General features: G+C 41.5%; 63 protein-coding genes and 1 pseudogene (2 of these 64 running past the window's edge). 45 read left to right on the forward strand and 19 right to left on the reverse strand.

What is annotated here, in order from left to right; translation table 11 throughout:
• From MHO32_RS00525 to MHO32_RS00555, 7 genes are all read right to left on the reverse strand, one after another.
• Window positions 1–242, reverse strand: the beginning of a protein-coding gene (locus tag MHO32_RS00525) for a glycosyltransferase family 25 protein (protein WP_172580328.1). The gene continues 481 nt to the left of window position 1, outside the view; the window shows 242 of its 723 coding nt (coding positions 1–242); it begins with the start codon at window positions 240–242; its stop codon lies beyond the left edge, outside the window.
• The gene (lpxM, locus tag MHO32_RS00530) at window positions 239–1,225 is read right to left on the reverse strand and encodes a lauroyl-Kdo(2)-lipid IV(A) myristoyltransferase (protein WP_239210498.1); all 987 of its coding nucleotides are present in this window, start codon (window positions 1,223–1,225) and stop codon (window positions 239–241) included. Before lpxM ends, MHO32_RS00525 begins: the two co-directional genes overlap by 4 nt.
• Before the next feature lie 115 nt (window positions 1,226–1,340).
• Window positions 1,341–2,282: an ADP-glyceromanno-heptose 6-epimerase gene (rfaD, locus tag MHO32_RS00535; protein ID WP_005449311.1), complete on the reverse strand. Its 942-nt coding sequence runs from the start codon at window positions 2,280–2,282 to the stop codon at window positions 1,341–1,343.
• Between the two features lie 136 nt (window positions 2,283–2,418).
• Window positions 2,419–4,617: a YjbH domain-containing protein gene (locus tag MHO32_RS00540; RefSeq protein WP_239210499.1), complete on the reverse strand. Its 2,199-nt coding sequence runs from the start codon at window positions 4,615–4,617 to the stop codon at window positions 2,419–2,421.
• A gap of 2 nt (window positions 4,618–4,619) precedes the next feature.
• Window positions 4,620–5,381, reverse strand: coding sequence for a capsule biosynthesis GfcC family protein (locus tag MHO32_RS00545; RefSeq protein ID WP_239210500.1), 762 nt, complete (start codon window positions 5,379–5,381; stop codon window positions 4,620–4,622).
• Window positions 5,378–6,052, reverse strand: coding sequence for a YjbF family lipoprotein (locus MHO32_RS00550; RefSeq protein WP_239210565.1), 675 nt, complete (start codon window positions 6,050–6,052; stop codon window positions 5,378–5,380). Before MHO32_RS00550 ends, MHO32_RS00545 begins: the two co-directional genes overlap by 4 nt.
• Before the next feature lie 67 nt (window positions 6,053–6,119).
• Window positions 6,120–6,329, reverse strand: a complete 210-nt coding sequence (locus tag MHO32_RS00555) for a hypothetical protein (RefSeq protein ID WP_005489730.1) — start codon at window positions 6,327–6,329, stop codon at window positions 6,120–6,122.
• A gap of 631 nt (window positions 6,330–6,960) precedes the next feature.
• On the opposite strand from MHO32_RS00555, the gene MHO32_RS00560 reads away from it, so the two are divergent.
• From MHO32_RS00560 to galU, 19 genes are all read left to right on the forward strand, one after another.
• Complete coding sequence (locus MHO32_RS00560) at window positions 6,961–7,476, forward strand: porin family protein (protein ID WP_053315335.1); 516 nt, start codon at window positions 6,961–6,963, stop codon at window positions 7,474–7,476.
• Between the two features lie 66 nt (window positions 7,477–7,542).
• Complete coding sequence (locus MHO32_RS00565; RefSeq protein WP_239210501.1) at window positions 7,543–10,215, forward strand: SLBB domain-containing protein; 2,673 nt, start codon at window positions 7,543–7,545, stop codon at window positions 10,213–10,215.
• 305 nt (window positions 10,216–10,520) lie between these two features.
• Complete coding sequence (locus MHO32_RS00570; RefSeq protein WP_239210502.1) at window positions 10,521–11,489, forward strand: Wzz/FepE/Etk N-terminal domain-containing protein; 969 nt, start codon at window positions 10,521–10,523, stop codon at window positions 11,487–11,489.
• Window positions 11,490–11,643: 154 nt separating this feature from the next.
• Window positions 11,644–12,642, forward strand: a complete 999-nt coding sequence (gene murB / locus MHO32_RS00575; protein WP_239210503.1) for a UDP-N-acetylmuramate dehydrogenase — start codon at window positions 11,644–11,646, stop codon at window positions 12,640–12,642.
• Window positions 12,639–13,640 carry a hypothetical protein gene (locus tag MHO32_RS00580; protein ID WP_239210504.1) on the forward strand — a complete coding sequence of 334 codons (1,002 nt, stop codon included), beginning with the start codon at window positions 12,639–12,641 and terminating at the stop codon, window positions 13,638–13,640. The genes murB and MHO32_RS00580 overlap by 4 nt, the downstream gene beginning before the upstream one ends.
• Window positions 13,637–14,902 (forward strand): UDP-N-acetylglucosamine 1-carboxyvinyltransferase, encoded by a 1,266-nt coding sequence (murA, locus tag MHO32_RS00585; RefSeq protein ID WP_239210505.1) that lies wholly within the window; start codon window positions 13,637–13,639, stop codon window positions 14,900–14,902. The genes MHO32_RS00580 and murA overlap by 4 nt, the downstream gene beginning before the upstream one ends.
• Before the next feature lie 16 nt (window positions 14,903–14,918).
• Window positions 14,919–16,106 (forward strand): polysaccharide biosynthesis C-terminal domain-containing protein, encoded by a 1,188-nt coding sequence (locus MHO32_RS00590; protein ID WP_239210506.1) that lies wholly within the window; start codon window positions 14,919–14,921, stop codon window positions 16,104–16,106.
• 2 nt (window positions 16,107–16,108) lie between these two features.
• Window positions 16,109–17,080, forward strand: coding sequence for a CapA family protein (locus MHO32_RS00595; RefSeq protein ID WP_239210507.1), 972 nt, complete (start codon window positions 16,109–16,111; stop codon window positions 17,078–17,080).
• Between the two features lie 3 nt (window positions 17,081–17,083).
• Window positions 17,084–18,145, forward strand: a complete 1,062-nt coding sequence (locus MHO32_RS00600) for a glycosyltransferase (RefSeq protein WP_239210508.1) — start codon at window positions 17,084–17,086, stop codon at window positions 18,143–18,145.
• Complete coding sequence (locus MHO32_RS00605) at window positions 18,138–19,163, forward strand: glycosyltransferase family 4 protein (protein WP_239210509.1); 1,026 nt, start codon at window positions 18,138–18,140, stop codon at window positions 19,161–19,163. The genes MHO32_RS00600 and MHO32_RS00605 overlap by 8 nt, the downstream gene beginning before the upstream one ends.
• 10 nt (window positions 19,164–19,173) lie before the next feature.
• A complete protein-coding gene (locus MHO32_RS00610) occupies window positions 19,174–20,331 on the forward strand; it encodes a hypothetical protein (RefSeq protein ID WP_239210510.1) in 1,158 nt (385 codons plus the stop codon).
• A gap of 2 nt (window positions 20,332–20,333) precedes the next feature.
• On the forward strand, window positions 20,334–21,560 hold the full coding sequence (locus MHO32_RS00615) for an O-antigen ligase family protein (RefSeq protein ID WP_239210511.1): 1,227 nt from the start codon (window positions 20,334–20,336) through the stop codon (window positions 21,558–21,560).
• Window positions 21,561–22,388: a glycosyltransferase gene (locus tag MHO32_RS00620; RefSeq protein ID WP_239210512.1), complete on the forward strand. Its 828-nt coding sequence runs from the start codon at window positions 21,561–21,563 to the stop codon at window positions 22,386–22,388.
• An 8-nt stretch (window positions 22,389–22,396) separates the two neighbouring features.
• Window positions 22,397–23,359, forward strand: coding sequence for a UDP-glucose 4-epimerase family protein (locus MHO32_RS00625; RefSeq protein WP_239210566.1), 963 nt, complete (start codon window positions 22,397–22,399; stop codon window positions 23,357–23,359).
• A complete protein-coding gene (locus MHO32_RS00630) occupies window positions 23,359–23,907 on the forward strand; it encodes a sugar transferase (RefSeq protein WP_239210513.1) in 549 nt (182 codons plus the stop codon). The genes MHO32_RS00625 and MHO32_RS00630 overlap by 1 nt, the downstream gene beginning before the upstream one ends.
• A 160-nt stretch (window positions 23,908–24,067) precedes the next feature.
• Window positions 24,068–26,017 (forward strand): polysaccharide biosynthesis protein, encoded by a 1,950-nt coding sequence (locus MHO32_RS00635; protein WP_239210514.1) that lies wholly within the window; start codon window positions 24,068–24,070, stop codon window positions 26,015–26,017.
• A gap of 157 nt (window positions 26,018–26,174) precedes the next feature.
• Window positions 26,175–27,341 (forward strand): nucleotide sugar dehydrogenase, encoded by a 1,167-nt coding sequence (locus MHO32_RS00640; protein WP_239210515.1) that lies wholly within the window; start codon window positions 26,175–26,177, stop codon window positions 27,339–27,341.
• A 68-nt stretch (window positions 27,342–27,409) separates the two neighbouring features.
• Complete coding sequence (locus MHO32_RS00645) at window positions 27,410–28,414, forward strand: NAD-dependent epimerase (protein WP_239210516.1); 1,005 nt, start codon at window positions 27,410–27,412, stop codon at window positions 28,412–28,414.
• A gap of 52 nt (window positions 28,415–28,466) precedes the next feature.
• On the forward strand, window positions 28,467–29,345 hold the full coding sequence (gene galU, locus MHO32_RS00650; RefSeq protein ID WP_025503949.1) for a UTP--glucose-1-phosphate uridylyltransferase GalU: 879 nt from the start codon (window positions 28,467–28,469) through the stop codon (window positions 29,343–29,345).
• A gap of 153 nt (window positions 29,346–29,498) precedes the next feature.
• On the opposite strand, the gene MHO32_RS00655 is transcribed toward galU, so the two are convergent.
• Both MHO32_RS00655 and tpiA read right to left on the reverse strand, forming a co-directional pair.
• Complete coding sequence (locus tag MHO32_RS00655) at window positions 29,499–30,848, reverse strand: MBL fold metallo-hydrolase RNA specificity domain-containing protein (protein WP_239210517.1); 1,350 nt, start codon at window positions 30,846–30,848, stop codon at window positions 29,499–29,501.
• Between the two features lie 768 nt (window positions 30,849–31,616).
• Complete coding sequence (tpiA, locus tag MHO32_RS00660; RefSeq protein ID WP_005428123.1) at window positions 31,617–32,387, reverse strand: triose-phosphate isomerase; 771 nt, start codon at window positions 32,385–32,387, stop codon at window positions 31,617–31,619.
• Between the two features lie 271 nt (window positions 32,388–32,658).
• On the opposite strand from tpiA, the gene MHO32_RS00665 reads away from it, so the two are divergent.
• From MHO32_RS00665 to MHO32_RS00675, 3 genes are all read left to right on the forward strand, one after another.
• The gene (locus MHO32_RS00665; protein ID WP_239210518.1) at window positions 32,659–33,006 is read left to right on the forward strand and encodes a 5-carboxymethyl-2-hydroxymuconate Delta-isomerase; all 348 of its coding nucleotides are present in this window, start codon (window positions 32,659–32,661) and stop codon (window positions 33,004–33,006) included.
• A 182-nt stretch (window positions 33,007–33,188) separates the two neighbouring features.
• A complete protein-coding gene (locus MHO32_RS00670) occupies window positions 33,189–33,611 on the forward strand; it encodes a DUF805 domain-containing protein (RefSeq protein WP_239210519.1) in 423 nt (140 codons plus the stop codon).
• 1,142 nt (window positions 33,612–34,753) lie between these two features.
• A complete protein-coding gene (locus tag MHO32_RS00675; RefSeq protein WP_409438383.1) occupies window positions 34,754–35,017 on the forward strand; it encodes a GIY-YIG nuclease family protein in 264 nt (87 codons plus the stop codon).
• Here MHO32_RS00675 and MHO32_RS00680 read toward each other — a convergent pair.
• The 3 genes from MHO32_RS00680 to glpX form a co-directional block, all read right to left on the reverse strand.
• Window positions 35,014–35,358 carry a DUF3135 domain-containing protein gene (locus MHO32_RS00680; RefSeq protein ID WP_172580337.1) on the reverse strand — a complete coding sequence of 115 codons (345 nt, stop codon included), beginning with the start codon at window positions 35,356–35,358 and terminating at the stop codon, window positions 35,014–35,016. The two genes, MHO32_RS00675 and MHO32_RS00680, sit on opposite strands and share 4 nt — an antisense overlap.
• 137 nt (window positions 35,359–35,495) lie before the next feature.
• A complete protein-coding gene (locus MHO32_RS00685) occupies window positions 35,496–36,110 on the reverse strand; it encodes a helix-turn-helix transcriptional regulator (protein ID WP_005446749.1) in 615 nt (204 codons plus the stop codon).
• A gap of 949 nt (window positions 36,111–37,059) precedes the next feature.
• Entirely contained in the window at window positions 37,060–38,067 is a 1,008-nt protein-coding gene (glpX, locus tag MHO32_RS00690; protein WP_005450587.1) for a class II fructose-bisphosphatase, read from the reverse strand.
• A 347-nt stretch (window positions 38,068–38,414) separates the two neighbouring features.
• Between glpX and zapB the strand changes: the two genes are divergently transcribed.
• Window positions 38,415–38,657 carry a cell division protein ZapB gene (zapB, locus tag MHO32_RS00695; protein ID WP_005450586.1) on the forward strand — a complete coding sequence of 81 codons (243 nt, stop codon included), beginning with the start codon at window positions 38,415–38,417 and terminating at the stop codon, window positions 38,655–38,657.
• 96 nt (window positions 38,658–38,753) lie between these two features.
• On the opposite strand, the gene rraA is transcribed toward zapB, so the two are convergent.
• The 7 genes and pseudogenes from rraA to priA all read right to left on the reverse strand — a co-directional run bounded on the left by rraA (window position 38,754) and on the right by priA (window position 46,941).
• Complete coding sequence (gene rraA / locus MHO32_RS00700; RefSeq protein ID WP_005450585.1) at window positions 38,754–39,281, reverse strand: ribonuclease E activity regulator RraA; 528 nt, start codon at window positions 39,279–39,281, stop codon at window positions 38,754–38,756.
• Between the two features lie 75 nt (window positions 39,282–39,356).
• Window positions 39,357–40,274, reverse strand: coding sequence for a 1,4-dihydroxy-2-naphthoate polyprenyltransferase (locus tag MHO32_RS00705; RefSeq protein WP_005450584.1), 918 nt, complete (start codon window positions 40,272–40,274; stop codon window positions 39,357–39,359).
• A 308-nt stretch (window positions 40,275–40,582) separates the two neighbouring features.
• A complete protein-coding gene (hslU, locus tag MHO32_RS00710) occupies window positions 40,583–41,914 on the reverse strand; it encodes an HslU--HslV peptidase ATPase subunit (RefSeq protein ID WP_009698879.1) in 1,332 nt (443 codons plus the stop codon).
• 29 nt (window positions 41,915–41,943) lie between these two features.
• On the reverse strand, window positions 41,944–42,495 hold the full coding sequence (gene hslV / locus MHO32_RS00715) for an ATP-dependent protease subunit HslV (RefSeq protein ID WP_009698878.1): 552 nt from the start codon (window positions 42,493–42,495) through the stop codon (window positions 41,944–41,946).
• Between the two features lie 319 nt (window positions 42,496–42,814).
• Window positions 42,815–43,360, reverse strand: coding sequence for an SPOR domain-containing protein (locus MHO32_RS00720; protein WP_005450581.1), 546 nt, complete (start codon window positions 43,358–43,360; stop codon window positions 42,815–42,817).
• A 165-nt stretch (window positions 43,361–43,525) separates the two neighbouring features.
• Window positions 43,526–44,536, reverse strand: a pseudogene (gene cytR / locus MHO32_RS00725) (DNA-binding transcriptional regulator CytR); the annotation flags it as partial.
• A 203-nt stretch (window positions 44,537–44,739) separates the two neighbouring features.
• Entirely contained in the window at window positions 44,740–46,941 is a 2,202-nt protein-coding gene (priA, locus tag MHO32_RS00730; protein WP_239210520.1) for a primosomal protein N', read from the reverse strand.
• Window positions 46,942–47,237: 296 nt separating this feature from the next.
• On the opposite strand from priA, the gene rpmE reads away from it, so the two are divergent.
• The 22 genes from rpmE to rplO form a co-directional block, all read left to right on the forward strand.
• Complete coding sequence (gene rpmE, locus MHO32_RS00735) at window positions 47,238–47,459, forward strand: 50S ribosomal protein L31 (protein WP_005450576.1); 222 nt, start codon at window positions 47,238–47,240, stop codon at window positions 47,457–47,459.
• A gap of 456 nt (window positions 47,460–47,915) precedes the next feature.
• Window positions 47,916–48,227, forward strand: coding sequence for a 30S ribosomal protein S10 (rpsJ, locus tag MHO32_RS00740; protein WP_004410492.1), 312 nt, complete (start codon window positions 47,916–47,918; stop codon window positions 48,225–48,227).
• A 14-nt stretch (window positions 48,228–48,241) separates the two neighbouring features.
• Entirely contained in the window at window positions 48,242–48,871 is a 630-nt protein-coding gene (gene rplC / locus MHO32_RS00745) for a 50S ribosomal protein L3 (protein ID WP_005435072.1), read from the forward strand.
• A gap of 17 nt (window positions 48,872–48,888) precedes the next feature.
• Window positions 48,889–49,491 (forward strand): 50S ribosomal protein L4, encoded by a 603-nt coding sequence (gene rplD, locus MHO32_RS00750; RefSeq protein ID WP_005435074.1) that lies wholly within the window; start codon window positions 48,889–48,891, stop codon window positions 49,489–49,491.
• On the forward strand, window positions 49,488–49,790 hold the full coding sequence (rplW, locus tag MHO32_RS00755) for a 50S ribosomal protein L23 (RefSeq protein WP_004398471.1): 303 nt from the start codon (window positions 49,488–49,490) through the stop codon (window positions 49,788–49,790). The genes rplD and rplW overlap by 4 nt, the downstream gene beginning before the upstream one ends.
• A 15-nt stretch (window positions 49,791–49,805) precedes the next feature.
• The gene (gene rplB / locus MHO32_RS00760; protein WP_005450574.1) at window positions 49,806–50,630 is read left to right on the forward strand and encodes a 50S ribosomal protein L2; all 825 of its coding nucleotides are present in this window, start codon (window positions 49,806–49,808) and stop codon (window positions 50,628–50,630) included.
• A gap of 21 nt (window positions 50,631–50,651) precedes the next feature.
• A complete protein-coding gene (gene rpsS / locus MHO32_RS00765; protein WP_005431614.1) occupies window positions 50,652–50,930 on the forward strand; it encodes a 30S ribosomal protein S19 in 279 nt (92 codons plus the stop codon).
• Between the two features lie 10 nt (window positions 50,931–50,940).
• The gene (rplV, locus tag MHO32_RS00770; RefSeq protein WP_005383164.1) at window positions 50,941–51,273 is read left to right on the forward strand and encodes a 50S ribosomal protein L22; all 333 of its coding nucleotides are present in this window, start codon (window positions 50,941–50,943) and stop codon (window positions 51,271–51,273) included.
• An 18-nt stretch (window positions 51,274–51,291) separates the two neighbouring features.
• Window positions 51,292–51,990 carry a 30S ribosomal protein S3 gene (gene rpsC / locus MHO32_RS00775; RefSeq protein ID WP_005435080.1) on the forward strand — a complete coding sequence of 233 codons (699 nt, stop codon included), beginning with the start codon at window positions 51,292–51,294 and terminating at the stop codon, window positions 51,988–51,990.
• Window positions 51,991–52,001: 11 nt separating this feature from the next.
• On the forward strand, window positions 52,002–52,412 hold the full coding sequence (gene rplP, locus MHO32_RS00780) for a 50S ribosomal protein L16 (RefSeq protein ID WP_005379577.1): 411 nt from the start codon (window positions 52,002–52,004) through the stop codon (window positions 52,410–52,412).
• A complete protein-coding gene (gene rpmC, locus MHO32_RS00785; protein WP_004410456.1) occupies window positions 52,412–52,603 on the forward strand; it encodes a 50S ribosomal protein L29 in 192 nt (63 codons plus the stop codon). The genes rplP and rpmC overlap by 1 nt, the downstream gene beginning before the upstream one ends.
• The gene (gene rpsQ, locus MHO32_RS00790; RefSeq protein ID WP_005450571.1) at window positions 52,603–52,857 is read left to right on the forward strand and encodes a 30S ribosomal protein S17; all 255 of its coding nucleotides are present in this window, start codon (window positions 52,603–52,605) and stop codon (window positions 52,855–52,857) included. The genes rpmC and rpsQ overlap by 1 nt, the downstream gene beginning before the upstream one ends.
• 165 nt (window positions 52,858–53,022) lie before the next feature.
• On the forward strand, window positions 53,023–53,394 hold the full coding sequence (gene rplN, locus MHO32_RS00795) for a 50S ribosomal protein L14 (protein WP_004410450.1): 372 nt from the start codon (window positions 53,023–53,025) through the stop codon (window positions 53,392–53,394).
• A 13-nt stretch (window positions 53,395–53,407) separates the two neighbouring features.
• A complete protein-coding gene (gene rplX, locus MHO32_RS00800; protein ID WP_005435084.1) occupies window positions 53,408–53,725 on the forward strand; it encodes a 50S ribosomal protein L24 in 318 nt (105 codons plus the stop codon).
• A 23-nt stretch (window positions 53,726–53,748) separates the two neighbouring features.
• Entirely contained in the window at window positions 53,749–54,288 is a 540-nt protein-coding gene (gene rplE, locus MHO32_RS00805; RefSeq protein WP_005450569.1) for a 50S ribosomal protein L5, read from the forward strand.
• 17 nt (window positions 54,289–54,305) lie between these two features.
• On the forward strand, window positions 54,306–54,611 hold the full coding sequence (gene rpsN / locus MHO32_RS00810) for a 30S ribosomal protein S14 (RefSeq protein ID WP_004410442.1): 306 nt from the start codon (window positions 54,306–54,308) through the stop codon (window positions 54,609–54,611).
• Window positions 54,612–54,640: 29 nt separating this feature from the next.
• A complete protein-coding gene (gene rpsH, locus MHO32_RS00815; protein ID WP_005450567.1) occupies window positions 54,641–55,033 on the forward strand; it encodes a 30S ribosomal protein S8 in 393 nt (130 codons plus the stop codon).
• A gap of 12 nt (window positions 55,034–55,045) precedes the next feature.
• The gene (gene rplF / locus MHO32_RS00820) at window positions 55,046–55,579 is read left to right on the forward strand and encodes a 50S ribosomal protein L6 (RefSeq protein WP_005450565.1); all 534 of its coding nucleotides are present in this window, start codon (window positions 55,046–55,048) and stop codon (window positions 55,577–55,579) included.
• A 9-nt stretch (window positions 55,580–55,588) separates the two neighbouring features.
• Entirely contained in the window at window positions 55,589–55,942 is a 354-nt protein-coding gene (rplR, locus tag MHO32_RS00825) for a 50S ribosomal protein L18 (RefSeq protein WP_005435088.1), read from the forward strand.
• Between the two features lie 14 nt (window positions 55,943–55,956).
• The gene (gene rpsE / locus MHO32_RS00830) at window positions 55,957–56,460 is read left to right on the forward strand and encodes a 30S ribosomal protein S5 (RefSeq protein WP_005435090.1); all 504 of its coding nucleotides are present in this window, start codon (window positions 55,957–55,959) and stop codon (window positions 56,458–56,460) included.
• 7 nt (window positions 56,461–56,467) lie between these two features.
• The gene (gene rpmD, locus MHO32_RS00835; RefSeq protein WP_005450564.1) at window positions 56,468–56,644 is read left to right on the forward strand and encodes a 50S ribosomal protein L30; all 177 of its coding nucleotides are present in this window, start codon (window positions 56,468–56,470) and stop codon (window positions 56,642–56,644) included.
• Between the two features lie 5 nt (window positions 56,645–56,649).
• A protein-coding gene (gene rplO / locus MHO32_RS00840; protein ID WP_005450562.1) for a 50S ribosomal protein L15 crosses the window boundary here: on the forward strand, window positions 56,650–56,660 show its beginning. 424 nt of this gene lie beyond the right edge of the window; the window shows 11 of its 435 coding nt (coding positions 1–11); the start codon lies at window positions 56,650–56,652; its stop codon lies beyond the right edge, outside the window.

The following is a 56,660-nucleotide window of genomic DNA, read 5'->3' on the forward strand; positions in this document are numbered from 1 at the left end:
TCAGTACAGCGGACCCACAACTCGTAATGGCTTGAGAAGCAGGCGACTTCACTGGTTTTTAATTGATACCCTTTACGACGCTGAGTAATGGTTGGACGGCTTTTTTCTGAATGAAGAAAACCGTCAATAGATCCATCTACGGCATCAAAAAATTCAAACTCAATGCCCTGTTGTTTTAACTTTTCTTCAATACGTTCTCGGCGATCTAGTGATCGAGCCAAGCTTACGACAAATACTTTCACTGCACTTTCCAGTCGCTGTTATATCTTGGTTTAAACAAATTGTAATAGTTATTGCCATCTTCTTGGGAGTGTAAAAGCTGCAACACCCACATGTATTGTTCAGGCTTATTTGCTACAAAGTACTCAATCGCTTGGTTACAAGTGCGAGCATCTTGTTCTTCGCCCTTGTCTAATTCAAACGCCGGTAAGATTTCGATATCAAACGTACCATCTTCTGTATTCATAGAAGCAAACATAGGTAACACTTTAGCGCGTGATAGTTTGGCAATTTTACCTAAGCCTGGGAGCGTTGCTTTTCTGGTTGCAAAGAAATCGACAAAAACGCTGTGTTCAGGACCATGATCCTGATCGGGTAAGTAATAGCCAATGTAACCGTCACGAACTGATTTCAAAAACGGCTTAACACCACCAGAGCGTTCATAAACGCGACCACCATATTGCACACGTTGTTCGTGCATTAGCCAATCTGCCACTTCATTTTTCTGCTTTTTTGCCATCGCAGAGACGGGCATTCCCATCGAAGCAAGTAACACCGCAGGAATATCAATTGCCCATGAGTGCGGAACCATCAAAATGACTTTCTCATCATTGTCGATGTGTTTTTGAAGGATGTCTAAACCTCGGATCTGGCAACGCTTCTGTAACCATTTAGATGAACGTAAGCTAAGTAAGCTGAAACGGAAAAAGAACAATGCTGCGGTATAAAGCGTTTTTTCAATCAGTGCTTCGCGCTCTTCAAATGATTTCTCTGGGAAGCACAGCTCAAAGTTGACTCGAGCTCGGTGAGCCGGACCTTTGTGCGATTTAGCCAGTTTCTTCGCGATGGTTTTTGCTAGCCATTTTTGAACCCCTAAAGGTAGTAAAGCAAGCGGCAAAGAAAGGACAACGCCTATCCACGTACCCCAATACTTCGGCGCTAAAAAGTGGCGCTCAAATTCAGGGTTATAAGCTTTAGGATCGAAATCATCACGTTGATTAGTCATGAAGTTTTAAGTACCTATATTTTTGAAGAAAGGCGATTGGGGGTCTGTAGAAATGATACTAGTAATCGTATCAGAGTAAAGGTGGTAGAGAGTTAACTACCACCTTTGAAGGGAATTAACGGTTTTGAATCGCTAGGTATTCAGCAACACCTTCAGCTACCGTTTTGAATTCTACATCACAACCAGCTGCACGAAGCTTAGTTAGATCCGCTTGAGTGAATTCTTGGTAAGCGCCTTTTAGGTGATCAGGGAACGGAATGGTTTGGATTTCACCTTTGTTGTGGTGTTTGACCACTGCTTTTGCCACTTCTTCAAAAGATTCTGCACGACCAGTACCGCAGTTGAAGATGCCAGAAACACCATTTTCTAGGAACCAAAGGTTTACTTTGCACACATCACCAACGTAAACGAAGTCGCGTTTGAATGATTCGCTGCCTGCAAATAATTTAGGGTTTTCACCTGCATTGATTTGGTTATTTAGGTGGAAGGCTACCGATGCCATGCTACCTTTGTGATCTTCACGCGGACCATACACATTGAAGTAGCGGAAACCAGTGATTTGAGAAAGCTGTTCACCATGCTCTTGGGCATCTTGCCATAAGCGACGCACATAGTTATCAAATTGCTGCTTTGAGTAACCGTATACATTAAGTGCGCCTTCGTATTCACGTTCTTCAACAAACGTTTCTGTTTCGCCGTATGTTGCTGCTGATGACGCGTACAGGAATGGAATTTCACGATCTAGACAGTAATGAAGCAACTCTTTTGAGTACTCATAGTTGTTTAGCATCATGTATTTGCCGTCCCACTCGGTTGTCGCAGAACAAGCACCCTCATGGAAGATGGCTTCGATAGGACCGAAGTCGTCACCTGCCATGATTTGAGTAAGGAAGTCATCACGATCCATGTAATCTGTGATATCAAGATCAACTAAGTTTTTAAACTTCTTGCCATTTTTTAGGTTGTCGACAACCAGAATATCGTTAATACCTGCTTCGTTCAGTGCTTTAACAATGTTGCTGCCGATCATGCCAGCACCACCAGTTACGATGATCATAAGACTTCCACCATAGATTAAAATTTTCTCAGGAATTCTAGCAAGAAACAGAAATTAGCGCTATTGGAAGGAAAAGAAAGGTATAGAGCGCTTGGGTATAAACAAAAGGGAGCCGAAGCTCCCTTAAATAGTGTTGTTATTCAGCGTTTGACGCGTTTGGTCTTTGGTACCAAGGGTTGCGCTCGTCTGTTAATTGAATAAGTTCGTATTTTCTATTTAGCTTCTGACCACCATCACGAGTGATTGGTTGCCAAGAGAAGTTTGCTCTATTGTTACTTGGTTTCACTGTCATGATATCGTATGGAATCGAAATGTAGAGACCTTTAGTAAAACTGCCTTCACCAAACTCTTCTGCAGTTAAATTCGTAAACGAAGCGTAAGCACCGGCGATTACGCCACTGTCAAACTGCTTAGCTATGTTTATTTGAGTACCGACGTCACCACCGAGGAACTGCCCCACATCTACTTGTACCATCAAATTGGATAGAAAATCCCATTGGGGGTAGTAATACGCAGAAACGAAACCTGTGAAGCCTTTATCAATAACTTGGAAAGGATCTCCGTATTCTGGAACATACTGCCACTTTTCATCGTACACACCGAAGTAACTTTGCGGGTCGCGTTGAGAGATCAAGTTAACATCCGCACCGATCGCCCAGTTTGCGCCTTTCGGTCGGTACAAGAATTCGGTACCCACACCCGCGAACATACTTTCTAGATAACCAGCGTAGAACTGTTGGTCCATGGTATCTGAGTACTCTTTGAACCAAGTTAATTGAAGATTCTGCATAGTTACAGGATATTCATCTCTATAGGCCCTAAACATCGTGCGTACACGAGGTATCGTCGTGCCATCCGGCGGAGTGACGTAGTTAAACTTGTCGTAGTTGTTGTACCAATCCCAATAAAGAGCACCGCCTATTTCTAAGTCATCTGTCAGCCAATAAGAGGCTTCACCTTTAAGTCCCACACTAAAGAAGTAAAATGTTTCAGCAGCACCCAGTGTTTGAACCAGTTGCGGGGAAAAACCATAATCGAAACGCTCAAAACCGTCGTAGATAGGATTACCTTGTGGTTTTTCATTTCCTTTTGAAGTTGCATCTTCAATGCTAGGAGTGAGGTAGTTTACTTCAGTGAAGTCTCGGAATTTCTCTTTCGAGATAGCCGTTTGATCACCGATTAATCCACCACTACGTTCATTAATAGTAAAGGTATCAATGTTGTTTGGCATTTCGTTGTAAAGGATTGCCGCCGCTTTTTCATGAGCTTCGTTGCGATCACGATACTTTTTCTGTTCGCCAACAATCGAGACGGTATTGTCTTCAACATAGAGTTGGGTATTTTGGTAGCCAGCAATTTTATCCAGCTCCTCGGTAACACGTTCCCAATCTACATCAGACAGTTGCTCTGGTTGTTTGTCTTCAACTTCTGGAGTTGGAGCATCACGCCAGAAAGACGGCATATCATTGAAGTTTGTGTAAAGGCTTACGCCTGCAACTAACGTATCACCGCGCTCGTAGCTCAAACGAAAATCTGCCATATGTCCTAAACGATACAAAACACCAAAGTTCCAAGGTGTATGAGGTGTCATGTCTACACCACCGCGTACCACAGGGAAATCTTCGCTGTAATCGTTACTGTCGTATTCAAGCTTAAAGCGCAGTGGTGCGTGCAAAGTTTGATACTCGACACCACCAAAGAGTGCTGCAGGACCTTTGAACCAACGTTCAAAATCCACACTTCCGCCGTTATTTTTGAAATCTGAAGGACGTTCACAGAAACTATCGGACAGCTTACAAGCTGGGTTGCTGATGTTGTCGCGCGTACCTAAGTAGCCCCAGCCCATACCTAAAGTGAAATCAAAGGTACCGAGGTTTGGGTTAGAGTAACGTTTTGTTGCAGCAACAAACTCACCATCAAAAAGACCGGTACCAGCAAAGTCGCGCACACCCACAGACAACTCTGGTAAGTACTCTGACTCTTGCATAAGTCGAACTTTAAAATCGATGCCTTTGTCAGTGTATTTGGTATCACCCGAGAAGCTTGGATCATCACTATAAAAGAGATCATTCACCATGGTGTAGCGAATGGTTGTCTCTAACCATGGCATCACTTGTAGTGTGACATTATAGAAAAGGTACTCATCGCTGCCAGTAACAGCAAAGTTAAACTCGCCTTCTGGTGCCATACGACCTGTAGGCATTTGCATTAAGCCTACACCACCAAAGTCCATTTGTGATGGCTGCAATGGTGGTACTTCGAAAGGCATGTCTTGAGCCCACACCAACGCTGGACCCATTAGAGAAAGGGATAAACTGGTTCTGATCAGATTCATGTTTAGTTCTTCGATGAGGTTGGTTTACGTTGGGCAAGCAGAGCGACAATGTCTTTATCCATTTGTGATTTTTCGAACTTATCAAATGGGATGTACACAATGGTAAGTGGTGGTAAGTAATATTGAGTGGTTAGCCAACTGCCATGGTGGGGATGAACGACCTTGCCATCTGGGTAAATCAGGATTGGCGGATAAGCAAGCTTGCCAATATCACTTGAACGTAGATTTTTGATCTGTTCATGCAGAGCGATACCCACTTGGTTTTCTACCGCGTAGACTTTTTCTAAGTTACCCACATACAACACTTTCTCTTTGCGTTTTGGTGCACTTAACGCAAGTTGACCTTGTAAAAGAGGGTTATCAAATTTATCCAGACGGATGCGATCAACATCAATGGCCGACAGCACGCGAGGTGCAAACTGGCTTTGTTGGATAAACTTGTAAAATGGGTGCGCAACTAAATTATGTTGAATCATTTGGTTCAACACCGAATTCTTTAAGGCAGTACTTTCTTGCACTGCTGTTTCGGAATTATCAAATAGAGTCACAGCTAAAGGGTATTGCAGGGTGACTTGTTGTTCTTGTGCATGCTTAAGTAGGCTCTCTAATCGTGCCGCTTGTTGGAACTGCAATGCTTTGCCCGTTCCGACAAGTTCAACATTAAGCGGTGAAGAGGGGGGATTTTGAGCTTGAACGGTAGTAGGTGTCGCCAGAATCGTTGCCGTTAAACTTAGGCTTAATAAAGATAGCAGTCGCTTATTCATGATTTGCTGTACCCTTTCAGAATCGTCAATTCAACAGGCACCATGTTTGGACCTAAGTGTTGACGTGTTTTTACAACTTCTCCTTTACCGTTTACCCAGTATTGGTTCTCTACACTTTTTTCTAAGCTGGTAAACGTTACAACCTCTGTATAAACATCAGTAGAGGTAGATGAAATAGGGGTGATGACGGTTTCTTTACCTTGACGAGAACGCTGGACTTTAGCCGGGAATCCATAACGGTATTTGTCAGCCCAATCGTAAGAAAGAGAATATTGTGCAGAGGGCGCTGAGTAGGCCGGAACGTTGCCATAAATGCCTGCTAGATTGGTGGTTTGCAAGCCAACAGTTTTAACGATATGACCGTTTTCTGTTACCACCATTGCCTTGTCTGCACTTACCCACTTTAACTGGGTATTGCCAGTTAGTGGGTTTTGCTCAGCAAAGGCCAACACTACGAAGACCTGTTTTTGGTCACCAATTTTTAAGTAAGCACTGGCATAAGGAACTGCTTCAATTTCTTGTGGAGTTAGCTCGACATCGATGTAGTTGCCATAAGCTTCTTGGACTGTCGCGGATACATCATTAAATTTTTGTGTACAGCCGAAGATTGAGCTCAGTAAAGGTAGGGCAATAAGTAAGCGCATCCATTTTAGCGATAGAAAGGTGTTCATCATTCCCTCATTACAAATAAAATCGCCCTGAGAAATCAGGGCGATATATAAGTCAAGCTAGGCTTGCTTATTTTTTAACACTAGTAGTCGTAGTTGTAGTTGAGTCACTATCTGACGCTGCAACTGCTACTACAGTTACTGCTGCTGCTGCACCTACTGCTACTGCAGTTGTGCCAGTTGCAGATGCTGCAGCTGTACCAGTAGTACCAGCTTCAGTCGCTGCAAATGCAGTTGATGCGCTTAGAGCCATAAGAATAGCTAGAGCCGTGTTCTTCATTATTAATCCTTGTATTTCAGATTTTAAAACATCGATGTTTGGTCTGTTTATCACACACCATTTCTCATTTTAGTTAAAAAACAATCAGCATGTAAATAGTTTCCTATGGGAATTTACCTAACGTTAAAGAAAGCTCGTGGAAGAATTGAGGGTTGTTTAGGTGTGATTATTGTATTTATAAAAATGCGTATTCTACTACTTAAGTTCGAATCACCTCAGAGTTCACGCAAACGTTCACGATTTTTATTCAACACGACCCTTTGTATGTCTTGTTTTAAGTCGCTGACAGCCAATGCTTTTATCATCTTTGAGAATTTGCTAACCATAAACAGAACTCTGAGAAGTCCCTCCCTCTTGCCGTTTTGCGCTAATCCATGCATAATTTGCCAGCTTTTGTGTAGCGTTTATCAAGACTGTTTTTTTGAACGGTTAGTCACAAAAGTGAGGCTTAAAAAGAATACTTATATCAATAGACCGAATGAATCGGGAATCAGCGAACAGTGGCTAACGCGTAATGCCGCCGGGCGGTAGCGTGGAAACGCACAAACGAAATTGACAAAAGTTAACAGACATTTACTGCGCGCGTCATTCATAATGTGCAGCGGTCAGTCGACACCCAAGGAACACTTACGTGATTAATAAACGACCATGGCTAGGGGCGTTGAGTGCAATCAGCTTAGGCTTGTGCTCATTTTCTGCCTCAGCAGATTTTTATGCTGGTGCGTTAGTCAGTTACTCTAACGCTGAATTTCATCATTCCTCTTCTTCAGTAACCGAGGGAAACCCTTTCCTTCTTCAAGCGCAAGCTGGTTACTTTTTCAATGATTACCTCGCTTTTGAAGCGCGTTACGGAACCTCTGTACAACGAGACAGCGGACTGGCAGTAGACAGCCTCGCGAGTGGTTTTATCAAGTTGAATATGCCTGTCTCCGAACGTATCGCACTTTACGGACTTGCCGGTTATTCGAGCGTTCAGATCGACCAACAAAATGTAGGCTCAAATAGAGATCAAGGTTTCAGCTTTGGTTTAGGGATGCATTACGCTTTAGACAAGCAGAATGCGGTTGTCTTTGAGTTTGTTGACAGTACATCTGAAGATCAGGTTCGTTTGAACGCACTTACTCTTGGCTTCCAACACCGATTTTAATTAAAGACCTAGCGCCTAGTTTTGTGGCTAGGATTTTTAACTCCTGACTTTAAATAGCGAATTATCATGCTCAAAGGATATTTCTCGATAGGGGCTTGCATTCTGGCAAGCCTATTTGCGCCGCTTACTAATGCGCAGACTCCAACCCCAGAACAAATTCAGATGTTTCAGAACTTGCCTGCTGATCAGCAACAAGCACTGGCGAGTAAGTATGGTATCTCTATTCCATCCGGCGCTTCTTCTCAACCAAGTAGTTACCAAAATCCTCAATTGGTTGAACAACGTCCGCTTGCTAGCAGCGCGGCTGAGGAAAAAGTCGATGGCTCAGAAAAAGGCCAACAAGGTCTAAAGCGTTTTGGTTTAGATTTATTCGCAGGTTCTCCAACGACGTTTGCGCCAATCAGTGATGTGCCTGTTCCGGCTGACTACACGGTAGGAGCTGGTGATGAAATCGTTATCCAACTGTTTGGTAAAGAGAACACGACTCATCGCCTTCGCGTTAATCGTGCTGGTATCATTAATTTCCCCTCTCTTGGTCCTGTTCAAGTGGCCGGCATGACATTCTCTGATGTGCGTGATTCTCTAAATCAGCGTGTAAAAGAGCAAATGATCGGAGTTCGCAGTGATATTTCGTTGGGCGAAATGCGCACCATGCAAGTTTTTGTAATGGGTGATGCGTACAAGCCTGGCGCTTACACGGTGAGCGCCCTAACTACGATCTCTCAAGCGATTTACTACAGTGGCGGCTTTGGTGAAAGTGGTGCCCTCCGTAACGTTCAACTTAAGCGTAATGGTCAGGTGATTCGTAAGCTTGATATGTACGACCTGTTACTTAAAGGTGATGCACGTAACGACATCCGCTTGTTACCGGGAGACGTGGTCTTCATCGGTGCATTGGGTAACACGATTTCAATTGGTGGTGAAGTAAATCGCCCTGCAATCTATGAAATCAAACCAGGTGAAACCTACAAGCAAGCCATTCAAATGGCGGGTGGTTTTACGGCTAATGCTTATAGTGACCAAATCGAAGTGAAGCGTTACGCTGCGAAAGGTGCTCGCAATGCATTAACACTGAACTTTAGTCAGTCACATGACCACCAAACCAAAGTCAAAGATGGTGATGCGGTTAATGTGCTTAAGAAAAATGAAGAATTGACTCGTTACGTACAAATTGAAGGTGATGTTCGCCATCCAGGCTTTATAGAGTGGAAGAGCGGTCTAAGAATTGCTGATTTGTTCCAATCTGTTGACACCTCGTTTAATTCTACTGCAGATGTAAGCTATGCCGTTGTCGTGCGTGAGATTAACTCTCAACGCGATATCGAGGTGTACCAAGTTAACCTTGCAAATGCGATTCTTTCTCCAACGAGTAAAGATAACTTGAAGCTAAACTCTCGCGATCGAGTTTTGGTATTTAACCGCTTCAATAATGAAGATTTAGATACATTAGCGGATCAAGAGACAGTTACCAAAGCGAAAACCTTAGAGCAGGCTCAACTTCAAGCACAACAAGAGCAGCTGAAAGAGCAAGAAGTTATGAGCTCATCAGTGGCTGTTTCTTCTGCTACGTCTGTAGAAAAAAAATCCAAACAGCCAAAGATTGTGTTCCGTGGCAAAGAAATCACTAAAGACGATTTTGAGGCATTAAAACAAAACACACGAAGAACCTTGCTTGCTCCTGTATTGCTGCAACTTCAACAGCAATCGCGTCTGGGGTTAGCTCCGCAAATTGCCGAAGTCTTTGGTGAGGTAAAACATCCAGGGCGCTACCCAATCACCCCACGTATGACGATTTCTACCTTAATTGAAGCAGCGGGTGGCTTAACTTATAACGCATTTACCATCAACGCCGAATTAGCTCGTACAATAATTAACAGTAAAGATGAGCGAGCTTCTATTGATGTTGAACGTATTGATTTGCGCCAGGCCATCAAGGGTAGCACCGATGACGATGCCATTATTGTTGGCAGAGACCGCTTAAATATCCTCGAGAAGCCAAACGTCAAGCTGCAAAGCACAGTAACACTACAAGGTGAAGTCCGCTTCCCTGGTACTTATACCGTCCGTCAGGGCGAAACCTTAGGTGAACTATTAGAACGTGCTGGTGGTCTTACCGAATTTGCACATCCGCAAGGAGCTATCTTCACTCGTGAAGCATTACGCCTTCAAGAGCAAAAGCTACTAAACCAATATGCTGCTGATATGCGAGCAGAAACGGCCAAGAAAACCTTCCGTGCTGATAGTAATATGGGTTCGGTGATCTCTGACCCAGATAAAACACTGAAGTTTGTTGAAGAAGCAAGTCGTAGCAAAGCTCTTGGTCGTATGGTAGTGCAGCTTAATCGTATTCTTAAGGACGAGCGTTCTGCGGACTTTATGTTAGAAGATGGTGACTTCCTATTTGTGCCAACCTTCCGCAATACTGTTTCGATTATGGGTGAAGTTCAAGTTCCTATTACATATCTACTGGATAACAAACTAGATGTGGATGATTACTTGAACAAAGCCGGTGGCGCGAAAAAACAAGCAGACGAAGACCGTATCTTCGTAGTGCGTGCAGACGGTTCAGTATACAAACCAACGTCAGGTTACTGGTTCGGCAATAACCATGAAGAACTAAAAGCGGGCGACACCATTGTAGTGCCAATCGATACTGACTACCGCGATGCATTAAGTACCTGGACTGCAGCTACGCAAATCCTTTACCAAACAGGTGTAGCGATCAACGCGTTGAAGTAAGGAACAACAAGGTTATTCCGATCAGCTTAAAGCAAGATTAGAAATGCAATAATAGTAAGAGCTTATGTAATGATTGAAGTTACATAAGCTCAGTTTTATGAACATTATTAATCAAAACGGCAAATACTACTCTGAACACCAATAGTGGCATTATTCAGCCGTAGCCCGTCATTCCAGCGAGCCGAAGCGAGACTAAGAATCTTGTCACAGCGCGGTTATGTTTTGAAAGTCGGAGAACAATCTATCAAACTTCACCAATCTCTGAGTCACATATAACGAACCTCAGAGCTTAGGATTAAAGACCAATGGAAGCACAAAAAGAACCTACCCCAAATTATCTACCATATCCACCCCAATCCCAATCCAGTGATGATGAAATCGATTTGCGCGAATTGTTCAAAGCTCTATGGAAAGGCAAATGGATAATTATCGCAGTAACATTTATTTTTGCTATTGCCTCTGTTCTTTACACTCTGAGCCTACCAAATATCTACAAAGCAGATGCTTTGCTAGCTCCCGCAGAAAGCTCAAACGGAGGTGGCTTATCAAAAATGGCAGGTCAACTGGGGGGGCTGGCTGCTTTAGCGGGAGTGAATCTTGGGGGAAATGAGTCTTCACAAACAGACTTAGCTCTAGAGGTAATGAAGTCTCGTCAGTTTATTAGTCAATTTGTTAATAAGCATGATTTAATAGTCCCACTCATGGCAGTGAAAAATTGGGACTTAGACAATAATAAATTAGTTATTGATAAAGAAGTATATAATGTCGAGAGTGGTACATGGTTACGTAAACCCGATGGCTTACGTGGAGAAGTACCTACAGAACAAGAAGTTTATGAGGTATTTAGTAACAATGTTTTTAGTATAAATAAGGATAAAGAAAGCGGTTTATACAAATTAACCGTAAAATATTATTCTCCTTATGTTGCTCAGCAATGGGTTAACTGGCTAATTGCTGACATAAATCAAGTGATGCGTGAACGTGCTATCTCTGATGCATCGCAGAACTTAACTTACTTAAATACTCAGCTGAAGAAAACCGCAGTAGCGGACATGCAAAGTACTTTTTATAAATTAATTGAAGAGCAAACTAAGAGTTTAATGCTAGCTGAGGTTCAAGAAGAGTTTATTTTCAAAGTTGTAGACCCCGCAGTTGCTCCAGAGCTAAAATATGGACCAAAGCGCGCATTAATATGCATTGTGATTACCTTAATTGGTTTATTATTAAGTATATTCTCTCTAGTTGTGAAATATGCACTTCGTCCTAAAATGTAAGTGAGAAATAGTAAGTTTTCATCTTTATGAAAATAAAAATGGGAAATAAAAATTACCTTAATCATATAGCGTGTCTAATAAGTCTATTTAGTAAATTTTGCCTTAAAATTAGACCATGAATTTTAATTCTCTACATGTTTAATTGAGACCTATAATGAACTCTATAAAGAAATTCAATACATTTAGTGTTAATGCTCGTTGTAATCATATTGTTGAAGTAAGAAATGAAAAAGTACTAGAAGATATTAAGAGTCTTATTGGTGATTCGAATTATACAATCCTAGGAAGAGGGAGTAATATTTTATTCTTAGGCAACTATAATGGGGTTATACTATTAAATAAGTTGAAAGGTATCGAGGTTGTATATGAATGTTCAGAATACCTTGAAGTTAAAGCCTATTCTGGGGAAGATTGGGAAAGTGTAATTGACTTTTTTTTCCAAAGAAAAGTTTATGGCTTAGAAAATTTAACGTCTATTCCAGGAAGTGTTGGTGGAGCAATAGTGCAAAACATAGGAGCGTATGGGCGTGAGATCTCAGAGTTTTGTTCAGAAGTTACCTATTATGATCTAGGCTCAAAAGAAGTAATAACCTTAAAAGGTAATGAGTGTCAATTTGGTTATCGAAAGTCATTTTTTAACCAAAGTAAAAAGGCAGGTTTATTTATAATTTCAGCAACTCTTCGAGTTAAAAAAAATTGGCAGCCAAGCCTAGATCATTTAGCGTTTTCAAAAGTAAATAAAGATGCAATATCAGCCGAAAAAATAAAAGAATTAGTAGCAGAAATAAGAAGTGAGAAAATACCTGACTTTAACGTTTTAGGTAACGCTGGAAGCTTTTTTAAAAATCCAATTATTAACAAAATTAAATTAAATGAACTTCGAGCTTGTTATGAAAAAGTACCTTTTTATCCAACTAGTGATGGTAACTATAAAATTGCTGCTGCTTGGTTGATTGATCAAGCTGGCTTAAAAGGTAGAGAATGTGGTTGCGCTCGAGTTTATGAAAAACAACCGTTAATTATTGTCACGCAAGGTGAACATATTGATGGTTTTGATATCAAAAGTCTGTCTGAAATAGTAGTCAATGAAGTAGACAATAAATTTGGAGTTCGACTCGAACCAGAAGTTAAATTTATAGGTGAGTTAGAGTGAGAAAAATAATTATTGTTACATATCAAGGGTATTTTGGGCAAGGTTTAAACCTTGAAAATAGCTTAAATATAGATAAATTAAAAGAAGGTTTAAAGTATCAAGGGTTTTCTGTTGATGAAATAGAAATACATAATCTTCTAGGTGACTATCAGTTAGAAAAAGAAGCTATATATTGGATTACAAGTCATCAAAATAAAAGCGTTAAACACTACTTAAATGATATTGTATTTGGGCTTTTTCATGATTTTGATGGTGAAATGATAACAAGTTTGACTAATTATTTGAGTCATGAAAATAAAGGGCTACAGTCTTTATTGTATAATAAAGGTAAGAATATTTCTCTAGTCAGACAACAATATTTAGATAACACTCCCAAAAATCTTTCTTATCCTAAAGTCATAAAAACTATTGATGGTGCAGGTAGTCGAGGTGTTGGTTTAGTAAACTGCAATGATGACATCAAAAAATTTTTGGAAAAAAAACATAATTTTTCTATAACAATTCAAGGTTTTGTTCAAAATATTAAATTTTTGATCAAGAGGTTTACAGGGATAAAATATAATAAAGAATATGAATTATATAACAAAACTAGAGGTGGTTTTGTACTTCAAGAATTTGTTAAAGGCTTGGAGTATGATATTAAGGCACTAGTTTTCTATGACAGATGTTATTTTCTAAAAAGAACTATTAGAAGCAATGACTTTCGAGCTAGTGGTAGTGGGAAGTTTGAATTTATCGCGCCACCTAAAGAGTTGATAGAAAAAGTGTTGAATATTAGGAAGTCACTAAATAGCCCTTTTGCTTCACTTGATATGGTACTTGATGGTAATGAATACAAATGTATCGAATACCAAACAACACATTTTGGTCCTTATACTCAGATAAATGCTGAGTTCTACTTTAGTATTTACGAAAACAGTATTGCTAAAATAAAAAAAACTAATGATCTAGAATCAGATTATGTATACGCTATAAATGAATATTTGAGGAATAAATGAAATATTACAAAATAAAAAAAAGTAACTTAGTTGGTGGTGAAGTAAAAATTTCTGGTGCAAAGAATGCCATTTTACCTCTCATTTGCATGTCAATTCTATCAAACCAAAGAATTGACTATAAAAACGTGCCCAATGTTGCTGATGTTAACACTTTGCGTCAGTTACTATCTAATTTAGGTGCGTCTAGCAGTTCTGTTGAGGGAGGAAACCTCAGTATAGATACTACTGGCTTAACAAATACTCGAGCTGTATATGATGTCGTTAGAAAAATGAGAGCTTCAGTTTTAGTTATGGGGCCACTACTAGCTCGATTTGGTCATTGTGAAGTAAGCCTTCCTGGAGGTTGCGCTATCGGTACTAGACCCATAGATCTTCATTTAAAAGCTATGGAGTGTTTAGGTGCTTCTGTAGAAATTAAGAACGGTTATGTTGAAGTTTCTGCCCCAAATGGACTGCAAGGCGGAACTATCGTATTTGACAAGGTTACTGTAACAGGATCTGAGAATGCGATTATGGCTGCCGCCTTAGCAAAAGGTGAGTCACATTTAGTTAACGTGGCTAAAGAACCTGAAGTTGTCCAGTTGTGTGAAGTGTTAAACGAATCTGGCGTTAAAATTTCCGGTATTGGTACTGAAGATTTACGTATTCAAGGAACTGGCGGAAAACTACTAGAAATTTCAAATGTTGAAGTTATTCCTGATAGGATTGAAGCAGGAACGTTCCTTTGCTTGGGAGCAATTAGTAATAAACCTGTAACTGTGTGCAATGTCAATCCAGCGCATTTAGAGGCGGTCATAGATAAGCTCAAAGAAATGGGTTGTTGTATTACAATCAAAGATTCGAGCATTACAATTGAACCCTGTGACTCTCTAAAAGCTATAGATATTGTTACTACTGAATATCCAGGTTTCCCTACTGATATGCAAGCACAATTTATGGCTCTAACAACTCAAGCAAAAGGTGTTAGTACTATAAAAGAAACCTTGTTTGAAAACAGATTTATGCATGTGGCTGAGTTAAATCGAATGGGAGCAAATATTAAATTTACAGGTAACACTGCGATGGTTAACGGAGGTACTTTATTAAATGGCGCCGATGTTATGGCTACTGATTTGAGAGCTAGCGCTACATTAATTATTGCGGCATTAATTTCTGGAGAAGATACCAATATACATAGAATCTACCACTTGGAAAGAGGATACGATGATATTGTTAAAAAACTATTCGCTATCGGTGTTGATGTAGAGGTGTATGAAGAGTAAGTTTAAGAAAAACATTATGAGCACATTGGTTTTCAATGTGCTCGTTATGTTAGTGTTATTTTTCCAAGGCGTATTTACAGCAAAAACACTAGGAGCAGAAGGTAAAGGTGAGTTAGCATATATAATAAACGTTCTAAATATAATATTTCTGATATGTGGTTTTGGTGTTAGGCAAACAACATCATTTTTATTGAGAAATAGACCAAAATTAAAAAGTGAAATATGGAGTGCTCATTATTGCTTTCTGTATTTTTCTATTTTCCTAGGCTTGGTTATATTCTGTATTTTCTCTTTTTTTAAAATTGATTCTTATTATTGGTTAGGGGTGGTTATTCCCATTTCAATATACACTAACTTTAAAACTTCAGTGTTTTTGTTAGACAACAATATAAACGGAATAAATTTAAGTAAGTTTATAATATCAGTAATTCCATTTTCTATCTTTGCTATATTATTTATATTAGGTTTTGATGTTTCGGTTTATTATTATCTAATATCTTATACTTTTGCTCATATACTTAATTTAATTTACGTAACGTACTGTACTGAACCTAATTATTATCTTTTCAAGGTGTCAGATAATCTTCGTGCTAAGAATACTGTCTTTTTCAAAGCTTTTATCAGGCACTGTTTTTTATTCGGTATGCCTTTAGTACTTTTTACTTTAAACTTTAAATTAGATTACTTTTTTGTTGAATATTTCCTCGGACCTTCCTCATTGGGAATTTACTCAGTGTCCACTAGTTTAGCAGAATTGACTTGGGCAATACCTACAGTTTTATCTTTTGTTATTTTTTCAGAAGGCTTAAGTAAAAAAGGAAGTCATGCGTTTAAAATAGAAATTGAGAAAAAAGCAAAGCTTTTATCATTAGTTCTAATTCCTGCATTTATACTTTATAGTTTTATCTTATGGAAAGCGATCCCACTAATATATGGTAATGAATTTACCTTGTCAGTAATCCCTTCGATTTTTTTATTACCTGGAGCTTTGTGTATAATTATTTTTAACATTCTCCATGGTGAAGCATCCTCAAGGGGAAGGTCTGGTGATTGCATTTTACCTCTGATATTTGGTCTAATATTAAATGCAATTTTAAATATAATACTTGTTCCATATTTGGGAGTAATTGGAGCTTCAGTATCTTCAAGCTTATCTTACTTTTTTGCATTCATGCTCTATTATAGAAGGTATAGAAAGGAATAATAATGAACATTATCGGTGATGTATTTCTTGATAAGGCATATTCTTCTAATTTTGAATTTGATAAATTTGTCTTCAATCTTGAGTACCCAATTACAGAGAATTTGAGTGATCCCGCTCTAAATAAAGTTAATCTATATAGTGCAGAATCATATATTAAAGAAACTTTCAACAAAATGCCGTGTGGAGTGTTTTTAGCTAATAATCATATATTTGATTTTGGTATTATTGGCGCAAAGTCTACAATTGACTATCTAGAGAAAAATAAGATTAAATATTGTGGTATAGGAAATAAAGCAAACAATTTCAATAACCCAATGATTTTGGAGGATTGTTCTGAAAACTTGATTGAGTTTTACAACTACTGTTGTCTTAGCACTAATCCTAGTCGAGGGAGTAGTGAGATTGATGTTTCTATTTTCAATCTTAAAAAAGTACAAGAAGACTTAAGAGATTCTATTGAACATAGTATATTAAAGGTAGTTTCCATTCATTGGGGAGATGAGGAAATTAAGTATGCTAGCGATGATATGAAACTCAACGCTAGAGCATTAATTGATTCAGGTGCGGATATCATAATCGGTCATCATGCTCACGTTATTCAAGAAACAGAAATATATAAAGGAAAATATATTTTTTATGGTATTGGAAATGCGATCTTTCCGGATTTAAGCGTAAAATCTTATTATACAGAAAGTAAGAATTTTTCTATATTTGAGAAGAAACAATCTCAGAAAAATCGGGAAGGGTATTTGGTGCAAGTAAATGGTGACCAGATTAATGTTATGAAAAGCTACTTTCATAATAATTCATATAATATAAAACTTAAAGTGAATAAATTTATAAGCCCCAGTGTTATAAGTTTTGACTCTTATAGAAAATTTTTTCGTAGATATATTATGATTAAAAACTTCCTTAGATCACCAAAATTACCAGATAGAAAACGACTTGTTAGATTTTTAAAAGGTTTGGATTAGTTAATGAAGTATACGTTTGTAATAAATTCTCTTGCTATTGGAGGTGCGGAGAAGAATTGTATAGCTTTAGTTAATCAGTTTGTAGAGCAGAATCTAGATGTTGAATTACTTGTTCTTACGCAAGATATCAAAATAAAGTTGTCTGAAGTAAGATGCAAAGTGGTTATCTTTGAAAATAGAAGAGTACTTTTTTCACTTTTTGATTTGTTCCGCTATATTTTTAAAAACAGAAACAGAGTTATACTATCGTTTAATCATTTAATATCTATTATGCTCTTGCCTATTAGTAAATTATTCGGTGTAAATGTTATTACGAGAAATATAAATAATCTATCCAAATATTACTCAGATAGGACAGGGCTAGAATTAAAACTAACCAAGACGCTTTATCGGTATTGTGGGAAAATAATTTGCCAATCTGAAGGAATGAAAAATGACCTAATACAAAACTTCAGAATTAAAACTGAAAATACACGGGTTATAAATAACCCATGCTTAATTGAAAAAATTGACTTGTCAAATATGGTTATGAAAAAATGTGATAATATAAAACCTTTCATATTTTTAGGAAGACTTTCGGAACAGAAAAACCTATTTGATTTATTATATATTTTTCAGAGCTATGTTCATCGTGGTGGTCAAAGGAAATTGGAAATCTATGGTGATGGTTATTTAAAAGAGGACATAAAAAGTCTTATTATAGAATTAGGCTTGGAAGATGCTGTTTCTATGAAAGGCAATGTTGAGAATGTTATCTCTAGCATTGATAAAGCTGCTGGACTATTATTATGCTCGTTATACGAAGGCTTTCCTAATGTGTTAGTTGAGTCTATATGTAGAGGGTGTCCTATTATTTCTTATGATTGTGACTTTGGACCAAGAGAGATAATTATACCATCAATAAATGGTCTGCTTGTCCCTCATTTAAACAAAAGTTCTTTTGTAGACGCAATGTTTGAATTTGAAAAGATAGATTGGAAAAAGAAGAATATTATTGATAGTGGTGAAAGATTTAGTATCTCAAGTATCACAGATAAGTATATTGAAGAGTTAAGCAATGTCTAAGGCTATATGTATTCTAATTCCAAGATTTAAAAAGACTGGACCGGTTGAGGTAGCAACTATTCTAGCCAAAGAGTTTGTTGATGCAGGAAATGAGGTGCATCTTGTATCTGTATATGATGAAAATAACGCTAAGCTCAACATTAAAGAAGAAAAAATTAAAGTTAAGATTCTAAAAAGCATTTTTAAAGTAAAAGAACTTCGTGAATATATCAAGAAAGAGAAAATAACGGTTATTCATTCACATTGTATGATTCCTGACTTTTTAAATATGATGCTCCCAAGTGATTTGATTAGAATTAGCACTTCACATAACTTTCCTCAATTAGATTATTGTTATGAATATGGGGAAATAAAAGGGAAAATTATGGCTTGGTTGCATTTATTTGCATTTAGTCATTTGAATAATGTGGTTGGTTGTTCAGAATCTGTTTCCATCAATTTATTAGAGTTGGGGTTAAAGAATATATCAACAATTAATAATGGGGTTCGAATAAAGCAGGATATTAAAGATAAAAAAATAGGTGACAAAAATAAAGCATTAACGTTTGTTTATTGTGGTCGCCTTATCGAGAGAAAAAACCCAGTTTTGGCCTATAAGCTTTTTCAAATGATTGCAAATGCTAATGATGAATTTTTGGTTTGCGGTGATGGAGAACTTATGCAGGAAATGAAAGCTATAGAACAAAGAGATCAACGAGTTAAAATTTTGGGATTCATTGACTCTCCTGCTGATATACTTGAAAAAAGTGATATTTTTATATCGTTATCATACGCGGAAGGTTATCCGATGTCAGTTTTAGAAGCGTTATCCTTTGGTTGTAATGTTATAATTTCGGATATCCCACCACATTTAGAAATAAAAGAAAAACACTCTAAATCTAATTGTATAAGAATAGTGAAATTGGAAAATATAGGAAATTATGAATTTGAACGTAATGTTTTTCCTATTAATAATGACATTCTTTCCGAAATATCTTCAGTCACGATGGCTAAAAATTATCTGAAAATAATGAATTAACAGGTTTTTAATGAAAATACTCAGCCTAATTACGACACTTGGACATGGTCGAGGTGGTCATTTTTATGACTACGTAATCACTAACGAGCAACTAGTTGAAGATGGTCATAATGTTAGAGCCGTGGAGATCGGGTTAAATCGCTCTCCTATTATACATGATGCAAATTTAAAAAAGAGCTTTATTTATTTCAATGGAATAAATATGATCTCTATGTTGTTTAAACTTGCAGTGATAATTAGAGAGTTTAAACCAGATGTGATCCAGTCTTATGATCTTCCTTCATTTTCTGCAGCTAACTTTATTTCGATTGTTTTCAAAGTACCTGTTGCTTTCACTAAGTGCGGTGGACCGAACCCTGAAGGAAAGTCGTTTTTTCCTAGGCTGAACAACGTTATTACTTATAGTATTGAAAATTATAACTACTTCGATTGTAATAAACTATGTATACCCGGTAGATCAAAAAAAATATACACCAATTACGAGCTCTGCAATAGTATTGAAAAAAGTATCCAAGAATCTTATGGGGATTGTCTTAAAATTTTAAGAATATCAAGAATTGATGAACATTATGAAGATGTTTTTTATAAATCTATTAAGTATGTAAATAAACTTTATGAGAATGGAATAGCCGTAAAGCTTTTAATTGTTGGCGTTATTCAGTCGGAGGGTTTATTTGAAAAACTAAAAGAATATGATAAAAATAATGTTGTTTTTTGGCTTACTGATGACGTCTACACTGTAAATGCTTCCCAGTTAATTCACGTCGCTGATTTAGTTTTAGCAACTGGGCGAGGGGTTATGGAAGCAGCTAGTATTTCTAAACCCATTATGGTTTTTGATACTATGCAAGAGGATCCTATTCCATTAAATAAAGAAAACTTCCATGATTACTTTAGTACTAATTTTTCTCCTCGTTCCTTTAGTAGTAAAGCTAACGAAGTTGATTCGACAAGATTTTGTATGGAAATTAGCACAGATACAGTCTTGTCAAATAAATACAAGGAAGAAATTGAGTCATTATACTTTGAGTATTTTGATATATCTAAAGCAACACCTGTTTTGGTGAGTTTTTTAGAAAATTGTAAAAAAACTCCTGTGAGACTTCTAGGGAATAATATTCTACATCTACTAGTTACAATTCGATATTTAACAAGAATTAGGAAGTAAAGTTGAACAAGCTTGTATCGTTGATAATTTCTATAACTCTTATTTTTTGTTTTTTGGTTTATGACTTAAAAAACTCATCATTATATTTTTTCTGGATACTAGGTGGAAGTGTTATAGCTGTTTATCTTTTAAGAGAGATGCTTCGAATGAAACTAGCAAGATCTACATTGAAGCTAGTTTTATATAATACTGCTTGGTTGTTTTGGTGTCTTTTCTCTCTTAATAAGGTTATCGATCAACACGCATTTTGGTCATTTTTTATTATTACCCTATTTTATACCATTTTATGTTGTATAATAGTTCCACATATTATTTCAACACCTAACTATATTATACGGAAATCTCTTGTCTCGATTATTATGTGTTGGCTAGTGTTTTCCTTTTTAGGTTTGGTTTTCTTTGTTTTAACTGGTTCTGAAGGTGATTTTTCATCATTTTATTCTAATCGTAATGTATTCTCTTATGCATGCCTTTGTATAATTTTTGCAATGATGTTTTATCAAGAGTTCTCTGAATCTAGATTTAAGCTTGATAAAAAAATATATTTTGTGATTTTGGCTGTTCTCATTTTTTTTATTGTGATAACAAAATCAATGAAAGCTCTTTTCTCCTTGGCAATAATTTACTTTATAATTAACTCTAAGCTTTCAATAAGGAACTTATTTAAGTTCATATTTTTAGCGTTAACTTTATTTGTGTTAGTTTTTGGTTTCGAGAATCCAATTTCTGAGCGAGTCTTTACCTTCATTTATGCGTTTACAAATCCATCTACGTTAGGAGTAAGTGAAAGTTCTTATATTCGATTGAATCTTATCTTAGACGGTTTGTTGGTTATTAAAGATAATCCAATATTTGGTGTCGGTTTTAATCAATCTCAATTCTATCTTTTTCCTGACTATAATATTCTTCTTTTTGAACGAGGAGAGAAAGAGGCTATTGTTGGTCAATATAGCCATAATAATTATATAGAGGTTGCACTTAATGGAGGAATTCCTGCATTGATAATATATTATTTACCTTTGATATCTTCAGTTTATTATTTAATAAAACGTCGAGGGTTGATTACATCTCGGCAATTTAGGATGATCTTGGCAGCTATTTTTGTTAAAGTATTTTATGATTATGGAATGGTGAGTTATAAAGAATTTTTTAATATATTGTTTATAACATTTATCTATTATTTTTGTCTTGTTTTTACGAAAAGAAATATTGTTTTGGAGAGTAAATAAATGAAAGTTTCGTATCTTATGTCTCTCTATTCCAAGGAGAACCCTAAATACTTAAATGATGCCTTGTTAAGCTTAAGTTTACAGACTTATATTATTGACGAAATAGTATTAGTAATTGATGGTCCAATAACCAATGAATTGGAAAGTGTAATTTCAAAATGGAATGAGGCATTACCATTCAAGTTGTTAAGGTTAGACAAGAATGTTGGTTTAGCTCAGGCTCTTAATAAAGGCTTAGAGGTTTGTTCCAATGAGTTAGTTTTTAGAATGGATACGGATGATGTATCAGAGCCCAATCGGACTGAGTGCCAAGTTCGCTTTATGCTGGAATCTAATGTAGATATACTCGGATCGCAGGCTGTAGATATTGATGAAAACAGCAATTATATTAAAGATAGACAAGTTCCGTTTGATCACGAAACGATATCAAAATTAATTTGGTGTTGCCCAATGATTCATCCAAGTGTTTGTTTTTGGAAGTCAAGTATTAAATCCATCGGCAGTTATGCTATAGATTGTCCTCATCGACAAGATGATTACGAACTTTGGATTAGAGCTGAAAGCTTAGGTCTCAAGTTTGCCAACCTGCCACAGCGGTTAATTAAATACCGAACAGTTAAAGGATACAGAAGTAAAAATAGTTTTATGGTCGGTGTTAATAGATTTAAGTTGGGGTTACCTGCTTTGATTAAAAACGATCTGCGTCTAGTATCAATATTGTCACTTTCTTATCCGATGATTCGTTCAGTTTTGCCAGATTTTTTGTTAGATAAATTTGAAAATTGGGTGTCTTTATTTGATCCTAGAACTAAAAAGTATGAAAAATAGGCGGTTAAATAATGATATTAATTACAGGGGCAAATGGTTTTGTTGGGAGTGCTCTGCTAAGTAGATTAAATGCAAACTCTATACATGTCTTAGGTAGAAAGCTTCCTAGGGACTTTCTAGCTGATAGATTTTATAAGCAAGAGATTAACCGTTTTGAGGATTATTCAAGGGCTTTAAGTAATGGGGTAGAAACTGTTATTCACTTAGCTGCACGTGTTCACGTTATGGATGATAAAGTTACCAATCCGTTAGAAGAGTATCGTAATACAAACGTTTACGGGACTATGAACTTAGCTCGACAAGCGGTAAAGGCGGGTGTTAAGCGCTTCATTTTCTTAAGTTCTATCAAGGTAAATGGTGAGTCTACTGAGAGAGAAATGCCTTTTTGCTCATTCAGCGATTACTGCCCTGAGGATTATTATGGGCTTTCAAAGGCTGAAGCGGAGCAGGAATTATTTAAACTTGCGAAAGAGACAGGATTGGAGGTAGTTGTGATTAGACCTACGCTTGTTTACGGACCAGGAGTTAAGGCTAACTTCGCTTCTCTTTTAGATCTTGTTTACAAAGGTATACCACTCCCGTTTAGCTGCATTGATAAAAACGAGCGTAGTTTAGTCTCTGTTGACAACTTGGTTGATTTGATTGTTACTTGTATTGAGCATCCAAACGCAGTTAATCAAATCTTTTGTGTTACAGATGATAAAGATGTTTCTACTTCTAATTTGGTACATAAACTATGCCTCGCTTCAGGCAAGAAAGCGTGGCAAATTCCAGTTCCAATTTGGTGTTTTAAATTAATTGGTAAAATCTTAAATAAGACGAGTGTTGTGGAGCGATTGACTAACTCATTGCAGGTTGATATCACTCATACCAAACAAACATTAGGTTGGGTACCTCCGCAAACTTTAGAAGATGGATTGAAAAGAACTGCTGAAGCCTTCATACACTCTAAGATAAGTCGTGGTAACTAATGATTCGTATTATTGATTTTCTCGCAGCCTTTTTCGGTTTGCTTTTTTTGTGTCCAGTGTTTCTTGTTGTAACTATCATTGGTCTATTCGATACTGGGTCACCTATTTTTATCCAAGAACGTGTTGGTCGTGATAAAAAACCGTTTAAGTTGATTAAGTTCCGTACGATGTCAATAGACACTCAATCGGTTGCGAGTCACTTGGCCAGCAATGCCTCTATTACTAAACTAGGTGCGTTTTTGCGTAAGACAAAGATTGATGAGTTACCGCAACTTATTAATGTCTTAAAAGGCGAAATGAGTCTAGTAGGGCCACGCCCAAACTTGTTTAACCAACAAGAACTGATTAGTGAGCGTGATTTATTGGGTGTTTATAAAGTATTACCTGGAATTACTGGATTGGCTCAAATTCAAAATATTGATATGTCAACCCCAGTTTTGCTAGCAAAAACTGATAAAAAAATGATTGATACACTAACATTGAAAGATTACTTTAAGTACATAATGATGACTGTATCAGGAAGTGGTTCTGGTGATGCAGTAAAGTAATGAAGCAGGAAGTATTCTGATAGAGCGGCAATGGTCGCTCTTTCGCATTTTATTGCATTTATCTTTCACAAAGTCGTATCGGCATCTATTCCGTTGAGAGTTCTGTTTTCGTGTTAAACTAAAGCATACAATCTCCAATAAACCACGCACAAGAATTATTATGCAACGTCTACAATTTATATGGCAACTTTCTCGAACTAACAAAAGAATTGTTAGTGTATTGATCGATATCATATTGATATCTATGGCTTTTCATTTGGCAATCTTAGTTCGTTCTGGAGCAACCAATTATTTTACTTATCCCGCTGTCTGGGGTATTCAAATTGCAGTGACAATAGTCACAATTGCTGTATTCGCTCGATTAGGACTCTATAGAGCCGTTCTCCGTTATCTTACTTTTCAGGCTTTATTTGTTGTGACTGCCGGGGCTGTAATTTCTGCTACGCTCGTAGCTGCCCTTAGTTTCTACATGAGTGACCCGTTTCCTAGGACAGTTCCTATTATCTACGGTGCATTTCTTGCTCTTTTTTGTGGTGGTCCTCGCGTTATTGTCCGATCTTTGATCGCCCAAAGCTATTCAACGCAGAGTAAAGAGGTTCTCATTTATGGTGCAGGATCTGGCGGTCGACAATTGGCGATGGCATTAAGAAGCAGTGGAGACTATCGCGTAAGAGCATTTATTGATGGTGACTCAACTCTTTGTAATACTATGATCTTGGGGTTGCCTGTTATTGCTATTGAAGATGCAATGCCCCTCATAAATAAATATGATGTTTCTCAAGTATTACTGGCGGTGCCAAGTGCTAAGCGTTCACGCCGTAAGGTCATTCTGGACGAATTAGCTAAGTTACCTGTTGAAGTACTCACGGTCCCAGATATGACAGATATTGTCTCCGGGAAAGCAAAAATTGATGAGCTTAAGGATGTCGCAATTGAGGACTTACTAGGGCGTGACCCAGTAGCGCCTCAACAAGTGTTGTTAGAAGCTAATATCAAAGACAAAGTGGTTATGGTGACAGGTGCCGGTGGTTCTATTGGCTCTGAATTGTGTCGTCAAATTGTGGAACAGTCACCTAAGTCTATTATTTTATTTGAATTGTCTGAGTTTGGTCTATATCAAATTGATCGCGAACTAAATCAACTTAAGATAGAAAAAGGGCTCGCTTGCGACATTATTCCTCTGTTGGGTTCTGTTCAGCGTCAACATCGTCTAGAAACGACAATGTCTTCTTTTAAGGTTCAAACGGTATATCACGCAGCAGCATATAAACACGTTCCATTAGTCGAATTTAACGTAATTGAAGGTGTGCGTAATAATATTTATGGGACTTATTATACTGCGTGCGCGGCGATTAAAGCCGGCGTTGAATCATTTGTATTAATCTCTACGGATAAAGCTGTCCGCCCTACTAACGTAATGGGCACAACCAAACGAATGGCAGAACTTGGTCTGCAGGCACTTGCTGATCAAGAAAATGCAAAACCAAATGGTACTCGATTTTGCATGGTACGATTTGGCAATGTTCTTGGCTCTTCTGGCTCCGTTATTCCTGTATTTAAAAAACAAATTGCATCAGGTGGACCAGTAACCGTAACTCACCCAGAGATCACTCGTTTCTTCATGACCATTCCTGAAGCTGCGCAGCTAGTTATTCAAGCTGGAGCAATGGGCAAAGGTGGAGATGTATTTGTTTTAGACATGGGTGAGTCAGTAAAAATTACAGACTTAGCATGTAATCTCATTCAACTATCCGGTCTTGAAGTTAAATCCGAAGCTAATCCTCATGGTGATATTGAGATTCAATTTTCTGGACTTCGACCTGGTGAGAAACTGTATGAAGAGTTGCTTATTGGCGACAATGTCAGACAAACAGCGCATGAGCGAATAATGACCGCACATGAGGTTCATTTACCTTTAAAAGAGTACGAACTACTGTTGAACGATCTCGATTTCGCCTGCCATAGTATGGATCACGAAAACATTCGTACATTACTATTGAGTGCTCCAACAGGCTTTAATCCTACAGATGGTATTGGCGACTTAGTTTGGAACCATAACCAATCTGAAGTTGATTATTCAGGCTCTATAAAATTTATGAGTCAATCTTGAACTCTGAACTTAGGTAAGTTTTTTGAACAATTAAATAGAATTTAAGGACAGCCGAGTTTCTTCTGTTAGGTTATTCTACTTATTATGGAGGTCGTTGTCCTCGCTCATTTTTTTGCATTTTGGTATCCTCTGCCAAAAATAAATGAAGGATTAATCCATGAAAATCGCAGTTGCTGGGACCGGCTATGTTGGGCTTTCTAACGCTATGCTGTTAGCTCAGAATCACGAGGTGGTCGCTTTAGATATTATTTCTGAGAAGGTTGATTTACTGAACGAACATAAGTCGCCGATTGTTGATACCGAAATTGAACATTTTTTGGTGCACAAAGAGCTAAACTTTTTGGCAACAACGGATAGGCAGAGAGCTTACCAAAACGCAGAATACGTTGTTATTGCAACTCCTACAGATTACGATCCACAAACTAATTACTTTAATACATCTTCTGTTGAAGCGGTGATTAAAGATGTTATGTCAATTAACCCTGAAGCCGTAATGGTGATTAAGTCAACTGTACCTGTTGGCTATACAGCTCGAATCAAAGAAGAGTTGGGTTGTGAGAACGTAATTTTTTCTCCAGAGTTTCTTCGAGAAGGCAAAGCGCTTTACGATAATCTTCACCCATCTCGTATCATTGTGGGTGAACGCAGTGAACGTGCGGAAGTATTTGCTAGCTTGCTGGTGGAAGGGGCAGTAAAAGACGATATTCAAGTTCTATTTACTGACTCTACAGAAGCCGAAGCAGTAAAACTTTTTTCAAACACCTATCTTGCAATGCGTGTTGCGTACTTTAATGAGCTAGATTCTTACGTAGAAGCTCATGGCTTGGATGCTCGTCAAATCATTGAAGGTGTTGGCTTAGATCCTCGTATCGGTAATCATTACAACAATCCATCATTTGGTTACGGTGGTTACTGTTTACCAAAAGACACTAAACAGCTTTTAGCCAACTACCAAGATGTACCAAACAACATCATTGGTGCGATTGTTGATGCTAACCGCACTCGTAAAGATTTTGTGGCTGAAGCTATTCTTAAGCGCGAACCAAAAGTTGTCGGTATTTATCGTTTAATCATGAAGGCGGGATCGGATAACTTCCGCGCTTCTTCTATTCAAGGCATTATGAAGCGTATCAAGGCGAAAGGTGTTGAGGTCGTAGTTTACGAACCCGTGCTCAAAGAAGAAGATTTCTTTAACTCTCGAGTGATTAAAGATCTGAATGAGTTCAAACAAAGTGCGGATGTGATTGTTTCTAACCGAATGGTGGAAGAGTTAGCCGACGTAGCGGATAAAGTTTACACGCGCGATCTATTTGGTAGTGACTAACCTCACACTTGATTACGTTAAGCCAGTCTTATTTGACTGGCTTTTGTTTCTTTAGGAATCGGTTAATTATGAAATATTTAGTAACTGGTGCTGCTGGTTTTATTGGTAGTGCAACAGCGGAGAAGCTTAATGCTGCAGGGCATGAAGTTGTGGGTATCGATAATCTAAATGATTACTACGATGTGAATCTAAAACATGCTCGACTCGCTCGTATTGAACATCCACTGTTCAAATTTGTAAGTGTGGATATTGCAGATCGTGGAGCGATGGAGCAGTTGTTTGCAACTGAGAAGTTTGATCGCGTTATCCACTTAGCTGCCCAAGCTGGAGTTCGTTATTCACTAGAAAACCCACACGCTTATGCGGACTCAAACTTGGTAGGGCACCTCAATATTCTTGAGGGATGCCGTCAAAACAAAGTCAGCCATCTAGTCTATGCATCTTCGAGCTCTGTGTATGGGCTAAATGCAAAAGTTCCTTTTGCCACTTCAGATAGTGTTGATCATCCAGTATCACTTTATGCAGCAACGAAAAAGTCTAATGAGTTAATGGCTCATAGCTATTCTCATCTGTATGATATCCCAACAACAGGTTTGCGCTTTTTCACTGTGTATGGTTCTTGGGGCCGTCCGGACATGGCTCCATTTATTTTTACTAAGAAAATTCTTGATGGCGATACCATTGACATCAACAATAATGGTGACATGTGGAGAGACTTCACCCATGTAGATGATATTGTTGAGGGTGTAGTTCGTATTGCAGACGTCTTACCAGCTCGAAATGAAAGCTGGACTGTAGAGTCTGGAACTCCAGCAAGCAGCTCAGCTCCATATTCGGTTTATAACATTGGTCATGGCTCTCCTATCAACTTGATGGACTTCGTTAAAGCGATTGAAGATGAGCTTGGTATTGAAGCGAAGAAAAACTTCCGCGAAATGCAGCCTGGGGATGTTTATCAAACTTATGCTGATACAGAAGATCTATTTACCGCTACTGGTTACAAGCCAAGAGTAACAGTTAAAGAAGGCGTTGCAGAGTTTGTTTCTTGGTATAAAGAATTCTACAACAAGTAATACAAAACGAGGCGAAAGCCTCGTTTTTATGTCTAGCTAGGTATAAATCACAATGATTAAAAAATGTCTTTTTCCTGCAGCGGGTTACGGTACTCGTTTCCTACCTGCAACAAAATCTATGCCGAAAGAAATGATGCCGGTTGTCAACAAACCATTGATTGAATATGGTGTTGAAGAAGCTATTGAAGCTGGCATGAATGGCATGTGCATTGTCACCGGTCGTGGCAAACACTCTTTGATGGACCACTTCGATAAAAACTATGAGTTGGAACATCAAATTTCAGGAACAAGCAAAGAAGCACTGTTGGACGATATCCGTTCTTTGATTGATTCAGCGAGTTACACATACATCCGTCAACGTGAGATGAAAGGTCTTGGTCATGCTATCTTGACTGGTCGTGAGTTGGTGGGTGATGAGCCATTTGCTGTTGTACTAGCAGATGACCTTTGTGTGAATGAAGAGCAGGGCGTATTAGCGCAAATGGTTGAGCTGTACAAGCAGTTCCGTTGCTCTATCGTTGCGGTTCAAGAAGTTCCAGAAACTGAAACCCATAAATATGGTGTGATTGCTGGAGAGATGATCAAAGATGATATCTTCCGTATTGACAGCATGGTAGAGAAGCCAGAACCAGGCACAGCACCAAGTAATTTAGCAATTATTGGTCGCTATATCTTAACGCCAGATATTTTTGAGCTTATCGAAAACACAGAACCAGGCAAAGGTGGAGAAATCCAAATCACTGATGCATTGATGCAACAAGCGCAATCTGGCTGTGTTATTGCTTACAAATTTAAAGGTCAACGTTTTGACTGCGGCAGTGTAGAAGGTTACATCGAGGCGACAAACTACTGCTACGAGAACCTATACAAAAAAGCGTCTAGTGCTGAGCTTGCTAAAACACCAACCGTAAAGGTTGCTGAACCAGCATAGTTGTTCAGGCTCGTTACCAATGTGCTTTAACATGGCTTTCTGACGTACAAAGCTTAGTTAAAGCACGTTGATATTCAAATTCTTATGCTGTTTTAACTCATTAACAATAAGTAAGAACTAGGTTGTATCGTTCTAATGTCGGCTGATATTAGTTTAATAAGTCACTTCAATTCCCTCTGCTTCCAACTTCTCTCCTAACTCTTTTTTTGCTTCTTTCTCTCCATGTATCAAATGCACGGCTTTTGGTTGTGTTGGAATCCCAGTAACAAACTTCAATAAATCGCTTTGGTCTGCATGTGCAGAATATCCAGAGATGGTATGGATCTGTGCGTTGGCTTCGATTGGTTGGTTATCGATATCCACCGTGTGGCTGCCTGATTGGATTTCTCGACCTAAGGTTCCTTGCGCTTGATAGCCCGCAAACAGCACATCATTTTTTTCGTCTGGTAAGAGTGCTTTTAAGTAATTGACGATTCTTCCTCCTTCGCACATACCGGATGCCGCGACGACAATCGCAGGCTCATCAGTGGAGGTTAGTCGATTCACTAATGCTTGATGTTCTCGATGGCTTTCCACAGTAATGCATTGTTCAAAAGCGAGGGGATGACGATGATTGTTGAGCTTTTTCTTTGCTTCTTTTCCCCATAGTTTTTTGAAACGGCGGTAGGTCTTCGTAACTCTTTTCGCAAGCGGTGAGTCTAGGATAATTGGCAAAGAAGACGACAAGTCGCGTTGGTGAATCAGCTGTTCAATATCGAATAACAGTTCCTGTGTACGTCCTACGCTGAAAGCTGGGATCAGAATGACACCACCGTCTTGCAGTGCGTGATCGATAATGGTGTTCAAGCGCTCAGTTCGAGTTGCAATGTCTTCATGCTCTTTGCTGCCGTATGTGGACTCGATGAACAAATAGTCGGCACGCTTTGGCGGCTTTGGATCGGGTAAGAGCGGGGTATTGGACGGACCTAGATCGCCGGAAAACACGATGATTTCATGATTGGGGAGTTTGAATTCCACGTAAGCAGAACCAAGAATGTGCCCTGCTGGTTGAAAGCGCAGGTAACATTGTTTACCAAGTGGCAGCCATTGTTGGTAGTCATGGGGTCTCAGCTGTTTTTTAATAACGTTGAGGACTTGCTGACGCTGATGGTAGCTCAAACCCAATTGCAGCTTTAATCCATCTTCTAGCATGAGCGGTACTAGTTCGGCTGTTGCTTTGGTGCAGTAAATGGGACCTTTAAATCCAGCAGCCAGTAACCAAGGTAGGCGTCCAATGTGGTCAATATGAGCATGAGTCAGGACTAATGCTTTGATGTGTTTAACCGGAAACTCAATATCCAGTGATGTCTTGCGATTACCAAAATGGATGTCTTTGCCTTGAAAGAGTCCGCAATCGATCAAGATGCTGCCGTGTGGCAGTTTCAATTCATGACAAGAGCCAGTGACGGTATGTTTCCCACCATGGTGAATCACACTGGCGATGTCTGATATCGGTGTTGTCATGTCGACTGTTCCTCCTTGAACAAGCATAGGTCAATACTAAATCTTGAGGGCAGGGTAAGTGAATAGAGTTCGTTGGTTGGATGGAATTGAGTGGGAATAATCGGAAGTGCGATTAGGTTCTTTGTTTTGATGTAAGGCGTTTTTCGTTACTTAACTTTGGGTTTGACACATGCGGTTAGTAGATTCCTGATGTCGCTTAGGCTCCTCGGAATGACGGGATTCTTATAGGTTATGTCTGTTGTTTTGTTGGTTTGATATGGGTGTGTGCGGTTAGTAGATTCCTGATGTCGCTTAGGCTCCTCGGAATGACGGGATTTTTATAGGTTATGTCTGTTGTTTTGCTGGTTTGATTTGGGGGCGTGCGGTTAGTAGATTCCTGATGTCGCTTAGGCTCCTCGGAATGACGGGGTTCTTATAGGTTATGTCTGTTGTTTTGTTGGTTTGATTTGGGGGCGTGCGGTTAGTAGATTCCTGATGTCGCTTAGGCTCCTCGGAATGACGGGATTCTTATAGGTTATGTCTGTTGTTTTGTTGGTTTGATTTGGGTGCGTGCGGTTAGTAGATTCCTAATGTCGTTGAGCTCCTCGGAATGACGGGATTCTTATAGGTTGTGTTTGTTGTTTTGCTGGTTTGATTTGGGTGTGTGCGGTTAGTAGATTCCTGATGTCGCTTAGGCTCCTCGGAATGACAAAATTCATTAGATCGTAGGCAAACAAAAAGGGATGCGTGATGCATCCCTTTGTTATTTCAGCTTAATAAAAAGCGAAATTAAGCTTTAGCTGCTGCCGCTGCTTTAGCGATAGCTACGAAGCTCTTAGCGTCTAGAGAAGCGCCGCCAACTAGAGCACCGTCGATGTCTGGTTGTGAGAAGTAAGCTTCAGCGTTTTCTGGCTTAACAGAACCGCCGTATTGGATGATTACTTGTGCTGCAACTGCTTCGTCTTTCGCTGCGATTAGTGCGCGGATAGAAGCGTGGATGCGTTGTGCATCTTCAGCTGTTGCTGCTTTACCAGTACCGATAGCCCAGATTGGTTCGTAAGCGATGATTGCGCCGTTTAGAGCTTCAACACCGTAAGTGTCGATAACTGCGTTGATTTGACGTGCACATACTGCTTCAGTTTCGCCAGCTTCGTTTTGAGCTTCAGATTCACCGATACAGAAAACAGGCGTTAGACCGTTTTCTTTTAGGAAGTTGAATTTCTTAGCGATGAACTCGTCAGATTCGTTGTGGTATTCACGACGCTCTGAGTGACCGATGATGATGTGAGAAGCACCGAAGTCTTTCAGCATTTCTGGAGACATGTCGCCAGTGAAAGCACCGCTGTTGTTTAGGTCAGTGTTTTGTGCACCTAGGATAACTTTGTTACCGCCTTCAGCGATTACGCGCTCAGCTAGATCGATGTAAAGAGCTGGTGGAGCTACTGCTACGTCAACACCTTCAACGCCTTCAAGTTCAGCGTTAATACCAGTTAGCAGCTCAGTTACCATTGCTTTGCTACCGTTTAGTTTCCAGTTACCCATCACTACAGGACGACGCATAGGAATATCTCCCTTATCTTTAATGTAAATAGTCTATTAATGTAAAAAATCTACGTAGGAATATAACAGAATAATGTGAACAGATCATGATTGGCGTCATGTCTTATTCGGCTTTCTTCATCTGGTCGGTGCTGCATTAGTTCTGTTATTTTTGTCAAAAGCAATCGATTGGTGATCGCGTAGACAGAATGATAGTCCATTCCTCGGAAAATGCGCCTTAGATTGGTATTACTGTGGGTTAAAAGTTCGCCGTAATAAGAAAGGAATCAAAATGCCAAACTTAGTTTTAGAATATTCCAACTCAGTCGATGAGCGTGTGAATGTTCAGGGATTACTAGAAGATCTACACAAAGTCACCTTGGAGAGTGGTTTGTTCGAGCTTACGTCCGTCAAATCACGTGCGCTTCGTTGCCACAATTGGTTGGTGGGAGAAGAGGGCGATAGTGTTGATTTCATTCACATCAACTTTGATTTGTTGGCAGGTAGAAATGCAGAACAAAAACGCGAGTTATCAAGAGCACTGATGGTTGTTTTACAGGAACAAGCGAGTCATGTTCGTAGCTTAACGGTGAATGTGCGTGATATGGATATTGATTGCTTCCAGAAAGTAGTGAACTAGCTCTATTGCTCGGGTTAAAGTCCAAACTGCCTCATTTAGACATTTAGAGTCGGCAAGCTGAAGGCTCTAAATGTGCAGACCTACAGTTTGAAATCTGGTGATGTTTTCCTCTGGGGGGATGAACTTTTCAAACCATGCTGACTCGGCTAATCTATAGCCTTTCAAAATTAGGGTAAAAGTCGATGTCGATTAAAGAGTTATTGTTTTCTTTCCAAGGGCGTATAGGTCGTAAAACTTACTGGATGTGGAACATCATCTACTACATCCTAATCTTAGGTTTTGGTGCGGGCATCAGTAAGTTGTTCCCAGCATTTTCTTATATTCTTCTGCCTATCTTCTTATTGATTCTTCTGATCCCAGATTTGGCGATAACCACTAAGCGTTGGCATGACCGTAATAAGTCGATTTACTGGCTAGCGTTGAACATCCCATTGATCATTGGTCGAGTTGCCACGCCAATGACTAACCCTGCTGCGCAGGACCCATCTACACCGCAAATGCTGATTGCTTCGGTCTCTCTGCTATGTGGTCTATGGATTCTTGTCGAGTGTGGTTTCTTGAAAGGTTCTACCGGTCAGAACAAATACGGTCCTGAGCCGGAGTAAGGTCTTTAGGTATCGAACTCATTGGAGGTAGATTCTTAGTCTCGCTGAGGCTCGCTAGAATGACGGATTCCTTTTATTTAAGAGAGACTTAAAGTAACTATGAGAGGGCGTTCTTTCTAAGGACTCGTACTTGCTGAAAGTAGATTCTTAGTTTCGCTGAGGCTCAATAGAATGACGGATTCCTTTATTTAAGAGTGACTTAAAGTAACTGTGAGAGGGTGTTCTTTCTAAGGTATCGTACTTGCTGAAAGTCGATTCTTAGTCTCGCTGAGGCTCGCTAGAATGACGGATTCCTTTATTTAAGAGTGGCTTAAAGTAACTATGAGAGGGCGTTCTTTCTAAGGTATTGTATTTGCTGAAAGTAGATTCTTAGCCTCGCTGAAGCTCGCTAGAATGACTGATTCCTTTATTTAAGAGTGACTTAAAGTAACTACGAGAGGGTGTTCTTTCTAAAGCCTCGTATTTGCTGAAAGTAGATTCTTAGTCTCGCTGAGGCTCGCTAGAATGACGGATTCCTTTATTTAAGAGTGACTTAAAGTAATTATGAGACGGTGTTCTTTCTAAGGTCTCGTACTTGCTGAAAGTAGATTCTTAGTTTCGCTGAGGCTCGCTAGAATGACGGATTCCCTCTATTTAATAGTGACTTAAAGTAACTGTGAGAGGGTGTTCTTTCTAAGGTCTCGTACTTGCTGAAAGTCGATTCTTAGTCTCGCTGAGGCTCGCTAGAATGACGGATTCCTTTATTTAAGAGTGGCTTAAAGTAACTATGAGAGGGTGTTCTTTCTAAGGTGTTGTACTTGCTGAAAGTAGATTCTTAGTCTCCCTGAAGCTCGCTAGAATGACGGATTCCTTTATTTAAGAGTGACTTAAAGTAACTATGCGAGGGTGTTCTTTCTAAGGTATTGTATTTGCTGAAAGTAGATTCTTAGTTTCGCTGAGGCTCGCTAGAATGACGGATTCCTTTTATTTAATAGCAAGTTAAATTAACTGTCATTCTGAACAGCGAGGGACGAGCGTGATTCAGAATCTACTCACCGAGTGCTCCGAGTTTGCAGTAAACGACCGAGCTAGTGAATTACAATGGAAAAGCAACCACAGATCATTAAGGAGAATGAACCATCGACAAGGTACCTTGCGTTTACATCCTAACTTCAAAAAATAACTCAGTTCTCTACATTGGTGTTACCAGCCAACTAGCCCAAAGAATATGGCAGCATAAAAACGGAGTCGTTGAGGGTTTTACCAAGAAATATCACGTTCACAAGCTCGTTTACTTTGAGCTGTTTGAAGATATGGCAACTGCCATAAACCGAGAAAAGCAGCTTAAGCAATGGAAGCGTAAGTGGAAGCTGGAGTTAGTTAGAGAAACGAATCCTGACTTTCTCGATTTATCCAACGAGTTTTAGTAAAAATCATCCCTATCTTTAAACGCTTTCAACTCAACCACATCGGCTTTTTTAGTTGGGGCGGTTTCCCCTTGTAATGCCTCTCTGAATTTCACGACCTGTTTCTGCAGCTCGTTCATCAATACGACATTAGTGTGATTGGGATTCTTGCAGTTATGAATAACTCTATCTATGTGACTTTGCTGTGCCCACAATCGTGGTTGCATCTGCTCTGAAGCACCTTCAATCATTTCTTTCGCCATATCGTGACGAAATTGCTCAAAGGCTTCGGGGTCGCGTTCTGCCATTTTTACCATTTCATCGAATGAGGGCAAAACTTGAGGTGTATAACTGTTCGGCATAGCCGCTCCAAATCCATTGGATGTTGCTCCTAGTTACTAAAAGCTTAATCTACATGGAGGATGAGAGCGGATGAATTGCGTCATAGTCTCATTTATAAGAGAGTATGTTCATAATAGCGGTTGGTTTGATCGAAGATTTATTGCTGGATTCGGTACACGCAGCGACGTTGACCACTGATGATGTGCTCATCTCGTTCGATTTTGGTTTCACTACCTAAAAGTGATTGGAAGACATTGAGTTCAGATTGGCACAAACTTGGGCAGCGAGTGGCTGCTTTGCAAATAGGGCAGTGATTTTCGATGAGAATAAACCCATGTTCATCTTTCTCTAGTTCTGCCATGTAGCCTTCTTGCTCACGCAGAGTAACAAGTGTCTGTAACTTGCTTTCCAGAGAGTCGCACTGCTCAAGGTGTTGCTGGTAGTTTTGTAGGGTGAGTTTCTCGCGCTCAGACGTGACTTTCTCCAACCCGTCTTTACCGAAGATGTGCTCTACCGCTTCAATAAACTGAATGGTCAGTTCGCCGTGGCGATCAGCAAATTGCTCATGACCTTTTTGTGTAAGGGACCAATGACGAGTTGGGCGCCCAACTTTGACTTTCACATCATGGATCGACAGGATGCCGTCATCTTCTAAACCTTGTAGATGCTGACGCGCACCCATGGTTGTCATACCCAGTTCAGAAGAGAGTTGTTTCGCAGTGACAGAGCCATCACGCTTAACGATTTGCAAAATCCTATCTACGGTCTTCATATACCCACCATCTATACATCAGTACATATTATGCTCGATAGGGTTAGTAAAGAAAAGTGTTGACTTAATTTGTGTGTAGATTTGTTGGGTATATGTCGTCATTCTGAACATCGAGGAACAAGTGTGATTCAGAATCTATTATCCGTTTGTGCTGTGATTTAAGGTGAATGAGGAAGAGTTTGGCGGCGCTGTTACTAGCTCCTTAGTCTCGCTTGAGCTCGCTAGGATGACGAACTCTTTCGGTTTATAGCTTGTTAAAGTAATCGTCATTCTAAACAGCAAGGAACGAGTGTGATTCAGAATCTATCATCCGTTTGTGCTGTGATTTAAGGTGAATGAAGAAGAGTTTGGGGCGCTGTTACTAGATCCTTAGTCTCGCTTGAGCTCGCTAGGATGACGAACTCTTTTGGTTTATAGCTTGTTAAAGTAGTCGTCATTCTGAACAACGAGGAACAAGTGTGATTCAGAATCTATTGTCCGTTTGTGCTGTGATTTAAGGTGAATGAGGAAGAGTTTGGGGGCGCTGTTACTCGATCCTTAGTCTCGCTTGAGCTCGCTAGGATGACAAACTCCTTTGGTTTATAGCTTGTTAAAGTAATCGTCATTCTGAACATCGAGGAACAAGTGTGATTCAGAATCTATTATCCGTTTGTGCTGTGATTTGAGGTGAATGAAGAAGAGTTTGGGGGCGCTGTTACTCGATCCTTAGTCTCGCTAGGATGACGAACTCTTTTGGTTTATAGCTTGTTAAAGTAGTCGTCATTCTGAACACCGAGGAACGAGTGTGATTCAGAATTTATTGTCCTTTGATTCTGTGGTCTGGAGGAGGAATAAAGGCTAAGAGCTTGCTGGAATTATATTCTCAGTCTCGCGATTAAAAACGAAGTTTAAATGACTTACCAGAAAAGAAAGGCTCCAACTCAGGGGGAGTGGGAGCCTCGAATACTGCTTAAAGAATGATATCGCGCACTTCAGGGTCTTTACGCTCTAGGTAGTGCGTAGACTTGATGCGGCGAATAGTACGGCAGCGACCGCGAATCAATAGGGTTTCTGTTGTTGCGATGTTACCTTGACGAGAGATACCTTCCAGTAGGTCACCCTTGGTAATACCCGTTGCAGAGAATACTACGTTGTCGCTGCGTGCCATGTCTTCCATCTTTAGAACCACGTTCGCTTGAACGCCCATCTCTTCACAGCGTTGAAGTTCAGCAGCGCCGTAGATGCGGTTTTCTTCAGTATCGCCTTTTACTTCGTGACGAGGAAGAAGACGACCATGCATGTCACCGTCTAGTGCGCGAATCACTGCTGCCGATACTACGCCTTCTGGAGCACCGCCGATGCAGTACATCACGTCTACTTCGCTATCTGGCATACAAGTTAGGATCGAAGCGGCTACATCACCGTCTGGCACTGCGAACACACGAACGCCCATTGCTTGCATCTCTGCGATCACTTCGTCGTGACGTGGCTTAGCAAGCGTAATCACAACAAGCGTATCGAGAGTCTTGTTCAGTGCTTTAGCAACGTTTTCTAGGTTTTCTTTTAGAGGTTTACCTAAGTCGATAACGCCTTTTGCACCAGGACCAACAACCAATTTTTCCATGTACATGTCCGGCGCTTTAAGGAAGCTGCCTTTCTCACCGGCTGCTAGCACTGCCAATGCGTTAGATTGCCCCATTGCCGTCATACGTGTGCCTTCAATCGGGTCAACGGCGATATCTACTTCATCACCACCGATGCCCACTTGTTCACCAATGTATAGCATTGGCGCATCATCGATTTCGCCTTCACCAATAACGATTTCACCACTGATGTCTGTTTTGTTCAGCAAGGTGCGCATAACTTCAACAGCAGCACCGTCCGCTGCGTTTTTGTCGCCACGACCAAGCCATTTATAGCCAGCCAGAGCGGCACCTTCAGTAACACGGGAAAATGCCATTGCTAAATCGCGTTTCATGATGTCTCCAAGTAACAAGAGGGAAGAAGAATTTGCGCGGCGATTCTATCACATCGTAAGTTAAACGTTTGCCTTTTTGCTGAGCTTTTACTTTAACTAAGTTGAATTTGATCAATACTTGGGTGAGTTTTTGGCGTTGAGAGAGCAAATTGCATTGTTCAAAAATGCCTCTAGGATAAGAAAAGTCAGCGTTTAGTGAGATTGCGCTGATTTTTTAACCGAATGATGCGAAATATCGAATATAGTGAGTGTTTCTCGTCGCTACGCTGAGTAGAATGAACCTTATCGGTAAGGTGCAAGCGAACGCTCGCGCATCGTCCCAACGGAATAACAATAGGTAGGCCAAGATGTCTTTTGAAGTACTAGAACAACTAGAAGCGAAAATTCAAACTGCAGTTGACACAATCACTCTTCTTCAGATGGAAGTCGAAGAGCTGAAAGAAGATAAAGTAAAACTTGAAACAGAAGCTAACGAGCTTCGTTCTCAACGTGAAGAGCTAGAGCAAAAATCTCAGCAAGCTCAACAAGAGCACGCACAATGGCAAGAGCGCATTCGTGCACTACTTGGCAAGATGGACGAAGTGGAATAATCCACCTAAGTATCCAGAATCAAAAACACCCGCTTCGGCGGGTGTTTGCGTATTTGGCGATGTTTTTTAGCGATGTGGCTAGTTGCTAATAAAAGATTAATTTAACTCTGCTTCATCTTCGTCTTCTTCATCGAGCTCTAAGTCTACATTGAGTGGCTCAGGTGAAAGAATGATGCCTGTGCTATCGGCATAGATGTAATCTTCAGGTAGGAAGCTAACACCACCAAAGTTTACTGGTACGTCTATTTCACCAATGCCTTGATTTGCTGCCCCAACAGGAATTGAAGCGAGAGCCTGAATGCCAAGGTTCATGTCTTCCAGTTCGTCCACTTCGCGAACACAACCGTAAACCACAATCCCTTCCCATTCGTTTTCTTCTGCTAGTGTTGCGATTTCTGCATCGATTAAGGCTCTGCGTAAGGAACCGCCACCATCAATCAGCAATACTCGCCCGATACCATCTTGTTCTAACGTTTCACGGATCAGTGCGTTGTCTTCAAAACACTTAATCGTCGTCACTTGCCCGGCAAACGACGCTCGACCGCCAAAGTTACTGAACATCGGTTCAACTACATCTACCTGATCAAGATAGATATCACAGAGTGCTGAGGTATTGTATTCCATAGCGTACCTTTCTAAACAGAAACTGTTGTCTTTGAGTATATCTAGGCATTAAGTCAATGCAATGACAATCCTTTTTTAACTCATCAGAGTTTGAGCTACCACAATTGTTGCAAATAAAACGTTAGTCACCAGTGAGCACTTCACGACAACTGGCATCATAGGTGCAATTTGTGCTGGTTTTTCAGTATCCCAAACGGCTTTCCCGTGGTGGGCTACTACGTAGATGCTGAGCAAGAAGGGTAAGCTGATCCATACCGGCTTGTCTTGAATGAGCAGGTAAGCGGCAAAAGCCAGTAGCGCACCACCAAGCAAAATAAAGTGATACTGCTTGGCTTTACGTTGTCCTAGTCGAACTGCCATGGTGCGTTTGCCACATTCGCTATCATTTTCGATATCACGCATATTATTGATGTTCAGTACTGCTACCGCCAATAAACCACAGCCTAGCGCAGGTAAGAACAATGTCGCATCAACATGACCCGTGTGCAGGAAGTAAGTGCCAGATACACCAAGTAAGCCAAAGAAAAGGAATACTGACAAGTCACCTAGACCAACATACCCGTAAGGCTTACTGCCCATGGTGTACGCAATCGCCGCAAGGATGGCAAGAATGCCTAAGCCAATAAAGGTAATGATGCTTTCAAACGAGCTCAGCGCGTAAAACACCAATGTCAGACCGGCAATGGCAGTCAGAATGATGTTGAAGATGATCGCTTTTTTCATTTGATCCGCTGTGACTGCGCCAGACTGCATCGCCCGCTGAGGACCTAAGCGATTGTCGTTATCTGTGCCTTTCACTGCGTCGCCATAATCGTTCGCAAGGTTAGATAAAATCTGCAGCAGTGTTGCTGTGACAAATGCCATCACTGCGATGGTCAGCGAGAAGTGACCAGCAGAGTATGCAAGTACGCTACCAGTTAAAATAGACACCAGTGCGAGAGGTAAAGTTTTTGGGCGAGCGGCTTCAAGCCAGATCTGCAATGATTGTTTCATGGATATTTCGTGCTAGTAACCAATGTGCCCAGTATAAGCACAAAGCGCTCGATGCGCTATTGACTTGAAACAACTCAATTAAGACTCAAAGACTTATAGAGAAGGAACACAGTTTCCATATTTGAGGCAATAAAACAGCGCTCTTTCATGAAGAGAAGAGGGCGATGCACGCGATGATTAGATCCATAGCCACGCCTGAGTTCGCTAGGATGATGAACTCTTTTGGTCTAGAGCTTGTTAAAGTCCCCATCATTCTAAACGAAAAAGCCCAGAAACAAGGTTCTGGGCTTTGGCATGATAGATTACGATTAAAGAATAAAGCGACTTAGATCTTCATCTTCAATCGTATCGCCTAGGCGATCTTTCACGTAAGCCGCGTTAATCACGAATTTCGCACCTGATTGCTCTGCTGCGTCGTAAGAAATCTCATCCATCAAACGCTCCATCACAGTATGCAGACGACGTGCACCGATGTTTTCAGTGGTTTCGTTTACTGTCCATGCTGCTTCTGCGATTTGCGTGATGCCATCTTCCGTGAATTCCACATCCACGTTTTCAGTTTTCATCAGCGCAACGTACTGCTCTGTCAGAGACGCTTTTGGCTCAGTTAGGATACGTTTGAAATCGTTGCTGGTCAGTGCTTCAAGCTCAACGCGAATTGGTAGACGACCTTGCAATTCTGGGATCAGGTCAGAAGGTTTCGCTACTTGGAATGCGCCAGAAGCGACGAATAGGATGTGGTCTGTTTTCACCATACCGTGCTTCGTTGATACCGTGCTACCTTCAATAAGAGGTAATAGGTCACGCTGAACACCTTCGCGCGAAACGTCAGGACCAGAGCTTTCACCGCGCTTACAAATCTTATCGATCTCATCGATGAATACGATGCCGTTGTTCTCTACGTTGAAGATGGCAGACTCTTTCAGCTCTTCTTGGTTCACCAGTTTCGCTGCTTCTTCTTCCGCCAATGCTTTCATCGCGTCTTTGATTTTCAGCTTGCGTTTTTTCTTGGTGTCGCCAGCAAGGTTTTGGAACATACCTTGTAGCTGGTTGGTCATTTCTTCCATACCAGGAGGCGCCATGATCTCGACACCCATTTGCGGTGCAGCTACATCGATTTCGATTTCTTTGTCGTCTAGCTGACCTTCGCGCAGTTTCTTGCGGAAGACTTGGCGAGTGTTCGAAGTATCTTCTTTCTGCTCTGTTTGACCCCAAGCATCACGTGCTGGTGGCAGTAGGGCATCAAGAATACGCTCTTCGGCTTGCTCTTCAGCGCGGAATTTTACTTTTTCCATCGCTTGTTGGTGAGTCATCTTCACAGCAACATCGGTCAGATCGCGGATGATGGTTTCCACTTCTTTACCTACATAGCCCACTTCGGTGAACTTTGTTGCTTCGACTTTGATGAAAGGTGCGTTTGCTAGCTTAGCAAGACGACGAGCAATCTCTGTCTTACCAACACCAGTTGGACCAATCATAAGGATATTTTTTGGCGTTACTTCGACACGCAAGCTTTCTTCAAGCTGCATACGACGCCAGCGGTTACGTAGTGCAATCGCAACCGAACGTTTTGCTTTGTCTTGACCAATAATGTGGCGGTTCAGTTCATGAACGATTTCGCGAGGAGTCATTTCAGACATATTCTTTCCTTACTTCGTTACGATTACGCTTAAGCCGTTGGCTTAGGAAGCTCTGCTGTAGATTCTAGCTCTTCTACAGTGTGATGATGGTTGGTGAATACACAGATGTCGCCAGCAATGTTCAGTGCTTTTTCTGCGATTTCTCGCGCGTCTAGATCTGTGTTTTCTAATAATGCGGTTGCTGCTGCTTGTGCGTATGCGCCGCCAGAGCCAATGGCGATAAGATCGTTTTCTGGCTGAACGACATCACCGTTACCAGTGATGATCAGTGAAGCAGTTTCATCCGCAACGGCCAGTAGTGCTTCTAGTTTGCGAAGTGCGCGGTCGCTACGCCAATCTTTTGCTAACTCAACGGCAGCCTTAGTAAGGTGACCTTGGTGCATTTGCAGCTTGCTTTCAAAGCGCTCGAATAGGGTAAAGGCATCCGCAGTACCGCCAGCAAAACCAGCAAGAACTTGGTTGTTGTATAGGCGGCGAACTTTACGTGCGTTGCCTTTCATTACGGTATTGCCTAGCGACACTTGGCCATCACCCGCGATGACGACTTTATTGTTTCGACGTACAGATACAATGGTAGTCACAGTCGACCTCTTAATTATTTCTCTTTGGATTTAATTAAGTATATGGGGTAAGGGATTCGGGGATTCAAGGGGAAGGTGTTTTTCGATTGCAGACATTACGTTTTGTCATTTTGAACAAGGAAGAGAGCTGGGGTGTGGCGAGGGCGCTGGTTTATACGAACGAGTTGGGTATATACCCTATATAGTGAAACTGAACTGGATTCGTGGTGATGAATGATCTTGAGTCATTCCCTAGCGTGAGAATGAGCAGCACTCTCCAATAAAAGAAAAGACCAACCGTTCACTCGGTTGGTCTCTGCATTAATGTATCGAATAAGAATTAAAGATTCTCTTTCCAAATTGCACACGGCTCGATCTTCGCGCGTTGCAACTTGTGGCGATCTTTCTCTGCGTCTCGTTTGAACTTGTATGGACCAAGAACAACACGGTACCAGGAGCTTCCGTCTTTCTTAATGACACGGCTCGTAATACCTTGGAAAGCAATCGCTAGCTTACGTTCTTCAGCTTGGCTCTGTTTTTTGTAAGCACCACATTGCATCACATAAGGGACTTTTGATACTTCAACTTCTTTGGCAACGACTTCCACTTCACGCTTCGGTAGAGATTCCACGTATTCCCACTTTTCTTCTGGTGGGGGCGGTAACTCTTTCTTCGGCTTTGGTTTGCTGGTGGTCACTGGTTCCTGTTTCGCAACGGGTTGTTTCGGTTCAGGATCATTGCTGAGTAGATATAAGCCGTAGCCAAAACCGCCCACAAGCAGGATTGCTAGTAGACCACTACGCCAAGGTTTCTTTCTGGAAGGTTGTTTTTTTGTCGACTTCTTCGGAGCGCCGCGTCCGCGTCTTACATAATCTCTATTTGCCACGGTTACTTCTGGTCATCAAGGATTCTGGCAAATATGTTAATCCAGAACGCGACGAGAAAACACCCTATTCACGTAATCTTGTTAGCTACGTACAGGATAGGCGTAAAAAAACGACGCTAGATGCGTCGCTTTCGTTTCTATTTATGTTGTGGATTCGCTTACTGATTAGCGCAAAGGTGGTGGCGCTGCACTACCACGCACAACTAATTTAGTTTCAAGCAAGCGAGAGCCTGAGTGCACGTCGTGACCTTTCAGTAGCTCTAGCATCATTAACATTGCTTGGCGACCAATCTCATAACGTGGTTGAGAGATGGTGGTTAACGGTGGATCGCAGTATTGCGCGAATTGAATATCATCAAAGCCGACAACCGATAAATCCTGCGGAATACGCAGGCCAAGACGTTTCGCTTCTTGGATAGCACCAATCGCCATGGTGTCGCAGTGACAGAATAGAGCGGTTGGTGGTTCAGGCAATTCGAGAAGTTTGCGTACGGCTTGAACGCCACCTTCGAAAGAGAAGTCAGCCACAATGCTGTATTGCTCTTCTTTACTAATACCAGCACGGCGAAGTGCTTGTTGGTAACCTTGTTGGCGGAACTGGCACAGCACCGCAGTATCTGGACCGGAGATCTGAGCAATACGCTTGTGACCAAGTTGCGTCAGGTAGTTCACGGCTTCAAATGCAGAGGTCAAGTTATCGATATGCACCGTTGGTAGTTCCAGCTCAGGAGCGAATTCGCACGCCATGACCATTGGTGGTAGGTTTTTCTGCTCTGGCTTGCTGACATCGAATGGTAAGTCGGTGCCCAGTAGTAACATGCCATCAGCTTGCTTGGTGAATACTAAGTTTACGAATGAGCTTTCGCGCTTTTTCTGCTGACCGCTATCGCCAAGAAGAACTAGGTAACCGTGTTCCATTGCTGCATCTTCGATACCGCGAATGATTTCAGAGAAATACGGATCGCATATGTCCGGTACGATAGTGACAATGGTCTTTGATTCATTTCTACGTAAATTACGAGCTAATGAATTCGGTGAATAACCAGCTTCAAGTACGGCATCTTCCACTCTCTTTCTTGTTGATGAAGAGACTTTTTCTGGATTCATTAATGCTCGCGATACCGTAGCAGTAGATACCCCTGCAAGCTGGGCAACATCCTTCATTGTCGCCATAGTTTTTACCCTCTTAAAATATTCGCCAAGATGACGTGAGTCATTGTTCTAATTGAAGTCTATGTGACTGATCCACTTTAGACTTTACTAATTTGAATAGTCTATTCATTTCTAAAGGGAAAGTTACGGTCTGTTTAACAAAAATTGCAATCCTAATGTGATTTGACTCACATTAGAAGGTAATTCATTACATAGTTAAACGTTTGCTAGCTGAGATCCTGTGGTTCTATGTCTAAATTCCAGCGAACTTTCTTGGCATTTGGCAACAACTCAATAGCAGGTTTTGCACTGGTTAATAACTTTTGCATCAATGAGCGATGCTGGGTTTGCAGCAACAACTGCCAACGATATTTTCCAGCACGCTTAGCTAATGGTGATGGAGTCGGACCCAAAACCATGCAGGAACCATCAAATAATGGGTGTGATTCAAGGGTGAAGCGAACCTGACGCAAAAAGTCTTCGACCAACTCGCTTTGGTTGGCTTCCGCTTTAAATAGGGTTAAGAAGCTGTAAGGTGGAAGCTGAGCCAACTTACGTTCCTCTAATGCTGTTATGGCAAAGTCACGATAGTCTTTCTGTAATAGAGACTGAAGCAAGCTGTGCTCAGGGTGGTGAGTCTGTAAAATCACTTCGCCAGGTTTGCTTGCACGACCAGCACGCCCCGCAACTTGAATGAACAATTGCGCCAGCCTTTCCGAAGCCCGAAAGTCACTACTATATAGAGAGCCGTCCACGTCCAGCAGCGCCACGAGCGTCACGTTCGGGAAGTGGTGACCTTTCGCCAGCATTTGTGTACCGATCAGGATTTGATATTCGCCTTTACGAATCGATTCGAGAGCATCTTCCAAGCTGCCTTTACGGCGAGTGCTGTCTCTATCAATACGAATCGCTTTGTATTCAGGAAAGAGCTTAGCAAGTTGAAGCTCCAGTTGCTCTGTCCCAACTCCAACAGTTACTAGCTGAGTGGAGCCACAACCTTGGCATTGATGAATCACGGGTTGTTGAGAGCCACAGTGGTGGCATCGGATCTCATTGCTGTACTGGTGGAAGGTATAGTAGGCATCGCAGCGCTTACACTCTGCTGTCCAACCACACTCATGACACATCAACGCAGGAGAAAAACCACGGCGGTTTAGGAACAGCATGACTTGGTTGCCAGAATCGAGGTGCTTACGCATTTCAGCGATCAGAGGGGCAGATAAGCCACTGTCTAGGTAAAGCCCTTTAACATCCAGTACTTTATTCGTTGTTGGTACCGCAGAGCCTGCTCGTTGGGTCAGCGTTAAGTGGTGATATTTACCAGAAAGTGCGTTGTGCAGTGTTTCTAAAGCAGGTGTCGCAGAACCAAGTACGATGGGTACTTGTTCTTTATGTGCTCGCATCACTGCGACATCGCGAGCGTGGTAGCGCAGGCTGTCTTGCTGTTTGTATGAAGAGTCATGCTCCTCATCGACAATAATAATGCCAAGGTCAGCAAAAGGGGTAAGCAGAGCAGAGCGTGTTCCGATAATGATACCAGCAGCTTTGTCTCGCGCTGAAAGCCAAGCATTGAGTCGCTCAGTATCATTCAAACCAGAATGAATCACGTCCACAGGAACATTGAAGCGATGCTTAAAGCGATTGATGGTTTGCGGTGTTAAGCCGATCTCCGGCACTAAAACCAACGCTTGTTTGCCTTTCTCGAGCACTGGCTTGATCAGGTTTAAGTAGACTTCGGTTTTCCCCGAACCGGTAACGCCCTCTAATAAATAGCAGGCAAATCCGGTTTGGCTATTAACACTGGCGATTGCCAGAGCTTGTTCATGGTTAAGCTTGGGCTTCTCTACTTCACGCTCAACTTGCTCTCCCCACTTGGTGATCTCAGGTTTCTTTTCAATACGTTCAATCCAGCCTTTTTCCTCTAAAGACTTGAGCACTGAAGATGGTATTTCTTGATCACTAAACTCTTGATGTGGAATGGGACCGTCAATCAACATCTGTAGAGCACGCTGCTGTTTAACCGCGCGACCAAGCCCCTGCATAAGTTTATCTTTGCCTGATGTGGTAATTTGCCACTCGTATAAGGTTGAGAAGTCAGCAGGTTTGCCTTTTCTTAGGGCGGCAGGCATAGCATTGTGCAAGGTGTCGCCAAGAGGATGCTGATAGAACTGACTACACCAAGTAAGCAAAGAATAGAGCTTCTCTGACCAAATGGGTTGGGTGTCTAATACAGCTTTAAGTGGCTTAAGTTGCTCTTTAGGAAAGTCAGAGTGATTAACCATCGCGGTGACAATTCCAACTAAAGTTTGACGCCCAAAAGGTACAGAAACTCGCCCACCAATGATCGGAAACAGATGCCCGGGAATGGCATAATCAAACTGTTTGTCGAGAGGGACTGGCAGTGCCACTCTGGCTATGGATGGACGCATAGAATCTTTACTATATAAAAGAGGGAAGAGGGCTATAGTCTATTAAAACGCACTAAGAAATTCGAGTGATCGGTATTTAATGAGGGTAGATTCCTCTCAGTACTAAAGTACTGGTGAAAAAAGTGGCGAAAAAGTTGCCAAATGTGTTGATCCTAGCTTAGTGATTCATTACTATACTGCGCCTTGAGATATGGCTTCGGCGATTGGTCGATGCGGTATCGCACTTTTATTATTAATTACGTGTGGTGTGCGGCTTAGACTCGTATAGCGACACGGCCTACAATTGAGGTTATCCCATGAAAGCTGGTATCCACCCAGAATACAAAGCAATCACTGCTACTTGTTCTTGCGGCAACTCTTTCGAGTTCAAATCTACTCTAGCGAAGGAATCTATCCACCTAGACGTATGTGACAAGTGTCACCCATTCTACACTGGTAAGCAACGTATCGTTGATACAGGCGGCCGTGTTGATCGCTTCAACAAGCGTTTCGGTGCACTATCAAGCGGTAAGAAATAATAGCAGACGCTATTACGATTACAGTTTAAAAAAGGACGCTTCGGCGTCCTTTTTGTTTATTGGCTAGTGCAAAAGTAGGGGAGAATCGAGCGGCTAAAATTTGTTCGATTATTTTTCACTCGGCTATTGCATCCTAAAGTGTGATCTGTATAATGCAGCGCACTGGTTAAGCCAGTTGTGAACCAATGAGCAATGAGGAGCGAGTAAATCTTCGGATTTACGAGGTAATGTAGACTCAGCTTATGTTCGCGGTTAATACAATTAGCTATCTTTTCTTCGGAAAAACTATCCCCAGAGGTGACTCTGGTATGTAGGGGTAGTTAATCGAAAATTAACTGACAATGCGTCCTAATCTTGGATGCTACGGTTTCACATAAATCAATCGGCATTCTCTCGTCTTTACGAGTCTGAGTGGCGATATTGTTTGTGTAATTTTTAATATTGGAGCTCTGTCTCATGCAGAACCAACGTATCCGTATCCGCCTAAAAGCATTCGATTACAAACTAATCGACGCTTCTACAGCGGAAATCGTTGAAACAGCTAAGCGCACTGGCGCACAGGTTCGTGGTCCAATCCCACTACCAACTCGTAAAGAGCGTTTCACAGTTCTTATCTCTCCACACGTTAACAAGAAAGCACGTGACCAGTACGAAATCCGTACTCACAAGCGTCTAATCGACATCGTTGAGCCAACAGACAAAACTGTTGATGCTCTAATGCGTCTAGACCTTGCTGCGGGCGTTGACGTTCAAATTAGCCTAGGTTAAGGGAGATTAGAAGAATGATTGGTCTAATCGGTCGTAAAGTGGGCATGACCCGCGTATTTACTGAAGACGGCGTTTCTATCCCAGTAACAGTTGTTGAAGTTGAAGCAAACCGTGTTTCTCAAGTTAAAACTCTTGAGACAGATGGCTACGCTGCAATCCAGGTAACTGCTGGTTCTAAGAAAGCTAACCGCGTAAACAAAGCTGAAGCAGGTCACTTTGCTAAAGCTGGCGTTGAAGCTGGTCGTGGTCTTTGGGAATTCCGTTTGGAAAACGGTGAAGAGTTCGCAGTTGGCGCTGAGCTAACAGTTGAACTATTCAACGAAACTAAGAAAGTAGACGTTACTGGTACATCTAAGGGTAAAGGTTTCCAAGGCGCTGTTAAGCGTTGGAACTTCCGTACTCAAGATATGACTCACGGTAACTCATTGTCTCACCGTGCACCGGGTTCAATTGGCCAATGTCAAACTCCAGGTCGCGTATTTAAAGGCAAGAAAATGGCAGGTCACATGGGTGCTGAGCGTGTAACGACTCAAAACCTAGAGATCGTACGTGTTGACGCTGAGCGCAATCTGCTTCTTATCAAAGGTGCAGTACCAGGCTCAACAGGTGGCAACGTGATCGTTAAACCAGCTGTTAAAGCATAACGTCTCAGGAGTAAGTAATGGAACTAATGGTTAAAGGTGCTGATGCACTAACTGTTTCCGAAACTACTTTCGGACGTGAGTTTAACGAAGCTCTTGTACACCAAGTAGTTGTTGCGTTTGCAGCAGGTGCTCGTCAAGGTACACGTGCTCAAAAAACACGTTCAGAAGTTTCTGGCGGTGGCGCTAAGCCATGGCGTCAAAAAGGTACTGGCCGTGCGCGTGCTGGTACAATCCGTAGCCCAATCTGGCGTACAGGTGGTGTTACTTTTGCTGCGAAACCACAAGATCACAGCCAAAAAGTAAACAAAAAAATGTACCGCGGTGCTATGAAGAGCATTCTTTCTGAGCTAGTTCGTCAAGAGCGTCTAATCGTTGTTGATAACTTCTCAGTTGAAGCGCCAAAGACTAAAGAGCTAGTTGCTAAGCTTAAAGAGCTTGAGCTAACTGACGCTCTAATCGTGACTAGCGAAGTAGATGAGAATCTATTCCTAGCTGCTCGTAACCTATACAAAGTTGACGCACGTGACGTTGCTGGTATCGACCCAGTTTCACTAATCGCGTTCGACAAAGTTGTAATGACTGCTGAAGCAGTTAAGCAAGTTGAGGAGATGCTAGCATGATCACTGAAGAGCGTATCCTAAAAGTTCTACGTGCTCCGCACATCTCTGAAAAAGCAACTATGGCAGCTGAGAAAGCGAACACTATCGTTTTCAAAGTAGCTAAAGATGCAACTAAAAAAGAGATCAAAGCAGCTGTAGAAAAGCTTTTTGAAGTTGAAGTTAAGTCTGTAAATACTCTTATCACTAAGGGTAAGACCAAACGTCAAGGTCTACGCCAAGGTCGCCGCAGCGACGTTAAGAAAGCGTACGTTACTTTGAAAGAAGGTCAAGATCTTGACTTTGTTGGCGGCGCGGAATAACAGGAGTAGTTAAGAATGGCTATTGTTAAATGTAAGCCGACTTCCCCTGGTCGTCGTCACGTTGTTAAAGTTGTTAACGCTGACCTACACAAGGGCAAGCCATACGCACCACTTCTAGAGAAAAACTCTAAGAACGGTGGTCGTAACAACAACGGTCGTATCACAGTACGTCACATCGGCGGTGGTCACAAGCACCACTACCGTGTAGTTGACTTCAAACGTACTAAAGACGGTATCCCAGCGACAGTTGAGCGTCTAGAATACGATCCAAACCGTAGCGCAAACATTGCTCTAGTTCTTTACAAAGACGGTGAGCGTCGCTACATCCTAGCACCTAAAGGTGTTCAAGCTGGTGATGTTATCCAATCTGGTGTTGATGCACCGATTAAAGCTGGTAACACTCTACCAATGCGTAACATCCCAGTAGGTTCAACTGTACACAACGTTGAACTAAAACCTGGTAAAGGTGGTCAGCTAGCTCGTTCGGCTGGTGCTTACGCTCAAATCGTTGCTCGCGACGGTGCGTACGTAACTATCCGTCTACGTTCTGGCGAAATGCGCAAAGTTCTTTCTGAAGGCCGTGCAACAATCGGTGAAGTTGGTAACTCTGAGCACATGCTACGTGAACTTGGTAAAGCTGGTGCTTCACGCTGGCGCGGCGTACGTCCAACCGTACGTGGTGTAGTAATGAACCCGGTTGATCACCCACACGGTGGTGGTGAAGGTCGTACTTCTGGTGGCCGTCATCCAGTATCTCCTTGGGGTATGCCAACTAAAGGCTTCAAGACTCGTAAGAACAAACGCACTGACAAGTACATCGTACGTCGTCGTAACAAGTAATCTATATAAAGAGGAATCGCCATGCCACGTTCTCTCAAGAAAGGTCCATTTATTGACCTACACTTGCTGAAGAAGGTAGAGAAAGCGGTGGAAAGCGGAGACAAAAAGCCACTTAAGACTTGGTCCCGTCGTTCAATGATCATCCCATCGATGATCGGTTTGACCATCGCTGTCCATAATGGTCGTCAGCACGTACCTGTTTTCGTAACCGAAGAAATGATCGGTCACAAACTAGGTGAATTCGCACCAACACGTACTTACCGCGGTCACGCTGCGGATAAGAAAGCTAAGAAGCGTTAAGGAGTAAATAATGGAAGCTATTGCTAAACATAACTTTGCTCGCATTTCGCCTCAGAAAGCTCGCTTAGTTGCGGATCTAATTCGTGGTAAATCTGTTGACCAAGCTCTAGAAATTCTAACGTTCAGCAACAAAAAAGCTGCTGCTCTAGTTAAGAAAGTTCTAGAGTCTGCTATCGCTAACGCGGAGCACAACGAAGGTGCAGATATTGACGATCTGAATGTCGCAAAAATCTTTGTAGATGAAGGCCCAACCATGAAGCGTATTATGCCTCGTGCTAAAGGTCGTGCGGATCGTATCTTGAAGCGTTCAAGCCACATCACTGTTGTTGTAGCAGATCGCTAGAGACTAGGAGAGTAAGCAATGGGTCAAAAAGTACATCCTAATGGTATTCGTCTTGGCATCGTTAAGCCTTGGAATGCTACATGGTTTGCTAACACCAAAGATTTCGCTGACAACCTAGACGGCGACTTCAAGGTACGTCAGTTCCTAACTAAGGAACTACAAAAAGCGTCTCTTTCACGCATCGTTATCGAGCGTCCTGCTAAGAGCATCCGTGTGACTATTCACACTGCTCGTCCAGGCGTTGTAATCGGTAAGAAAGGTGAAGACGTTGAGAAACTACGCGCAGCTGTAGCAAAAATTGCAGGTGTACCAGCGCAAATTAACATCGCTGAAGTACGTAAGCCTGAACTTGATGCACAACTTGTTGGTGACAGCATCGCGTCTCAACTAGAGCGTCGTGTTATGTTCCGTCGTGCTATGAAGCGCGCGGTACAAAACGCAATGCGTCTAGGTGCTAAAGGCATCAAAGTAGAAGTAAGCGGTCGTCTAGGCGGCGCTGAAATCGCACGTTCTGAGTGGTACCGTGAAGGTCGTGTACCTCTACACACTCTACGTGCAGACATTGATTACGCAACTTCTTCGGCTCACACTCAATACGGTGTGATCGGCATTAAAACTTGGATCTTCAAAGGTGAGATCCTAGGTGGTATGCCAGCAGCTAACGCTGTAGAGCCTAAAGGCGACAAGCCTAAGAAGCAGCGTAAAGGCCGTAAGTAAGGAGTCGACAGATGCTACAACCTAAACGTACTAAGTTCCGTAAGGTTCAGACAGGTCGTAACCGTGGTCTAGCTAAAGGTACTGATGTAAGCTTCGGCGAATTCGGTCTTAAAGCTGTTGGCCGTGGTCGTCTAACTGCTCGTCAAATTGAAGCGGCACGTCGTGCAATGACACGTCACGTTAAGCGTCAAGGTAAAATCTGGATCCGTGTGTTCCCAGACAAACCAATCACAGAAAAACCACTTGAAGTTCGTCAAGGTAAGGGTAAAGGTAACGTTGAGTACTGGGTAGCCCAAATCCAACCTGGTAAGGTTATGTACGAAATGGGTGGTGTACCTGAAGAATTGGCTCGTGAAGCGTTCCGCCTAGCGGCTCGTAAACTGCCATTCAAAACTACATTTGTAACTAAGCAGGTGATGTGATGAAAGCACAAGATCTACGCGAGAAAAGCGTTGAAGAGCTTAACGCTGAGCTATTGAATTTGCTACGTGAACAGTTCAACTTGCGCATGCAAGCTGCAACTGGTCAGCTACAGCAAACTCATACTCTGAAAGCTGTACGCCGTGATATCGCACGTGTGAAAACTGTTTTGACTGAGAAGGCAGGCGCATAATGAGCGAAGTAAAACGTACTCAACAAGGTCGTGTTGTTAGCGACAAGATGGACAAGTCTATCGTAGTTGCTATCGAGCGCATGGTTAAACACCCAATTTACGGTAAATTCGTAAAGCGCACGACTAAAGTACACGCACACGACGAGAACAACGAATGTGGCCTAGGCGACAAAGTTGAAATCGCAGAGTGTCGTCCACTGTCTAAGACTAAGTCTTGGACTTTGGTTAAAGTTGTAGAAAAGGCGAAGATGTAATCTTCCCCAATCTATGATTGACAAACGGCTCCAAAAATTATTTTTGGAGCCGTTTATTTTTTGACTACCCAATCACAAAAAAGGGTGGTACAATTCGCGTCCCTTTTAAAGAGGCAGCCCGACCCGAGAGGGTCTAGTTTTTTTATTATTTAGCGGAGCACTAACATGATCCAAATGCAAAGTATGCTGGACGCAGCTGATAACTCAGGCGCACGCAGCGTAATGTGTATTAAGGTTCTGGGTGGCTCTCACCGCCGTTATGCACATATCGGTGACGTTATCAAAGTTACTGTTAAGGAAGCAATTCCTCGCGGTAAAGTTAAAAAAGGTGACGTTCTGAAGGCGGTGGTAGTGCGCACCCGTAAAGGCGTACGTCGTCCTGACGGTTCTGTCATTCGCTTCGACCGAAATGCTTGTGTATTGTTGAACGACAACACTGAGCAACCAATCGGTACACGTATCTTTGGTCCTGTGACACGCGAACTTCGTGGCGATAAGTTCATGAAGATCGTTTCACTGGCTCCAGAAGTTCTGTAAGGAGCACGTAGAAATGGCAGCTAAAATCCGTCGTAATGACGAAGTAATCGTTCTTGCTGGTAAAGACAAAGGCAAGAAAGGTAAAGTAACTAAGGTCCTAGCAACTGGTAAAGTTATCGTTGAAGGTATCAACCTTGTTAAGAAACACCAGAAACCTGTTCCTGCACTAGGTATCCAAGGCGGTATCGTAGAGCAAGAAGCAGCAATCGACGTTTCTAACGTGGCGATCTTTAACGCAGCTACTGGTAAAGCTGACCGTATCGGTTTCCGTTTTGAAGATGGTAAGAAAGTTCGTTTCTTTAAGTCTAACAACGAAATCGTTTCTAACTAATAGAAGTAATTTGGAGTTCTACTATGGCGAAACTGCATGATTACTACAAGTCGTCTGTAGTCGCTGAACTGACCAAACAGTTTAGCTACACAAGCGTCATGCAAGTCCCTAGAATCGAGAAAATCACCCTAAACATGGGTGTTGGTGAAGCAATCAACGATAAGAAACTGCTAGAAAACGCAGCTGCTGATATGGCAACGATCTCTGGTCAAAAGCCACTTATCACTAAAGCTCGTAAATCTGTTGCAGGTTTCAAAATCCGTGAAGGCTACCCTATCGGTTGTAAAGTAACCTTGCGTGGCGAACGTATGTGGGATTTTCTTGAGCGTCTAATTTCGATCGCTCTTCCACGAGTACGTGACTTCCGTGGTGTTAGCGCTAAGTCTTTTGACGGTCGCGGTAACTACAGCATGGGCGTTCGCGAGCAAATCATCTTCCCGGAAATCGACTTTGATAAAGTTGATCGAGTACGCGGTCTAGACATCACTATTACGACGTCTGCTGGTACTGATGAGGAAGGCCGTGCTCTGCTGGCTGCCTTTAACTTCCCATTCCGTAAGTAAGGTGAAGGGTTACTGTTATGGCTAAAAATTCAATGAAAGCACGTGAAGCAAAACGTGCGAAGCTAGTAGCTAAGTTCGCTGAAAAGCGTGCAGCGCTAAAAGCTATCATCAGCGATGTAAACGCATCTGAAGAAGATCGTTGGAATGCGGTTCTTACACTGCAATCTCTTCCACGTGATTCAAGTGCATCACGTCAGCGCAACCGTTGTAACCAAACTGGTCGTCCACACGGTTACCTACGTAAGTTCGGTCTAAGCCGTATTAAGGTTCGTGAAGCTTGCATGAAAGGCGAGATTCCGGGTCTTCGTAAGGCTAGCTGGTAATTGCCACTTAATCATTTGGAGTAAATCATATGAGCATGCAAGATCCGATTTCGGATATGCTGACCCGTGTTCGTAACGGTCAGGCAGCAAACAAAGTTGCTGTTAAAATGCCTTCTTCAAAGCTTAAAGTTGCAATCGCTGCACTACTAAAAGCTGAAGGTTACATCGTTGACTTCGCTGTTGAAGGCGAAGCAAAACCTGAGCTAGAAGTTACTCTTAAGTACTTCCAAGCTAAACCAGTAATCGAGCAACTTAAACGTGTTTCTCGTCCAGGTCTACGTGTTTACAAGAAGAAAGATCAACTTCCTTCTGTAATGGGTGGTCTTGGTATTGCTATCGTTTCTACTTCCAAGGGTCTTATGTCAGACCGCGCTGCACGTAAAGCAGGTCTTGGTGGTGAAATCATCTGCTACGTAGCTTAATAGGAGTAGAATATGTCTCGTGTTGCTAAAGCACCTGTCGCTATTCCAGCTGGCGTAGAGGTGAAACTAAACGGCCAAGAAATCACTGTAAAAGGTGCTAAGGGCGAACTATCTCGCGTTCTTAACAACGCTGTAGTAATCGCTCAGGAAGAAAACAACCTAACTTTCGGTCCTAAAGAAGGTGTTGCTAACGCATGGGCACAAGCTGGTACAGCTCGCGCTCTAGTTAACAACATGGTTGTTGGTGTTACTGAAGGCTTTACTAAGAAGCTAACTCTTAAAGGTGTTGGTTACCGTGCTGCTATCAAAGGCAACGCTGTAGGTCTAACACTAGGCTTCTCTCACCCAGTTGAGCACGAGTTGCCAGCGGGTATTAAAGCTGAATGTCCAAGCCAAACTGAAATCATCATCACTGGTTGTGATAAGCAACTAGTTGGTCAAGTTGCGGCTGACATTCGTTCTTACCGTCAACCTGAGCCTTACAAAGGTAAAGGTGTTCGTTACGCAGATGAAAATGTGCGTACTAAAGAAGCTAAGAAGAAGTAAGGTAACACTATGGATAAGAAAGCATCTCGCATCCGTCGTGCTACACGTGCACGTCGTAAGATTGCAGAACTGGGTGCGACTCGCCTAGTTGTACACCGTACTCCTCGTCACGTGTACGCACAGGTTATCGCGGCTAATGGCTCTGAGGTTATCGCAGCAGCTTCTACTGTAGAAAAAGCGATCCGTGAGCAAGTGAAATACACTGGTAACGTTGATGCAGCTAAAGCAGTAGGTAAAGCTGTTGCTGAGCGCGCTCTTGAAAAAGGCGTAACTGCAGTTGCATTTGATCGTTCTGGTTTCCAATACCACGGTCGAGTAGCGGCGCTAGCAGAATCTGCTCGCGAAGCTGGTCTGAAATTCTAAGGTAGGGTTGGAAGATGGCTAAAGAACAACAAGTTCAAGCGAATGATTTGCAAGAAAAGCTAATCGCAGTTAACCGTGTTTCTAAAACGGTTAAAGGCGGTCGAATCATGAGCTTCACTGCACTAACAGTAGTTGGTGACGGTAACGGTCGTGTAGGTTTCGGTTACGGCAAAGCTCGTGAAGTACCTGCAGCGATTCAAAAAGCAATGGAAAAAGCGCGTCGTAACATGACTACTATCGCGCTAAACGAAGGCACTCTTCACCACCCAGTGAAAGGTCGCCATTCGGGCTCTAAAGTTTACATGCAGCCTGCTGCAGAAGGTACTGGTGTTATCGCAGGTGGTGCGATGCGTGCAGTACTAGAAGTTGCTGGCGTACACAACGTACTATCTAAAGCATACGGTTCTACGAACCCTATCAACATCGTTCGTGCAACGATCGATGCACTAGGTAGCATGAAGTCGCCAGAAATGGTTGCTGCTAAACGTGGTCTAACTGTTGAAGCTATTTCGGAGTAAGAACACCATGGCAACTATTAAAGTAACTCAAACTAAAAGCTCAATTGGCCGCCTACCAAAGCACAAAGCTACTTTGCGTGGTCTAGGTCTTCGTAAAATCAACCATACAGTAGAACTTGAAGATACTCCGTGTGTACGCGGTATGATCAACAAGGTTTTCTACATGGTTAAAGTTGAGGAGTAATCAGAATGCGTTTGAA

It is taken from the genome of Vibrio sp. MMH1-50 (assembly GCF_022347645.1).
In the GTDB taxonomy this organism is placed as follows: domain Bacteria; phylum Pseudomonadota; class Gammaproteobacteria; order Enterobacterales; family Vibrionaceae; genus Vibrio; species Vibrio harveyi.

Excerpts from the sequence above, each read along its gene's own strand:
- lpxM (WP_239210498.1), bottom strand. The coding sequence starts at position 1,225 with ATGACTAATCAACGTGATGATTTCGATCCTAAAGCTTATAACCCTGAA.
- rfaD (WP_005449311.1), bottom strand. The coding sequence starts at position 2,282 with ATGATCATCGTAACTGGTGGTGCTGGCATGATCGGCAGCAACATTGTT.
- MHO32_RS00540 (WP_239210499.1), bottom strand. The coding sequence starts at position 4,617 with ATGAATCTGATCAGAACCAGTTTATCCCTTTCTCTAATGGGTCCAGCG.
- MHO32_RS00545 (WP_239210500.1), bottom strand. The coding sequence starts at position 5,381 with ATGAATAAGCGACTGCTATCTTTATTAAGCCTAAGTTTAACGGCAACG.
- MHO32_RS00550 (WP_239210565.1), bottom strand. The coding sequence starts at position 6,052 with ATGAACACCTTTCTATCGCTAAAATGGATGCGCTTACTTATTGCCCTA.
- MHO32_RS00555 (WP_005489730.1), bottom strand. The coding sequence starts at position 6,329 with ATGAAGAACACGGCTCTAGCTATTCTTATGGCTCTAAGCGCATCAACT.
- MHO32_RS00565 (WP_239210501.1), top strand. The coding sequence starts at position 7,543 with ATGCTCAAAGGATATTTCTCGATAGGGGCTTGCATTCTGGCAAGCCTA.
- MHO32_RS00570 (WP_239210502.1), top strand. The coding sequence starts at position 10,521 with ATGGAAGCACAAAAAGAACCTACCCCAAATTATCTACCATATCCACCC.
- murB (WP_239210503.1), top strand. The coding sequence starts at position 11,644 with ATGAACTCTATAAAGAAATTCAATACATTTAGTGTTAATGCTCGTTGT.
- murA (WP_239210505.1), top strand. The coding sequence starts at position 13,637 with ATGAAATATTACAAAATAAAAAAAAGTAACTTAGTTGGTGGTGAAGTA.
- MHO32_RS00590 (WP_239210506.1), top strand. The coding sequence starts at position 14,919 with ATGAGCACATTGGTTTTCAATGTGCTCGTTATGTTAGTGTTATTTTTC.
- MHO32_RS00595 (WP_239210507.1), top strand. The coding sequence starts at position 16,109 with ATGAACATTATCGGTGATGTATTTCTTGATAAGGCATATTCTTCTAAT.
- MHO32_RS00600 (WP_239210508.1), top strand. The coding sequence starts at position 17,084 with ATGAAGTATACGTTTGTAATAAATTCTCTTGCTATTGGAGGTGCGGAG.
- MHO32_RS00605 (WP_239210509.1), top strand. The coding sequence starts at position 18,138 with ATGTCTAAGGCTATATGTATTCTAATTCCAAGATTTAAAAAGACTGGA.
- MHO32_RS00610 (WP_239210510.1), top strand. The coding sequence starts at position 19,174 with ATGAAAATACTCAGCCTAATTACGACACTTGGACATGGTCGAGGTGGT.
- MHO32_RS00620 (WP_239210512.1), top strand. The coding sequence starts at position 21,561 with ATGAAAGTTTCGTATCTTATGTCTCTCTATTCCAAGGAGAACCCTAAA.
- MHO32_RS00630 (WP_239210513.1), top strand. The coding sequence starts at position 23,359 with ATGATTCGTATTATTGATTTTCTCGCAGCCTTTTTCGGTTTGCTTTTT.
- MHO32_RS00635 (WP_239210514.1), top strand. The coding sequence starts at position 24,068 with ATGCAACGTCTACAATTTATATGGCAACTTTCTCGAACTAACAAAAGA.
- MHO32_RS00640 (WP_239210515.1), top strand. The coding sequence starts at position 26,175 with ATGAAAATCGCAGTTGCTGGGACCGGCTATGTTGGGCTTTCTAACGCT.
- MHO32_RS00645 (WP_239210516.1), top strand. The coding sequence starts at position 27,410 with ATGAAATATTTAGTAACTGGTGCTGCTGGTTTTATTGGTAGTGCAACA.
- galU (WP_025503949.1), top strand. The coding sequence starts at position 28,467 with ATGATTAAAAAATGTCTTTTTCCTGCAGCGGGTTACGGTACTCGTTTC.
- MHO32_RS00655 (WP_239210517.1), bottom strand. The coding sequence starts at position 30,848 with ATGACAACACCGATATCAGACATCGCCAGTGTGATTCACCATGGTGGG.
- tpiA (WP_005428123.1), bottom strand. The coding sequence starts at position 32,387 with ATGCGTCGTCCTGTAGTGATGGGTAACTGGAAACTAAACGGTAGCAAA.
- MHO32_RS00665 (WP_239210518.1), top strand. The coding sequence starts at position 32,659 with ATGCCAAACTTAGTTTTAGAATATTCCAACTCAGTCGATGAGCGTGTG.
- MHO32_RS00670 (WP_239210519.1), top strand. The coding sequence starts at position 33,189 with ATGTCGATTAAAGAGTTATTGTTTTCTTTCCAAGGGCGTATAGGTCGT.
- MHO32_RS00680 (WP_172580337.1), bottom strand. The coding sequence starts at position 35,358 with ATGCCGAACAGTTATACACCTCAAGTTTTGCCCTCATTCGATGAAATG.
- MHO32_RS00685 (WP_005446749.1), bottom strand. The coding sequence starts at position 36,110 with ATGAAGACCGTAGATAGGATTTTGCAAATCGTTAAGCGTGATGGCTCT.
- glpX (WP_005450587.1), bottom strand. The coding sequence starts at position 38,067 with ATGAAACGCGATTTAGCAATGGCATTTTCCCGTGTTACTGAAGGTGCC.
- zapB (WP_005450586.1), top strand. The coding sequence starts at position 38,415 with ATGTCTTTTGAAGTACTAGAACAACTAGAAGCGAAAATTCAAACTGCA.
- rraA (WP_005450585.1), bottom strand. The coding sequence starts at position 39,281 with ATGGAATACAATACCTCAGCACTCTGTGATATCTATCTTGATCAGGTA.
- MHO32_RS00705 (WP_005450584.1), bottom strand. The coding sequence starts at position 40,274 with ATGAAACAATCATTGCAGATCTGGCTTGAAGCCGCTCGCCCAAAAACT.
- hslU (WP_009698879.1), bottom strand. The coding sequence starts at position 41,914 with ATGTCTGAAATGACTCCTCGCGAAATCGTTCATGAACTGAACCGCCAC.
- priA (WP_239210520.1), bottom strand. The coding sequence starts at position 46,941 with ATGCGTCCATCCATAGCCAGAGTGGCACTGCCAGTCCCTCTCGACAAA.
- rpmE (WP_005450576.1), top strand. The coding sequence starts at position 47,238 with ATGAAAGCTGGTATCCACCCAGAATACAAAGCAATCACTGCTACTTGT.
- rpsJ (WP_004410492.1), top strand. The coding sequence starts at position 47,916 with ATGCAGAACCAACGTATCCGTATCCGCCTAAAAGCATTCGATTACAAA.
- rplC (WP_005435072.1), top strand. The coding sequence starts at position 48,242 with ATGATTGGTCTAATCGGTCGTAAAGTGGGCATGACCCGCGTATTTACT.
- rplD (WP_005435074.1), top strand. The coding sequence starts at position 48,889 with ATGGAACTAATGGTTAAAGGTGCTGATGCACTAACTGTTTCCGAAACT.
- rplW (WP_004398471.1), top strand. The coding sequence starts at position 49,488 with ATGATCACTGAAGAGCGTATCCTAAAAGTTCTACGTGCTCCGCACATC.
- rplB (WP_005450574.1), top strand. The coding sequence starts at position 49,806 with ATGGCTATTGTTAAATGTAAGCCGACTTCCCCTGGTCGTCGTCACGTT.
- rpsS (WP_005431614.1), top strand. The coding sequence starts at position 50,652 with ATGCCACGTTCTCTCAAGAAAGGTCCATTTATTGACCTACACTTGCTG.
- rplV (WP_005383164.1), top strand. The coding sequence starts at position 50,941 with ATGGAAGCTATTGCTAAACATAACTTTGCTCGCATTTCGCCTCAGAAA.
- rpsC (WP_005435080.1), top strand. The coding sequence starts at position 51,292 with ATGGGTCAAAAAGTACATCCTAATGGTATTCGTCTTGGCATCGTTAAG.
- rplP (WP_005379577.1), top strand. The coding sequence starts at position 52,002 with ATGCTACAACCTAAACGTACTAAGTTCCGTAAGGTTCAGACAGGTCGT.
- rpmC (WP_004410456.1), top strand. The coding sequence starts at position 52,412 with ATGAAAGCACAAGATCTACGCGAGAAAAGCGTTGAAGAGCTTAACGCT.
- rpsQ (WP_005450571.1), top strand. The coding sequence starts at position 52,603 with ATGAGCGAAGTAAAACGTACTCAACAAGGTCGTGTTGTTAGCGACAAG.
- rplN (WP_004410450.1), top strand. The coding sequence starts at position 53,023 with ATGATCCAAATGCAAAGTATGCTGGACGCAGCTGATAACTCAGGCGCA.
- rplX (WP_005435084.1), top strand. The coding sequence starts at position 53,408 with ATGGCAGCTAAAATCCGTCGTAATGACGAAGTAATCGTTCTTGCTGGT.
- rplE (WP_005450569.1), top strand. The coding sequence starts at position 53,749 with ATGGCGAAACTGCATGATTACTACAAGTCGTCTGTAGTCGCTGAACTG.
- rpsN (WP_004410442.1), top strand. The coding sequence starts at position 54,306 with ATGGCTAAAAATTCAATGAAAGCACGTGAAGCAAAACGTGCGAAGCTA.
- rpsH (WP_005450567.1), top strand. The coding sequence starts at position 54,641 with ATGAGCATGCAAGATCCGATTTCGGATATGCTGACCCGTGTTCGTAAC.
- rplF (WP_005450565.1), top strand. The coding sequence starts at position 55,046 with ATGTCTCGTGTTGCTAAAGCACCTGTCGCTATTCCAGCTGGCGTAGAG.
- rplR (WP_005435088.1), top strand. The coding sequence starts at position 55,589 with ATGGATAAGAAAGCATCTCGCATCCGTCGTGCTACACGTGCACGTCGT.
- rpsE (WP_005435090.1), top strand. The coding sequence starts at position 55,957 with ATGGCTAAAGAACAACAAGTTCAAGCGAATGATTTGCAAGAAAAGCTA.
- rpmD (WP_005450564.1), top strand. The coding sequence starts at position 56,468 with ATGGCAACTATTAAAGTAACTCAAACTAAAAGCTCAATTGGCCGCCTA.